The organism is Sinorhizobium americanum (assembly GCF_001651855.1).
GTDB classification, from domain to species: Bacteria; Pseudomonadota; Alphaproteobacteria; order Rhizobiales; family Rhizobiaceae; genus Sinorhizobium; species Sinorhizobium americanum.
This window is the reverse complement of record NZ_LNQC01000044.1, coordinates 170,991-228,661: the sequence shown is the minus strand read 5'-3', so window position 1 is coordinate 228,661 and position 57,671 is coordinate 170,991. Positions and strand designations below refer to the sequence as shown.

Annotated in this window: 48 protein-coding genes (2 of these 48 cut by a window edge); 18 read left to right on the top strand and 30 right to left on the bottom strand. The window is 63.5% G+C overall.

What is annotated here, in order from left to right; translation table 11 throughout:
• Nucleotides 1-3,637, bottom strand: partial view of an AsmA family protein gene (locus ATC00_RS08215; protein WP_064252488.1) — the 5' portion only. 107 nt of this gene lie to the left of the window's left edge; only the first 3,637 of its 3,744 coding nucleotides appear in the window; it begins with the start codon at nt 3,635-3,637; its stop codon lies beyond the left edge, outside the window.
• Between the two features lie 64 nt (nt 3,638-3,701).
• Nucleotides 3,702-5,108 (bottom strand): FAD-binding oxidoreductase, encoded by a 1,407-nt coding sequence (locus tag ATC00_RS08210; RefSeq protein WP_064252487.1) that lies wholly within the window; start codon nt 5,106-5,108, stop codon nt 3,702-3,704.
• A gap of 471 nt (nt 5,109-5,579) precedes the next feature.
• On the opposite strand from ATC00_RS08210, the gene ATC00_RS08205 reads away from it, so the two are divergent.
• The 8 genes from ATC00_RS08205 (at nt 5,580) to ATC00_RS08170 (ending at nt 12,608) form a co-directional block, all read left to right on the top strand.
• Nucleotides 5,580-6,014, top strand: a complete 435-nt coding sequence (locus tag ATC00_RS08205; protein WP_064252486.1) for a DUF1772 domain-containing protein — start codon at nt 5,580-5,582, stop codon at nt 6,012-6,014.
• A 238-nt stretch (nt 6,015-6,252) separates the two neighbouring features.
• The gene (locus ATC00_RS08200) at nt 6,253-7,452 is read left to right on the top strand and encodes an ABC transporter substrate-binding protein (protein WP_064252485.1); all 1,200 of its coding nucleotides are present in this window, start codon (nt 6,253-6,255) and stop codon (nt 7,450-7,452) included.
• Between the two features lie 99 nt (nt 7,453-7,551).
• Nucleotides 7,552-8,418 (top strand): branched-chain amino acid ABC transporter permease, encoded by an 867-nt coding sequence (locus ATC00_RS08195; protein WP_037386881.1) that lies wholly within the window; start codon nt 7,552-7,554, stop codon nt 8,416-8,418.
• A 4-nt stretch (nt 8,419-8,422) separates the two neighbouring features.
• Nucleotides 8,423-9,409 carry a branched-chain amino acid ABC transporter permease gene (locus ATC00_RS08190; protein ID WP_052035567.1) on the top strand — a complete coding sequence of 329 codons (987 nt, stop codon included), beginning with the start codon at nt 8,423-8,425 and terminating at the stop codon, nt 9,407-9,409.
• A 2-nt stretch (nt 9,410-9,411) separates the two neighbouring features.
• Nucleotides 9,412-10,191, top strand: a complete 780-nt coding sequence (locus tag ATC00_RS08185) for an ABC transporter ATP-binding protein (RefSeq protein ID WP_064252484.1) — start codon at nt 9,412-9,414, stop codon at nt 10,189-10,191.
• 3 nt (nt 10,192-10,194) lie between these two features.
• The gene (locus ATC00_RS08180; RefSeq protein ID WP_064252483.1) at nt 10,195-10,917 is read left to right on the top strand and encodes an ABC transporter ATP-binding protein; all 723 of its coding nucleotides are present in this window, start codon (nt 10,195-10,197) and stop codon (nt 10,915-10,917) included.
• An 11-nt stretch (nt 10,918-10,928) separates the two neighbouring features.
• Nucleotides 10,929-11,678 carry an aspartate/glutamate racemase family protein gene (locus ATC00_RS08175; protein ID WP_064252482.1) on the top strand — a complete coding sequence of 250 codons (750 nt, stop codon included), beginning with the start codon at nt 10,929-10,931 and terminating at the stop codon, nt 11,676-11,678.
• A gap of 225 nt (nt 11,679-11,903) precedes the next feature.
• Nucleotides 11,904-12,608: a GntR family transcriptional regulator gene (locus ATC00_RS08170; RefSeq protein ID WP_037387279.1), complete on the top strand. Its 705-nt coding sequence runs from the start codon at nt 11,904-11,906 to the stop codon at nt 12,606-12,608.
• A gap of 19 nt (nt 12,609-12,627) precedes the next feature.
• On the opposite strand, the gene ATC00_RS08165 is transcribed toward ATC00_RS08170, so the two are convergent.
• Together ATC00_RS08165 and ATC00_RS08160 are read right to left on the bottom strand one after the other, a co-directional pair.
• Complete coding sequence (locus tag ATC00_RS08165; protein ID WP_037386890.1) at nt 12,628-15,753, bottom strand: efflux RND transporter permease subunit; 3,126 nt, start codon at nt 15,751-15,753, stop codon at nt 12,628-12,630.
• Entirely contained in the window at nt 15,750-16,940 is a 1,191-nt protein-coding gene (locus ATC00_RS08160; protein WP_037386892.1) for an efflux RND transporter periplasmic adaptor subunit, read from the bottom strand. The genes ATC00_RS08165 and ATC00_RS08160 overlap by 4 nt, the downstream gene beginning before the upstream one ends.
• Nucleotides 16,941-17,197: 257 nt before the next feature.
• Here ATC00_RS08160 and ATC00_RS08155 point away from each other — a divergent pair, with 257 nt between their 5' ends.
• From ATC00_RS08155 to ATC00_RS08145, 3 genes are all read left to right on the top strand, one after another.
• A complete protein-coding gene (locus ATC00_RS08155; protein ID WP_037386894.1) occupies nt 17,198-18,019 on the top strand; it encodes a cyclase family protein in 822 nt (273 codons plus the stop codon).
• 20 nt (nt 18,020-18,039) lie between these two features.
• Nucleotides 18,040-18,450, top strand: a complete 411-nt coding sequence (locus ATC00_RS08150) for a carboxymuconolactone decarboxylase family protein (protein WP_037386896.1) — start codon at nt 18,040-18,042, stop codon at nt 18,448-18,450.
• A 127-nt stretch (nt 18,451-18,577) separates the two neighbouring features.
• Nucleotides 18,578-21,151 (top strand): ATP-dependent helicase, encoded by a 2,574-nt coding sequence (locus tag ATC00_RS08145; RefSeq protein ID WP_064252521.1) that lies wholly within the window; start codon nt 18,578-18,580, stop codon nt 21,149-21,151.
• A 10-nt stretch (nt 21,152-21,161) separates the two neighbouring features.
• On the opposite strand, the gene ATC00_RS08140 is transcribed toward ATC00_RS08145, so the two are convergent.
• Together ATC00_RS08140 and ATC00_RS08135 are read right to left on the bottom strand one after the other, a co-directional pair.
• On the bottom strand, nt 21,162-21,623 hold the full coding sequence (locus ATC00_RS08140; RefSeq protein WP_064252481.1) for a GNAT family N-acetyltransferase: 462 nt from the start codon (nt 21,621-21,623) through the stop codon (nt 21,162-21,164).
• Between the two features lie 90 nt (nt 21,624-21,713).
• On the bottom strand, nt 21,714-22,406 hold the full coding sequence (locus ATC00_RS08135) for a phosphoribosyltransferase (protein ID WP_037386901.1): 693 nt from the start codon (nt 22,404-22,406) through the stop codon (nt 21,714-21,716).
• A 282-nt stretch (nt 22,407-22,688) separates the two neighbouring features.
• On the opposite strand from ATC00_RS08135, the gene ATC00_RS08130 reads away from it, so the two are divergent.
• Nucleotides 22,689-23,924: a GGDEF domain-containing protein gene (locus ATC00_RS08130; RefSeq protein ID WP_064252480.1), complete on the top strand. Its 1,236-nt coding sequence runs from the start codon at nt 22,689-22,691 to the stop codon at nt 23,922-23,924.
• Between the two features lie 84 nt (nt 23,925-24,008).
• A complete protein-coding gene (locus ATC00_RS08125) occupies nt 24,009-24,509 on the top strand; it encodes a CreA family protein (protein ID WP_064252479.1) in 501 nt (166 codons plus the stop codon).
• A 65-nt stretch (nt 24,510-24,574) separates the two neighbouring features.
• Here ATC00_RS08125 and ATC00_RS08120 read toward each other — a convergent pair whose 3' ends face one another.
• The 4 genes from ATC00_RS08120 to ATC00_RS08105 form a co-directional block, all read right to left on the bottom strand.
• Nucleotides 24,575-24,877 (bottom strand): hypothetical protein, encoded by a 303-nt coding sequence (locus ATC00_RS08120; protein ID WP_037387285.1) that lies wholly within the window; start codon nt 24,875-24,877, stop codon nt 24,575-24,577.
• A 297-nt stretch (nt 24,878-25,174) separates the two neighbouring features.
• Entirely contained in the window at nt 25,175-25,558 is a 384-nt protein-coding gene (locus tag ATC00_RS08115; RefSeq protein ID WP_037386907.1) for a hypothetical protein, read from the bottom strand.
• Nucleotides 25,559-25,803: 245 nt separating this feature from the next.
• Nucleotides 25,804-26,268: a chemotaxis protein CheW gene (locus ATC00_RS08110; protein WP_012708610.1), complete on the bottom strand. Its 465-nt coding sequence runs from the start codon at nt 26,266-26,268 to the stop codon at nt 25,804-25,806.
• 2 nt (nt 26,269-26,270) lie between these two features.
• The gene (locus tag ATC00_RS08105; RefSeq protein ID WP_037386909.1) at nt 26,271-28,349 is read right to left on the bottom strand and encodes a methyl-accepting chemotaxis protein; all 2,079 of its coding nucleotides are present in this window, start codon (nt 28,347-28,349) and stop codon (nt 26,271-26,273) included.
• 246 nt (nt 28,350-28,595) lie between these two features.
• On the opposite strand from ATC00_RS08105, the gene ATC00_RS32895 reads away from it, so the two are divergent.
• The 4 genes from ATC00_RS32895 to ATC00_RS08090 all read left to right on the top strand — a co-directional run bounded on the left by ATC00_RS32895 (nt 28,596) and on the right by ATC00_RS08090 (nt 32,848).
• On the top strand, nt 28,596-28,754 hold the full coding sequence (locus ATC00_RS32895; RefSeq protein ID WP_037386914.1) for a hypothetical protein: 159 nt from the start codon (nt 28,596-28,598) through the stop codon (nt 28,752-28,754).
• Between the two features lie 147 nt (nt 28,755-28,901).
• Nucleotides 28,902-29,501, top strand: a complete 600-nt coding sequence (locus ATC00_RS08100; protein WP_037387288.1) for an SCO family protein — start codon at nt 28,902-28,904, stop codon at nt 29,499-29,501.
• 119 nt (nt 29,502-29,620) lie between these two features.
• Nucleotides 29,621-30,496: a 50S ribosomal protein L11 methyltransferase gene (locus tag ATC00_RS08095; RefSeq protein ID WP_064252478.1), complete on the top strand. Its 876-nt coding sequence runs from the start codon at nt 29,621-29,623 to the stop codon at nt 30,494-30,496.
• A gap of 516 nt (nt 30,497-31,012) precedes the next feature.
• Nucleotides 31,013-32,848: an aminopeptidase P family protein gene (locus ATC00_RS08090; protein ID WP_064252477.1), complete on the top strand. Its 1,836-nt coding sequence runs from the start codon at nt 31,013-31,015 to the stop codon at nt 32,846-32,848.
• 237 nt (nt 32,849-33,085) lie between these two features.
• Here the strand turns inward: ATC00_RS08090 and ATC00_RS08085 are convergent, their stop codons facing one another.
• The 5 genes from ATC00_RS08085 to panC all read right to left on the bottom strand — a co-directional run bounded on the left by ATC00_RS08085 (nt 33,086) and on the right by panC (nt 36,391).
• Entirely contained in the window at nt 33,086-33,325 is a 240-nt protein-coding gene (locus ATC00_RS08085) for a hypothetical protein (protein WP_037386920.1), read from the bottom strand.
• Nucleotides 33,326-33,439: 114 nt separating this feature from the next.
• Nucleotides 33,440-33,748 (bottom strand): AzlD family protein, encoded by a 309-nt coding sequence (locus ATC00_RS08080; protein ID WP_037386922.1) that lies wholly within the window; start codon nt 33,746-33,748, stop codon nt 33,440-33,442.
• 3 nt (nt 33,749-33,751) lie between these two features.
• Complete coding sequence (locus ATC00_RS08075) at nt 33,752-34,468, bottom strand: AzlC family ABC transporter permease (protein ID WP_064252476.1); 717 nt, start codon at nt 34,466-34,468, stop codon at nt 33,752-33,754.
• 224 nt (nt 34,469-34,692) lie between these two features.
• Nucleotides 34,693-35,514, bottom strand: coding sequence for a 3-methyl-2-oxobutanoate hydroxymethyltransferase (panB, locus tag ATC00_RS08070; RefSeq protein WP_037386928.1), 822 nt, complete (start codon nt 35,512-35,514; stop codon nt 34,693-34,695).
• Nucleotide 35,515: 1 nt separating this feature from the next.
• Nucleotides 35,516-36,391: a pantoate--beta-alanine ligase gene (panC, locus tag ATC00_RS08065; protein WP_064252475.1), complete on the bottom strand. Its 876-nt coding sequence runs from the start codon at nt 36,389-36,391 to the stop codon at nt 35,516-35,518.
• Between the two features lie 295 nt (nt 36,392-36,686).
• On the opposite strand from panC, the gene ATC00_RS08060 reads away from it, so the two are divergent.
• Nucleotides 36,687-37,091 (top strand): VOC family protein, encoded by a 405-nt coding sequence (locus ATC00_RS08060; protein WP_037386935.1) that lies wholly within the window; start codon nt 36,687-36,689, stop codon nt 37,089-37,091.
• Nucleotides 37,092-37,191: 100 nt separating this feature from the next.
• On the opposite strand, the gene ligA is transcribed toward ATC00_RS08060, so the two are convergent.
• The 15 genes from ligA to ATC00_RS07985 all read right to left on the bottom strand — a co-directional run.
• Complete coding sequence (gene ligA / locus ATC00_RS08055) at nt 37,192-39,345, bottom strand: NAD-dependent DNA ligase LigA (protein ID WP_064252474.1); 2,154 nt, start codon at nt 39,343-39,345, stop codon at nt 37,192-37,194.
• A gap of 175 nt (nt 39,346-39,520) precedes the next feature.
• Nucleotides 39,521-41,194, bottom strand: coding sequence for a DNA repair protein RecN (gene recN / locus ATC00_RS08050; protein ID WP_064252473.1), 1,674 nt, complete (start codon nt 41,192-41,194; stop codon nt 39,521-39,523).
• A gap of 35 nt (nt 41,195-41,229) precedes the next feature.
• On the bottom strand, nt 41,230-42,096 hold the full coding sequence (locus ATC00_RS08045) for an outer membrane protein assembly factor BamD (protein ID WP_037386942.1): 867 nt from the start codon (nt 42,094-42,096) through the stop codon (nt 41,230-41,232).
• Between the two features lie 333 nt (nt 42,097-42,429).
• Nucleotides 42,430-43,383 carry a UDP-3-O-acyl-N-acetylglucosamine deacetylase gene (gene lpxC / locus ATC00_RS08040; protein WP_037386944.1) on the bottom strand — a complete coding sequence of 318 codons (954 nt, stop codon included), beginning with the start codon at nt 43,381-43,383 and terminating at the stop codon, nt 42,430-42,432.
• Nucleotides 43,384-43,706: 323 nt separating this feature from the next.
• Entirely contained in the window at nt 43,707-45,485 is a 1,779-nt protein-coding gene (gene ftsZ / locus ATC00_RS08035) for a cell division protein FtsZ (RefSeq protein ID WP_037386946.1), read from the bottom strand.
• 100 nt (nt 45,486-45,585) lie between these two features.
• Entirely contained in the window at nt 45,586-46,914 is a 1,329-nt protein-coding gene (gene ftsA / locus ATC00_RS08030; protein WP_037386948.1) for a cell division protein FtsA, read from the bottom strand.
• Entirely contained in the window at nt 46,911-47,840 is a 930-nt protein-coding gene (ftsQ, locus tag ATC00_RS08025) for a cell division protein FtsQ (RefSeq protein WP_037386949.1), read from the bottom strand. The genes ftsA and ftsQ overlap by 4 nt, the downstream gene beginning before the upstream one ends.
• Nucleotides 47,828-48,754 carry a D-alanine--D-alanine ligase gene (locus ATC00_RS08020; RefSeq protein ID WP_037386952.1) on the bottom strand — a complete coding sequence of 309 codons (927 nt, stop codon included), beginning with the start codon at nt 48,752-48,754 and terminating at the stop codon, nt 47,828-47,830. The genes ftsQ and ATC00_RS08020 overlap by 13 nt, the downstream gene beginning before the upstream one ends.
• Nucleotides 48,755-49,086: 332 nt before the next feature.
• Nucleotides 49,087-50,061, bottom strand: a complete 975-nt coding sequence (gene murB, locus ATC00_RS08015; protein WP_037386954.1) for a UDP-N-acetylmuramate dehydrogenase — start codon at nt 50,059-50,061, stop codon at nt 49,087-49,089.
• Nucleotides 50,062-50,064: 3 nt separating this feature from the next.
• On the bottom strand, nt 50,065-51,474 hold the full coding sequence (gene murC / locus ATC00_RS08010) for a UDP-N-acetylmuramate--L-alanine ligase (protein ID WP_037386955.1): 1,410 nt from the start codon (nt 51,472-51,474) through the stop codon (nt 50,065-50,067).
• Nucleotides 51,471-52,592, bottom strand: coding sequence for an undecaprenyldiphospho-muramoylpentapeptide beta-N-acetylglucosaminyltransferase (murG, locus tag ATC00_RS08005; RefSeq protein WP_064252472.1), 1,122 nt, complete (start codon nt 52,590-52,592; stop codon nt 51,471-51,473). The genes murC and murG overlap by 4 nt, the downstream gene beginning before the upstream one ends.
• Nucleotides 52,593-52,595: 3 nt before the next feature.
• Nucleotides 52,596-53,750, bottom strand: a complete 1,155-nt coding sequence (ftsW, locus tag ATC00_RS08000; protein ID WP_037386959.1) for a putative lipid II flippase FtsW — start codon at nt 53,748-53,750, stop codon at nt 52,596-52,598.
• 82 nt (nt 53,751-53,832) lie between these two features.
• Entirely contained in the window at nt 53,833-55,224 is a 1,392-nt protein-coding gene (murD, locus tag ATC00_RS07995) for a UDP-N-acetylmuramoyl-L-alanine--D-glutamate ligase (RefSeq protein WP_064252471.1), read from the bottom strand.
• A 5-nt stretch (nt 55,225-55,229) separates the two neighbouring features.
• A complete protein-coding gene (mraY, locus tag ATC00_RS07990; RefSeq protein WP_037386963.1) occupies nt 55,230-56,330 on the bottom strand; it encodes a phospho-N-acetylmuramoyl-pentapeptide-transferase in 1,101 nt (366 codons plus the stop codon).
• Between the two features lie 138 nt (nt 56,331-56,468).
• A protein-coding gene (locus tag ATC00_RS07985; RefSeq protein WP_064252470.1) for a UDP-N-acetylmuramoylalanyl-D-glutamyl-2,6-diaminopimelate--D-alanyl-D-alanine ligase crosses the window boundary here: on the bottom strand, nt 56,469-57,671 show its 3' portion. 231 nt of this gene lie beyond the right edge of the window; 1,203 of the gene's 1,434 nt are visible here — the last part of the coding sequence; the start codon falls outside the window, past its right edge; its stop codon occupies nt 56,469-56,471.

Here is a 57,671-nt window from a genome sequence, read left to right as displayed (position 1 = left end):
CCGGAGCGCCTTGAGGCTGCGCCGGCGGCCGCGGAAGTTGGCGCAAGCGCTGGCGCTCCTCTTCGGCCGCCCGGCGCGCTTCCGCTGCCCGCGCCATCGCCTCGGCCTTCATCCGCGCCGCTTCGACCGCCGCCGCCTGGCGGGTGCGTTCCTCGATGATCGCTCGCCGCCGCTGGATCTCGCGCTCGGCCGCCCGGGCCCTGTAAAGCGCCACTTCTCGGCGCAGGCGCTGTTTTTCTAGAACATTCGCCTGCAGCGTTTCCACCCGCCGGCGCTCTTTTTCGTAAGCGCGAAGCGACAGGAAATTGGCAAGGTCGGTAACGTCCACGCTGACGCCGGGCGACGCAAGCAGTCCCGCATAGCCGAAACGCACGCGCGGCTCAGCGCCGGCAAGCGCCTCTTCGCCCGGCCGGAAGGTGAGATCGACCGCACCGCTCATCCGTTCGGCCGGAAGATCGAAGGAGACTTCACCGGAGAACGACGCATTGCCGTCCGCGGCCGCCACGTTTTGCGCCCTGACGGTTCCGCCGGCGATGCTGAAAGGCACCTTGACGGCACCGACGACCGATTGGCCGCTGAAGAGCACCTCTTCAGCGGCTTTGCGCACCGCGTTCGGCGAAATCTCGGTTTTCATTGCATCGGCCGCCGCCATCAGTTGCGGCAGCGCCGCCGTGTTGATGCCGTTGAGCGTCACGCCATTGAACGTCGCCGTTCCCGAACCGCTGACCGAACTTGCCATTGCCTTCGGCGTCGCACCGGACGCCTCCATCGCAACGGAAAGGTCGAAGCGGCCGGTCGCGACGGGTCCGCTCTGCCGCGCCCATCCGGCTGCAGCCAGGTCGCCGCCCGTCAGGTCGAATCGCGAACGCAGGAAGCCGGAGCCGTTTGCGTTGCCGACTTGCAGCCGTCCCGCGAGCTTGCCTCCCAACCAGTCGCCCGCCGCCTCGGTCAAGGCAAGTTCGTTTCCCTTCCATTCGAGCTTGCCGCTGAATCCGGTAATCTCCCCATAGAGGCCCGGCCAAAAGCGCTTTGCTGTGAGGTCGAGAGCGACGTCGAGGCCCGTCCAGGCGGGCTGCGCCAGGGGCGCCACCGACAATCCACCGGCCGATGCGTCGTGGACCTGTCCGAGGATACCTTCGCCGAGCCAGGCTAGATCGAGCGTATCGAGCACCAGTTCGCCTCGCGCCGTGCCGCGCGCCTTGCGGTCGATCGTCAGACTACCGGCGAAACCGTTCCGGTCGGCGCTGCCTTCGATGGCTGAAAGCGCGATCTTCTCAGGGTCGGCGGCGATGTCCGCGGTCAGCTTCACGGGCAGCCCGCTGCCCATCTGCGGCAAGGCAATGCCCTGCAGCAACAGATAGGGCTCGAAATCCTCCGTCTGCAGCGTCAGCTTGCCCTGTCCCTCGAGATAGTGATCCCGCGAAAGGTCGACCGTACCCTTGGCGGCAATCTGCGTCTTCTCGGTCGTGAAGGTCAGCGAGCCGTTCGCCTCAAAACCTTCCGTGCTCTGCAGCTTGACCGCGAGGATACCGTTGGCGTCCGCATCGAACGGCAGCGGATCGAGCCCGGCCTGGCCGAGGAGAACGGGGGTCTGCGGATTCTCGAGCGTCGCCTCCAGCAATATGCCTTTTCCGGCAAGGGCTTGGGCAACGTCCGGCGCCTGATAGCTGGCGGCGATCTTGCCGCCATTGGCGGTGCCGATCACGCCAAAGGTGAAGGGCGCGTTGCCCTCCTTGCTACCCGCCGTCAAGGTCATGTCGAGGGCAGCGCCGGAATAATAGGGGCCGGCCTTGATCAGCCGAGCCAGGGCCGGGTGGGTGATCGTGTGCCGCCCGACCAGCTCCAGGAACGGCGTCAGCTCTTCGGCGGCAAGCTTCATCTTCGCCGAAATCACCGGCTTCTCGAAACCGCCGCTCACGCGGCCGGAAAAGGCGAGCTGGGCGCCGGAAAGGTTGCCGATTGCCACCCGCTCGGCCTGCAGCTGGCCATTCTTGAGCGTCAGGACGGCCTGCACGTCGCGCGCCTCCTCGCCGAAGGCGGAGAACGTCTCGGCGGATAGTTCGGCAGCGATGGCGTGGTTGAGCAGGGTTGCGGTCGAGGCATCTCCGGCAACGAGGCCGGCCAGCGCCTGCAGCGCGTCGAGGTCGATGCGGTTACCCTTGAGCTGCAGCGACAGCGTCGGCTGCTGCTCGGCAAAGGACTGGCGCTCCAGCCTCCCCTTGAGCGTCGCTGGACCGGCCGCCACTTCGAGCTTTTCGAATTGCTGCAGCGTGTCGGTCAGGTTGACGGTCGCGGCAAAACCCGCCGTCTTCAGCTTGCGAATGGCGGGATCGACCGAGCCGGCCAGCCAATTGGCGAGCCCCGACGGTTGATTGGAGGCGACGACGATGTCGCCGCGAAAGGCGCGCTGCCCCTTGAGGTTCAGCCGCCCCTTGGCTTCGAGCTGCGTGCGGCCGGGCAACAGCGCCACCGCGTTGTCGACGATCCAGCCCGCGCCGTCAGGTCTGACATCGAGACGTATGTCGCGCACGGTGGTATCGCCGATGACGATCGCCGGAAGTTTCAGGCTCGCGCGGCCCGGCACCTGCGGAATGGGAATATCCGCCGCGATCGCCATCATCGTTTCCACCCGCTGCCGCAGGGAAACTGCCGGGTCGCGACCGGTCTTGCCGCCCCGGCCGGAATTGCCGATCCGACTGACGTCGATCTGCTGCCCGTCGGCGATCAACAGGAACTTCTGATCCTTGCCGGTATCGAGGGTTGCCTCGCCGGTGACGACATAGGGATCGTCCGGCGGGCCGACCTCGAAGTGATATTCCGGCACGCGGATGCTCTCATTGGTGAGCTGGAACTGGCCATTTATGCGCAGCGCCCGTCCGGTCCTTCCCTCGTCGGACGGACGATTTTCCGTCAGCGTGAACCGGCCCGCATAGACCGGCCTGAAATCGACGACCTTGAGCTCGCCGTCGAGCTCGACGCCGAAGGGGCGCTCGTCCGGCGTCAGCCGCGCGCGAAGGCTGAGAGCTCCTTCCTCGTCCACCGCATTGCTCACGAAGGAGAAGCTGCCCGCTTCGCCATCGAGCGCGGCACGGCCCTCGACCTTCCAGGGACCGGCCAGCGAACGGGCCGACACGTCGGCGGAAAGATCGCTCACTCGGCGCGTACGCCCGGTCTGCTCGTCGACGAACTCGATCTCGCCGTCCACGATCTCGACGTTTTCCAGGACGACGGTGTTCGCCGGGATCGCCGCGCGCGGGCCGCGCGCCCAATCGAGCGTCCCGTCCGGCTGCAGCCGCAGTTTTGCCCGCGGCCGGTCGAGGCGCATGTCGAAGATCAGCGCCTCACCGCTTAAGAAGGGTGCGAGCTCGGCGCTCATCGAGAACTGTGCGACCTGAATCAACGGCTCCCCGCCGCCTTCAGCCCCGACGCGCACATCGTTGAGCGTCACCGTCGGGAAGGGGATGAGCCGCGCATCGACGCTGCCGTGCACGACGACCGGCTTGCCCATGATCCGGCTCGCCTCACGCTCGAAATCGGTGCGGAAATCGGTCCAGTTTATGAACAACGGTGCGATCAGCGTCGCGAACAGCGCGACAACCAACAGGCCGCCAAAAATTACGAAAATTCGCGCCAGCACCGTGTCACATTCCCATCTGTTCCGTTCGCACCCCACTTTGCTAGCTTCATCCGATCCGCCAGGATCACGTGAAGATCTTGCCCGGGTTGAAGATGTTGTCCGGATCGAGCGAACGTTTGATCTGCCGCATCAGATCGATCGTTCCGCCGAGCTCCGCTTCGAGGAACGGCATCTTGCCCTGACCGATGCCATGCTCTCCCGTACAAGTACCATCCATCGACAGTGCACGGCTATTCAGCCGTTCGACGAAAGCCTCGACCCGCGCCACGTCGGCGGGGTCCTTGTCGTCGAACAGCACACCGACGTGGAAATTGCCGTCGCCCGCGTGGCCGACGATCGGGGCGATCAGCCCATGCGCGGCGATATCCTCATGTGTCGCCGCGACGCAGTCGGCAAGCCGCGAAATCGGTACGCAGACATCGGTCGCCAGGATGGCGGCGCCGGGCTTCAGGCTCTTCTGCGCCCAGTAGGCATTGTGCCGCGCCCTCCACAGGCGCGCCCGCTCTTCCGGGTTGGTGGTCCAGACAAATCCTGTAGAACCAAATTCCGACGCTATTTCGGCGAACTGGCGCGATTGCAGCTCGACGCTCTCGGTGCTGCCGTGAAATTCGACGAAGAGCGTCGGCATTTCCGCGTAGTCCAGGCCGGAATAGGCGTTGCAGGCCCGCATCTGCACGGCGTCGAGGAGTTCGATGCGGGCGACGGGAATGCCGGACTGAATTGTCAGGATGACAGCGTTGCAGGCGTCGGCAATCGTCGAGAACGGGCAGACGCCGCCCGATATCACCTCCGGGATGCCCTGCAGGCGCAGGGTGATCGAGGTGAGGATGCCGAGGGTCCCTTCGGCCCCGACGAAGAGCCGCGTCAGATCATAGCCGGCCGAGGACTTGCGGGCCCGGTGTGCGGTTCTGACCTCTCGTCCCCCGGCGACGACCGCGGTGACGGCAAGCACGTTCTCTCTCATCGTGCCGTAGCGCACCGCATTGGTGCCGGACGCCCGCGTCGAGGTCATGCCACCGATCGAGGCATTCGCGCCCGGGTCGATCGGGAAGAAGAGGCCAGTATCGCGCAGATAGGTGTTCAATTCCTCGCGCGTCACGCCCGGCTCAACCGCGCAGTCGAGGTCCTCGGCATTGACGGCAAGGATGCGGTTCATCCGCATCATGTCGACCGATATGCCGCCATGCGGCGCATTCACATGGCCCTCGAGTGAAGAGCCGGCGCCGAAGGCAATGAGCGGCACGCAATGCGCCGAGGCGATCTCGACGATCTCGCGAACATCGGATGCATTTTCGGGAAAGACGACCGCGTCCGGAAGCTGTGCCGGGATGTAGGTCGTCGTGTTGGCGTGCTGGGACCGGATGGCCTCTCCCGTCTGAAACCGATCACCGAACCGTCCGCCGAGGAGCGTCTTGACTGCGGCGATGCCGCTTTCGTTCCTCGACCCCGCCCTGATCGCCTTCAACGCCACGACATCTTCCTTCCTGCGACGTACATGCCGAAAGGGCAGCCGCCGCAACGTTTTTAAACGCCCGCACAAATCTATCCTCAATTCGATGCCGAATTAAGGAATTATATGGTCACCAACTGCTGAAGCCGCGGCCAGTCCCTTGCATAGAGGGATAGATCGCGACGGCCAAGCCTTTGGCGACCGTTTTGCCCGCCAAGCTCGCTCGATCGACCTCCCGGAGGCAAGTGCCGACGCGTCGATGGCGAAGCGCTTTCATTTCAAGGCGCTACTGTGCAAATCGGAATCGGTTTGTCCAGAAGTTACGCGATCCCTTGCGGCGCACGCACGTCAAATCACCGCCGCTGATACCGGCTTGTCACAAACCTCCGCCTCCCTGTCGCAAGGCGGGCAAGGAGGACGGCCATCCGCCTATAATGCAGCTTTTGTTTGCGAGCCCTTCGGGTATCATGTCTAAAAACGGGAGAGCGTCTGATGTTCGGCCTGCTCGCTTTGATTACGGCATCCGTCTTCTTCGGCGCCGCCATTTACATCAACATTGCGGAACAGCCGGCCCGACTTCGCCTCGACCACCGCGCCGCACTGGCAGAGTGGGGCCCGGCCTATCGCCGCGGCTTCGAGATGCAGGCCTCACTGGCGATCGTATCCAGCCTTCTCGGCGCCGCCGCCTGGTGGCAGAGCGGCAACCCCCTCTGGGGCCTCGGCGCCGCCGTCATCATCCTGAACTGGCCCTATACGCTGATGCTGATCATGCCGATCAACAATCGCCTCGAGACGACGCCGCCGGATCAGGCAAGCGAGGAGACTCGCGAGCTCATCATGCGCTGGGGCAAGCTCCATGCCGGGCGCAGCGCGCTTGGCGCCGTTGCGGCAGCGATCTATCTTGCTGCGGCCGCCGACCGCATCTGACCTAGACGACTTCCGCTTCCGAACGAACGCCCATCGGGACTGACGATTACGGCTGCAACCCGGCCGAGACACCTTCCTCATTTCGCACAATAGCGCAAACCGTTGCCCGGTTCTGCATGCCTGTGACATCTCGGGTTTGTATACAAAATAGCATAGCAATGTTGACAATAATGTACTTTAGGCTTTCCCTAGCACATCCGCAGCCACATCGCGCCGGATGCAAAAGATGGGGAGTGAGATGATCAACAGACGCTCGACATTGAAATCGCTGGCGCTCGGCGCCGTTTCGTTGCTGGCCATCGCAGCGGGAGGAACCGTTTCCGCGCAGGCCGAGAACAAGGAGCTCAAGATCGGTTTCGTCGGTGTGACGAGCGGTCCCGCCGCAGCTTGGGGCACATCGAACGTCCGCTCGATGCAGACCCGGGCCGACTGGCTCAACGAAACGGGTGGCGTGAAGATCGGCGAGGATACCTACAACATCAACATCGTCACCTTCGATGACCAGAAGGACCCGAAGCGGGCCATAGCCGGCATGGAAAAAATGGCCCAGGAAGGTATCCACTACGTGGTCGGACCGAATGTAGATGACGGCGCTGCCGCCGTCCGCCCTGTGGCGGAATCCAAGGGGATCATCTATTTCCCCTATGCCTTCCCGAAAGCCCTCTATACGCCTCCAGCTTCGAATGCCGTGCTCGGAATGGTCGCCAACTATCAGTCGGGACCGGCCATCTACAAATATCTCAAGGAAAACAAGGACGTGAAGAAGGTTGCCTTTATCGCGGCCAACGAATCCGATCCGCTCAGCCAGCGCGACAGCGGCGTTGCCGCGGCCAAGGAACTCGGGCTTGAGGTGGTCGCGGAGAAAGACACCTACCAGAACGACACCCGCGACTTCACGCCCGTGCTGACACCGATCGTGCAACTGAAGCCGGACCTCCTCGTGCTCTCGGGTGTCGCGCCGGCAAATGCGCCGCTCCTGATCCGCGCGGCCCGCGAACTCGGTTACGAGGGCCTGATCTCGGCGGAAACTGCGCAGGACGCCACCGTCCTGCAAGAGGGCGCCGGTGAACTTGCCAATGGCTTCATTTCCGTCGGCGGCGCCTCGACGCCGGAAATCCGCACGCCGGTGATGGAGGAGTTCATCGAACGCTACACCAAGAAGTTCGGCGAGTACAATGACGAGTCGAACACCAAGGTCTACGCGCTCGAGTACATTATCGAGACGCTGAAGGCGAACCCCAAGGCGATCGACGACGTCGAAGAGTTCAAGAAGACCATGGACACCTTCTCGGCGCCCAATCCCTACGCCAAGGACAGCACGCTGAAATATGTCGGTGCGACGTCCTTCGGCCAGAAACGCCAACTCTCGGTTCCGATGGTCGTGACCGAGTTCAAGGACGGCGAATTCCAGACCCTGTTCGTCGGCGAAGTGGACTGACGCTCGCAAACCGAGAGGCCGAGGGCGCGTTTCGCGCGCCCTGGCAAACTCACAAGCGCTTCGCACCGCCAAGCTCGACAGGGGGCCGAATTCGCCGCCATGGAACAGGTAATTGCCAACGGACTCTATCTCGGCGCCCAGTATGCGCTGATCGCGTTGGGGCTGACGCTGATCTTCGCCCTGATGAACGTGCTCAATTTCGCGCACGGGCAGATGTATGTGCTGGGCGGCTTCGTGACCTACACGATCTATGGCCAGCTCAAGCTGCCATTCGTTGTGGCGCTGATCTGCTCGGGCGTGACGCTGGCGATCATCGGCGCACTCATGGAAAAGTTCCTCTTCCGACCGGTGGTCCGCCGCAGCAAGCGCGAGGAGAGCACGATGCTGCTGGCCGCGGCGACGGCATTCTTTCTTGATGCCGTCATGCTGCTCCTGTTCGGCGAGAAGCAGCGAGGCGTGCCGAAGATCATCAGCGGCGTCTTCGTCTCCGACAGGGTAATCCTGCCCTACGACCGCATTGTCGTCGGCGTGATCGCCATCCTGATGATCGCCGCCTTCATGCTCTTCATGCAGTACAGCAAGCCCGGCCGCGCCATGCGGGCGCTGGCGCAGGACCGCGTCGCCGCCCAGCTGATGGGCGTCAAGGTCGAGCGCTATTCGATGATCGGCTTCGCAATGGGCGCGATGCTTGCCGGTGTCGTCGGCGGATTGCTGGTCAGCATCACCGGAGTGAATTCAGGTATAGGCGGGCCGATCTCTATCAAAGCCTTCCTTATGGTGATGATCGGCGGCGCCGGAGTGGTCGGCGGCGCGATTGCGGGCGGCTTCATCCTTGGCATGATGGAATCGGTAGGCCTGACCGTGCTGCGCGAATATGGCGACATCACCTACCTCGTCATCTTTGCCCTGCTGATGATCTTCCTAAGCATCCGCCCGCACGGGCTGATGGGAAAACCGTGGGGTTGATCTCATGCGCAAGACTTCAGCTCCCACCCTCAAGATCGCCTCAGCAGTCCTTTTCCTGCTCGTCCTGCTTGTCGCAGTGCCGCTACTGATCAACGCCACCGGACGAAGCGACCTCTATTACACGCTGACATCAGTGGCGCTGCTCAGCATCATCAGCGCGGGCGTGTGGATCACCTTCTTTATCGGCCGCATCAACATCGGCCAGGGCGCCTATGCGCTGATGGGCGGCTATGTCTCCGCCATCCTGGTGATGAATTACGGCATGTCCTTCTGGCTGACGCTGCCATTGGCCGGTCTCTTCTGCGCCGTCGCCAGCGTGCTGATCGGCCTCCCCATCCTGCGGCTGCGCGGCGTCTATTTCGCCATGGTGTCGCTGGTATTGACCGAGGTAGCCCGCCTTCTCGCGCTTGCTTTGCCGATTACCAATGGCGCCAGTGGCATCGTCAGCATCCCGCTGCCGACCGGCATTAGTCTTTTCGGCCTAACACTCGTTCCGGATTTTGCCACACTGGCCAATCCCCGACTGGCTTTCTATATCGTTGCGGTGCTTTTGATGGCGCTCTGCTTCCTCGGCCTCTACCGGCTCGCTCATTCGCGTATCGGACAGCTCTGCCAGTCACTGCAGCAGAACGAGGAACTCGCTTCGTCGATCGGCGTCAACATCGCCTATCTCCGCGTCATCGCCTATGCGCTTTCCTCCTTCCTCGGCGGCGTCGGCGGAGCGATGTTCGCCTCGATCTCCCAGTCGATCTATCCGTCGAGCTTCACCGTCGCCGATTCGGTCAATTTCATGCTGAACTGCTTCCTCGGCGGGCTCGGCTACGTGCTCGGGCCGATGCTCGGTACGTTCGTGCTCTATTTCGGCTGGGATCTGCTGTTCCAGACCGGCGAGTTCCAGCTCCTGATCTTCTCCACAGTGCTGATCGTCCTAATGCTGGTGCTCCCCAATGGCCTTCTCAGCCTGGCAGTCCCGCGCAAGAGGAGCCTTTAGCGATGTCGGACGTCCTGGAAGTTATCGGGCTTACCAAACGTTTCGGCGGCCTCGTCGCGGTTAACGACGTATCCTTCACCGTCCGTGAGCGCGAGATTCTCTCGGTGATCGGACCGAACGGCGCCGGCAAGTCGACACTGTTCAAGCTGATCTCGTCCTTCCTCCGGCCGACGCACGGCGAAGTTCGCTTCAATCGCGAGCGCATCTCCGGTCTCGCGCCGCACATCACGGCCCGGAAGGGCGTCGTGCGGACATTCCAGGAAACGACGATCTTCAAGGACATGACAGTGCGCGACAATGTCGTGACCGCCCATCATCTGCGTTCGCGCGCCAGCCTTGCCGGTTTCTACTTCGGGAGTGCTGCGGCGCGGCGTGATCTCGAGGCCTTCGGCACCTCGGCGGATGAAATTCTAGGGTTTCTCGGACTGAACGCGATGCGCAGCGAGATTGCCAGCACCCTGCCGCACGGTCATCTACGTGCACTCGGCATTGCGATCGCGCTTGCCACCGACCCCGCCATCATCCTGCTCGACGAACCCTTCGCCGGCATGAACCACGACGAGACCCGCCGCGCTGTCGAAATCGTTCGCAAGCTGCGCGAACGCGGCGTCACTGTGCTCCTCGTCGAGCACGACATGCCGGCGGTCATGAACATCTCCGACCGTATCGTCGTGCTCAACTTCGGCCAGAAGATCGCCGAGGGCACGCCGGCGGAAATCCAGCAGAACCCCAAGGTCATCGAGGCTTATCTCGGTGCCGAAGACGAATCGATCGGAATGTAGCCCATGGAGCCGCTGCTCAAATTCGATGACGTCGAACTCTACTACGACCACGTCTATGCGTTGAAAGGCGTCACCCTTGAGATTCATGAGGGCGAGACCGTCGCGCTGATCGGAGCCAATGGCGCAGGCAAGTCGTCAATCCTGCGCGCCATCACCGGCTTGCGGAAAATCCGCAAGGGCGAGGTCCGCTACAACGGGAAGCGCATCGACGGTATCGCGCCGGACGAGATCGTCCGGATGGGCATCTCGATGGTGCCCGAGGCGCGCCGTGTCTTTCCTTTCATGACCGTGCGCGACAATTTGCTGATGGGCGCCTTCACCCGCAGCGACAAGGGCGAGATCCAGCGGAGCATCGATATGGTGCTGACGCGTTTCCCGCGTCTCAAGGAGCGATATTCGCAGCAGGCCGGCACGATGAGCGGCGGCGAGCAGCAGATGCTGGTCATCGGCCGAGCGCTAATGGCACGGCCGCGTCTCCTCCTGCTCGACGAGCCGTCGCTCGGTGTCGCTCCGAAGCTGGTGCAGGACATTGCCCGCTCGATCGTGGCGATCAATCGCGACGAAAAGGTCAGTGTGCTGCTGGTCGAGCAGAACTCGCGCATGGCGCTGAGGATCTCGCAGCGCGCCTATGCACTGACGACCGGCAAGGTCGCGCTCAGCGGCAATTCCCCTGAATTGTTAACCGATGAACGGGTCAAGCATCTCTATCTCGGCGGTGAATTCTAGGCAGCTCAATCATGCGGATACTCGTGATAAACCCCAATACGACCACGTCGATGACCGACAAGATTGGCAAGGCGGCACAAGCTGCGGCGTCGCCGGCAACGGAGGTCGTTGCTGTCAATCCCAAGGACGGCCCGCCGAGCATCGAGGGCTATTTCGACGAGGTCTTCTCGGTGCCAGGCATTATCGCGGAAATGGCAAAGGCAGGTACGATGGATGCCTATGTGATCGCCTGTTTCGACGACACGGGACTCGATGCGGCACGCTGCGCCACCGAAGCACCCGTCATCGGCATCGGCGAAGCGGCCTTCCACCTCGCCACCCTCATTGCCGGCAAGTTCAGCGTCGTCACCACGCTTGCCCGTTCGGTGCCGGCAATCGAACACAATCTGCTGAAATACGGTCTCTCGTCTCGCTGCGCCAAGGTCCGCGCCTCGGATGTGGCGGTGCTCGATCTCGAGCTACCGGGCTCGGACGCGCGCCACAAGATTTCCGCCGAAATTGCGCGTGCCGTCGCCGAGGACAAGGCCGAGGCAGTCGTGCTTGGTTGCGCGGGGATGGCGGATCTCGCTCACGCTCTCTCGACCGAGCACGGTGTGCCGGTGCTCGACGGCGTCGCCTGCGCGGTCCGGCTCGCGGAAACTGTTTCGGCGCTTGGTCTCAGGACGTCGAAGATCGGCGGGTACGCCGAACCGCGCGCGAAACGATTTTCGGGGCATTATGCGCCGTGGTCTCCGCCACTACAACGCCGCGCGTCTAGTTAGACGCGCAAAGGTCGCTGTAGCAGTTTGAATTGCTGCATGATGTGAGGAATCACGCAGCAGGCAGGAACTCGACCGCCGCTCCATAGCGCGACGTCGTCCGAGGCTGTCCGATTGGTTGCATTGACCGACGAGCACGCCCTATGAGAATTCATGAGCTTCGAGTCGAAGCGCGGACGTATTGGTCAGCGCGCACCGCGTGACGCAAGCTCGCCAGAGACGATGAAGATGTTGACGACCCTCAGGCCCGAAAAAGATCGCAAGAAACCGGCGGCGCGCTGGTCACCAATCTATCATGGTCTGAGGGATGCAATCGTCAGCCATCGGTTGACGCCTGGCACGAAACTGCCGGAGGATGAACTCGCCTCGATCTATTCGGTAAGCCGAACCGTCATCCGCGCCGCACTTCAGGCCCTTGCCCATGACTGGCTGGTGCGGCTGGAGCCAAATAGGGGTGCGTTCGTCGCGCAACCTTCGCCAAAGGAAGCACGCGAAGTATTCGAGGCTCGCGCCTTGATCGAGCCCCGCGTAGCCGCACTCGCCGCACAGGTCGCAAGGGCCGAGGACGTGACTTTGCTGCGTGGCCATCTCGAAAGAGAGCACGAGGCGCTGGACGCCGGCCGCGACAGCGATGCCATCATGCTGTCCGCCATGTTCCATGTCGGCGTTGCCGAGATCGCCGATCAAGCCGTGCTGACCGGCTTGGTGCGCGATCTTGTGTCGCACTCCTCACTGATCATCGCGCTTTATTGGAAGCGCCGGGATACAACCTGCGAGAGCCACGCACATCATGCGCTGGTCGACGCCATCGAGGCACGTGATTCAGATAGGGCCGCGCAACTGATGAAGGACCATCTACGCGATCTGCTGTCCGGCCTCGAACTCAACCGCACCGGCCGGAAACCGGAACATCTCGCCGACATCCTCCGCTGAGGCTCCGAGACCGCCCCCCTCACCCTTTTAATGCCGCCGCGTCCATTTCCTCGTGCAGCTTGCGCTCCTCGTCGGCATGCGGCTTGGTGAAGCGCGCGATGACGAGATAGGCGACCGGGGTCAGATACAAGGTCACGATCACCGCAAGTCCAAGGCCGCCGACAAGCACCCAGCCGAGGGCGATGCGCGCTTCCGCGCCTGCCCCGCTCGCCAGCACCAGCGGCACGGCGCCGACGATCGTGGCGATCATCGTCATCATCACCGGCCTTAGGCGAATATTGGCGGCGTTCTCGATGGCGCTGCGCACGTCCTGACCGCGGTCGCGCAACTGGTTGGCGAACTCGACGATCAGGATGCCGTTCTTCGCCATGATGCCGACCAGCATCACCAGCCCGATCTGGCTGTAGATGTTCAGCGTGTTGCCGGTCATGATCATCGCGAAGACGGCGCAGGCGAGGCCGAGCGGCACCGTCGACATGATGATGATGCCGCTGACGAAGCTTTCGAACTGCGCCGCCAACACCAGGAAGATGATGACGATCGCGAAGCCGAAGGTGATGAAAAGGCCGCTGGCGTTCTCGTCGAGGGTCGCGGCTTCCGCGAGCGGCATGACCCGCGACCCCGGCGGCAGCAGCGGCTCGGCCATGTCTTCGACCATCGTCAACGCCTCACCGAGGGCAAGGTCGGATTTCAAGCCGGCCGACAGCGAGACGGCGCGGAGCTGCGATTCACGCGCCAGCTGCGGCGCCACGGCCTTCTCCTCGATCGTCGCAATCGACGACATCGGCACGATCCGACCGTCGCCGGCCTTGACGAAGATATTCTGCAGGTCGGTCGGGTCATTGAGCGGCGTGGTGGAGGAGAGCAGCTTGACCGGATAGGCCTCGCCCTCGACGAAGATGTCGACGACGCTGCTGCCGTCGAGCATGGCCTGCATCGCCCAGGAAAGGGCGCTGATGTCGACGCCGAGGTCGGAGGCGCGCTCGCGGTCGATCGTCACCGACAATTGCGCCTGGTTTGCCTCGTAGTTCAGCCGCACGTTTTCGAAGCGGCCGGTATCTTCCATGCCCCGCACCAATTTTGCCGCCGCATCGCCGAGCTTCGTATAGTCGTTGCCGACCAAGGCAACTTGCAGGCCGCTGCCTGCGCCGCGAATGCCGAGGCTGTTGGGCTGGATGGCGAAGGCGCGGACCGAGGGAACCTTGGCGGTCACCTTGTTGATGTCGGCGACGATCTGCTGCTGGGTCCGCTCACGCTGCTCCCAGGGGGCGAGCGTCAGCACCATGAAGCCGCTATTCGCCGAACCGCCCTGGCCGGAAATCGAAAACACATTGGTGACCTCGCCTGACTTGACGAGCGGCTGCAGGCCCTCCTCGATGCGGCGCATCTGTGCCTGCGTATATTCGAGCGAGACGCCTTGCGGCGCGTTGATCCGGAGCATCACCTGCGACCGGTCCTCGTTCGGCGTCAGCTCCGATTTCAGCGTCATGAATCCCGCCGCCCCGGCAACGGTGAAGAAGGCGGCGACCGTGAAGATGACGAGCGGTGCATTGAGGCAGGCCCGGAGCGTCACGCGGTAGAAGCCCGCGGCGCGCTGGCCGAAACGCGCCATCGGGCCCTGATGCGCATGCGCCTCGCTGGTCAGCATGCGCGAGGCAAGCATTGGGCAGAGCGTCAGCGAGACGAAGGAGGACAGCAGGATCGAGAAGGCAAGCACGAAGCCGAACTCGCGGAAGAGCCCGCCTGTCTGACCGGGTAGGAAGGAGAGCGGCACGAAGACGGCCGCCAGCGTCGCAGTGGTCGCCAGAACTGCGAAAAAGACCTCGAGCGTGCCATGCACGGCAGCGGCACGCGGACCCAAGCCCTCAGCCCGACGGCGCACGATATTCTCCAGCACGACGATCGCGTCGTCGACGACGAGGCCGGTCGCCAGCACGATCGCAAGCAGCGTCAGGATGTTGATCGAGAAACCGGCGAGATAGATCGCCGCCACCGTTCCGATAAGCGCAATCGGCATGCTGATCGTCGGGATCAGCGTAGCGCGCCAGTCGAGCAGGAAGAGATAGATGACGAGGGTGACGATGAAGACGGCGACGACGAGCGCAATCTCCACCTCATGGATCGCGCCATTGATGAACACCGCATCGTCGCTGGTGATCTTGAGTTCGGTGCCCGGCGGCAGGATGTCCGAGGAGATCGTATCGACCACCTTGCGCACGCCTTCGGAAATATCGACGGTGTTCGACTGGGCCTGGCGGATGATGCCGAGGCCGATGCCCTGGCGGCCGTTCGACCGCAGCGCCGAACTCCCGGTATCCGGGCCAAGCGTCACCGTCGCCACGTCGCGAAGCCGGACATTGCTGCCGAGGATCAGGTTCTCGAACTGCTCGGGCGTCTGCAGATCGGCCGTCGCACGGACCGAGATGTCCTGGCTGGCGCTAGTGAGCGACCCCGCAGGCACGTCGTAGGAGGCATTGGCCAGCGCCTCGCGCAGATTGGCGACGGTGACGCCGCGCCCGGCGAGCTTCGCCTGGTTGAGGTCGATGCGGAATATCTTCTCCTGGTCGCCGTAGACGGTGACATCGGCGACGCCCTCGACCGCCGCCAGCCGGTCACTGATCTCGTTTTCGACCAGCAGCGTCATGTCCTCCATCGACATCGTGTCGGAGGTCAGCGCCAGGCGCATGATCGGCTGGCTATCGGAATCGGCCTTGACGATGCGCGGTTCCTCCGCATCGTCCGGCAACTGGCCGCTGATCCGGCCGAGCGCATCGCGGATGTCGTTTGCCGCCTGGCCGATGTCGGTCGTGTCGGAAAATTCGAGCGTGACGCGGCTGCGGCCGAAGGACGATGACGAGGAAATGCCCTTGATGCCCTGGACGCGCGACACCGCACCTTCGATTACCGAGGTCACCTCGCGATCGATGGTCTCGGGCGAGGCGCCCTCGAACTCCGTCGTCACCGATATGACCGGCTGGTCGACCTGAGGCAGCTCGCGGATCTCGATGCCGTTCCAGGCGGCAAGCCCCGCGACCACGATCAGCATGTTGACGACGAGTGCGAAAATCGGCCGTCGGATAAAGAGCGCGGTAAAGCCGGTCTTGCCGCCCTGCCCGCCGGGGTGACCGCCAATGCCGATGTTCATTGCGCGTCCCCCGCCACCTTCTGCTCGCGTTCGGGGCTTGCCTCTCCGGCTATGCGCACCGCGCCGCCGTCGCGAAGCCGCTGCACACCCTCGGTGACGATGCGGTCACCCTCGGCGATCTGCGCCTCGACCAGCACCTTGTCGGGATTGCGCTGGATGATCTTGATCGGCACGCGCTCGCTCTTGTCGCCGCTGACGCGCCAGATATAGGAGCCTTCCGAGCTCCACTGGATAGACAGCGGGTCGACGGTCGGATAGCGATCGCCGTCAAAGGCCATCGTGACCGAGAAGGACATGCCGGCACGCAGCATGTCGTCCGGATTTTCGATCCGCGCCCGCACCCGGAGCGTGCGGCTTGCCTGATCGAGGCGGTTGTCGATCGCATGAATGGCGCCGGTGAGCTGGCGGCCGGGTTGCGCCACCGCATTCGCGGTGACCGGCTGCCCCACGGAAATCTTGCTGGCGAAACGTTCCGGCACCCAGAAATCGACCAGGATCTGCGACCGGTCATCGACGACGGCGATCGGCGTCGACGTTGTGACGTAGTCGCCGACATTGACGGTGATAATGCCGACGATGCCCTTCGAAGGCGCCACGACGTCGCGCCGCTTGAGATCGAGCTCAGCCGTCCTCAGCGCCAGTTCGGCGGCCTGCATGGCGATCTCGGCGTCGCGGATCTCGACCGCAGTAACCGCGCGGGCCGTTCCGAGATTGCGGTAGCGCTCGACCTTTTCCGAGGCGCTGTCGCGCGTCAGCCTAGCCTGCTCGGCGGCAATCATCTGCTCGTCGCTGTCGAGCCGCGCGATCACCTGGCCCTCCTCGATCCTGTCGCCGGATTTTACCAGGATTTCCGTCAGATTGCCCGTGGAAGCGGGCGTCACGGTCACCGAGCGGATCGCCTCGCCATTGCCGATGGCGTTCAGCCTGTTGTTGACGATCGCGCTCTCAGCCGGCCTGACGACCACGAGCGCCGCGTCGGAGAAGCCGCGCGCACCTTCTCCGCGTCCGCCGCTGCGCTGCCTGCCGGCGCCCTCGCCGCCCTCAGATCCAGAGAGCGCATCAATCAGCGGATGCGAAACACCGATCGCCCCGAGCGTTTCACCCGCTCCTGGGGCAAAGCGCACCCAAGCGGCGCCCCCGACGACGAGAACGACGAGGCTGACCGCCAGTTGCTTCAAAAAGCGCATTCATGTCTCCGAATAAGATACGCGCTCCAGCGCGGCGCGTACCGGCGGAACCTCCCGATTTGTCGCAAGTATCGTTATTTGCGCGCCTTCGGGCAATCTCGGAACGCCATCATTACGCATTTGTAATGAAAGCAGAATTTGTTGACCGCATCATGGCGCCCCCGCCTGCGAGGGCTCAACGATCGCTGTTTACAGCCGCTGCGGCTCGGCTATTCTGCCTCATGTAACCGGACGTTGAAAAAGCGGGGAGAAAGCACATGTGCGATGCATGCGTGATCGAATCGGTAAAGCAGCAGATGTTGTCGCGGCGCAGCTTCTTCCGCGCCGCCGCTGTCGCCTCGGCAGGCGTCGCGGCCACCGGCATGGGGATCGCGCCGCCGGCGCTTGCCGCCGGCCACGCCAGCGTCACCGATCTCACCCATGAACTCCACGAGGAGTTTCCGACCTTCTTCGGCCAGCAGCAGTTCTTTCGCGAGCAGAAGTTCAACTTTGCCGAACATACTTTCAACCTGTTCGAGCTCCGGGTGAACGAACATACCGGCACCCATGTCGATGCGCCGCTGCATTTCTCCGCGGACGGCCTCTCGGTCGCCGAACTGCCGATCGAGAAACTCGTCGTGCCGCTCTGCATCGTCGACATTCGCGAGAAGGCGGCAGCCGACCCGGACGCGCAGGTCACACCCGAGGACATCAAGGCATGGATCGCCGCCAATGGCGACCTTCCGGAGAACGCCTGCGTCGCCATGCTATCCGGCTGGGGAGCCCATCTCGGCACGGACAACTTCCGCAATGCCGACGCCGAGGGCAAGCTGCACTTCCCCGGCTTCCATCCCGACGCAGCCAAGTTTCTGCTCGAGGAAACGAAGGCTGCCGGCATTGCCGTCGACACGCTCTCGCTCGATCACGGCATATCGCCTGACTTTGCCACCCACCGCGCCTGGCTGCCGGAGGGCCGCTGGGGACTGGAGGCCGCCGCCAATCTCGACAAGCTACCGGCCAAGGGCGCCACTCTGGTTCTCGGCGCGCCGAAGCATCGCGGCGGCACCGGCGGGCCGGCACGCGTCTTCGCCCTCGTTTAGAACCATCGGAAGGAAGCATCATGAGCACCGTTGCACCGCCCTCCGACCCGGAATCAAACCCGCGCGTCAAGGCGGTTTTCGACGACATCCGCGCCACGCGGAAATCTGACTTCATCAACAATATGTGGCTGTGGCTCGCCTTCGACCCCGGTCTCCTGGAACGCACGTGGGCGGAGGTCAAGGCGGTGATGGCGACGCCCTCGCCGCTCGATCCGCTGGTAAAGGAGATGCTCTATATCGCCGTTTCCGTCAGCAATGGCTGCGGCTATTGCATCCACTCACACACCGCCGCCGCCAAGGCAAAGGGGATGAGCGAAGCCGAGCATGCCGATCTGCTGCGCGTCATCTCGCTAGCCGCCAAGACCAACCAGCTGGCGACCGCGCTGCAGGTTCCGGTCGATGCGGCCTTCGACGCCGCGGCCGAACGATAGCGACATCGAAACCCAAGCGCTGAAAACGCCTGTCTTTCCACAGGCTTGCCGAAATCCGACGAGACTCCGGAATAAAAGAGGAACATCCTTTCTGGCCTTTCGGTCCCGAATCACTACATTGGGCCGCATGAGCAAAGGTTTCGACGACATTCCCTTCTTCGACGAGGAGCCGGCGCCGCGCAAACCCGCCCCTGCCGCCGGCGGCATCGCGGCGCGCGCCATGGCCGCCCGCGACAAGGCGCAGCGGCCGGACTATCTCTCCGGTCTCAACCCGGAACAACGCGACGCCGTCGAAACGCTGGAGGGCCCGGTGCTCGTGCTTGCCGGTGCCGGCACCGGCAAGACGCGCGTGCTGACCACCCGCATCGCCCATATCCTGTCGACCGGCCGCGCCTATCCCTCGCAGATCCTCGCCGTGACCTTCACCAACAAGGCAGCGCGCGAGATGAAGGAGCGTATCGGCGTGCTTGTCGGCCATGCGGTCGAAGGCATGCCCTGGCTCGGCACCTTCCACTCGATCGGCGTCAAGCTCTTGCGCCGCCATGCCGAGCTCGTGGGGCTGAGATCCGATTTCACCATTCTCGACACCGACGACGTGGTCCGGCTGATCAAGCAGCTCATCCAGGCCGAAGGGCTGGACGACAAGCGCTGGCCGGCCAAGCAATTCGCCGGCATGATCGACACCTGGAAGAACAAGGGCCTCGATCCGGCGCATATCCCCGAGGGCGACGCCCGCGCCTTCGCCAACGGCAAGGGCCGCGAGCTCTACGCCGCCTACCAGAACCGCTTGGTGACGCTGAACGCCTGCGACTTCGGCGACCTGCTGCTGCATCCGATCCGCATGTTCCGCGCCAATCCGGACGTGCTCAAGGATTATCACGACAAGTTCCGCTATATCCTCGTCGACGAGTACCAGGATACCAACACGGCGCAATATATGTGGCTGCGGCTCTTGGCGCAGCGGCCGCAGAGCGGCAAGGCCGTCGTGAGAGAAACGCCTGCGGGCGAAGCGCGAGCCAGCCAAGGCTGGCCGGACGACGTTTCGTCCGCCCCCGCGGAGCGCAGCCGCGCAAGCGGCGACAGCGTGAACGCAAACAGACGGCAGCAAATAAATATTTGCTGCGTCGGCGACGACGACCAGTCGATCTATGGCTGGCGCGGCGCCGAGGTCGACAACATCCTCCGCTTCGAGAAGGATTTTCCCGGCGCCAAGGTCATCAAGCTCGAGCGCAACTATCGCTCGACCGAGCATATCCTCGGCACCGCCGCGCATCTGATCGCCCACAATGAGGGCCGGCTCGGCAAGACGCTGTTCACCGAGCGCAGCCACCCGGACGACGAGAAGGTGCATGTGCACGCCGCCTGGGATTCCGAAGAGGAAGCCCGCGCCGTCGGCGAGGAGATCGAGCAGCTCCAGCGCAAGAAGCACAATCTGAACGACATCGCGATCCTGGTGCGTGCCTCCTTCCAGATGCGCGAGTTCGAAGACCGCTTCGTCACCCTCGGCCTCAATTATCGCGTCATCGGCGGCCCGCGTTTCTACGAGCGCCTCGAAATCCGCGATGCCATGGCCTATTTCCGCCTCGTCTGCCAACCGGCCGACGACCTCGCCTTCGAGCGCATCGTCAACACGCCGAAGCGCGGCCTGGGCGACACCACCGTCCGCAACCTGCACGACTATGCCCGCGCCCGCGACATCCCGATGCTCGCCGCCGCAACCGAGATCATCGAGACCGACGAGTTGAAGCCGAAGGCGCGCAAGGCACTGTTCGACGTCGTCACCGATTTCCGCCGTTGGCAGACCCTGCTCGAAACGACGCCGCATACGGAGCTGGCCGAGCAGATCCTAGACGAGAGCGGCTATACGGCGATGTGGCAGGCCGACAAGTCGGCCGAAGCCCCGGGACGGCTTGAAAACCTCAAGGAACTCATCCGCTCGATGGAAGCCTTCGAATCGATGCGCGGCTTCCTGGAGCATGTCGCGCTCGTCATGGATGCCGAGCAGAACGAGGACATGGACGCCGTGTCGATCATGACGCTGCATTCGGCGAAGGGCCTGGAATTCGACACCGTCTTCCTGCCGGGCTGGGAAGAAGGTCTCTTTCCCCACCAGCGCGCACTCGACGAAGGTGGGCGCGCCGGTCTCGAGGAGGAACGCCGCCTCGCCTATGTCGGCATCACCCGCGCCAAACGCCGCTGCCACATCTGGTTCGTCTCGAACCGCCGCATTCACGGCCTCTGGCAGTCGACAATGCCGTCGCGCTTCCTCGACGAACTGCCGGTCGACCATGTCGAGGTCGCCGAGCAGGACGTCTCCTATGGCGGCTACAATCGCGGCGGCTACGGCCAATCCCGTTTCGACAAGGCCGACCCGTTCGAGAACAGCTACCAGACGCCCGGCTGGAAGCGCGCCCAGCAACACCGCTCGGATGCCACCCGCGACAATTGGGGCAGCCGCTCCGGCCACGCGGTCGAACGCATCGGCTACGGCGAGTCAGGTCCCCGTACCCGCACCATCGAGGGCGAACTCGTCGCCAAGTCGACGACCGCCGAACCCTCGCGTTTCAGTGTCGGCGACCGGGTCTTCCACATGAAATTCGGCAATGGCAACATCGCCGCGGTCGAAGGCAACAAACTGACGATCGATTTCGACCGCGCCGGTCAGAAGCGCGTGCTGGATGGGTTTGTGGAGCGGGTGTGAAGCGGCACCCTCAGATCACCATCCGGTACATCACGAAGCCGGACTTCTCGGCCACCTTGTCGTAGAGCCGCATCGACTTGACGTTCGTCTCGTGGGTCAGCCAGTAAACGCGCGAGGTGCCTGCACGCCTTGCTGCGTCGAAAACCCCGTTGATGAGCGCCTCGCCGACGCCTTTCCCGCGCGCCGCCTCGTTGATGAAGAGGTCCTGGAGATAGCAATTCGGTTGGATCGCCGTGGTGGTGCGGTGAAAGATGAAGTGCGTGAGCCCGACCAGCCGGCCCTTGTTCTCGGCAACCAGGGCATGCATGGGTTCATAGGCATCGAAGAAGCGCGACCAGGTCATATGGGTGATGTCGGGAGCGAGTGCGGCTTCGCCCGAGCGTCCGTAAAAGGCGTTGTAGCCCTCCCAAAGCAGCAGCCACTGGTCATAGTCGCCCCGGACGACCGGGCGGATGGAAAGGTTTTCACTCATCGTCGAACCCACCGGAAAGGCCGTTGCGGGGGCGCCAGCATAACCTTTGATTTCGGCAAGGTCTATTATCTGGCAGCCGCATGCCGTTGATCACTGATTTTCATCCGAAGGGGCCCTTGCTGCGCTTTCTCCTTTCGCGCGCCTCATCAGCGCGATCACCTCGGCGTCGGTGGTTTGCTCGAAATCGTCATAATAGATGCTGACCGCATGAAAGGGATGCGGCGTTGCGAGGCAGACGACCCGGTCTACTTGGCGGCGGAGGCCGGCGATCGCACTCGGCGGAGCCACCGGGACGGCCACGACAAGTACCGCAGCGCCGGCCTTCCGGAGCGCCTGAACCGCGGCCCTCACCGTGCCGCCGGTGGCAATCCCGTCGTCGACGAGGACGACCTTGCGCTTTTCCGGCGAAATGCGCGCCCGGTCGCCAAGGTAAAGTTCCCGGCGGCGCTCCAGTTCGAGGCGCTGACGCGCTACCTCAGCCTCGATATATTCCCGTGACGGTTTGACGAGGCGCATCGCCTCGGCGTTGAGCACCAGTTGCGGTTCGTCGCCATCGACGAGCGCGCCGAGGCCGAACTCGGCCTGTCCGGGAGCACCGATCTTCCTCACGATCAGCAATTCGAGCGGAGCACCGAGGATCTTCGCCACCTCGAATGCGACCGGCACGCCGCCGCGCGGCAGCGCCATCACCAATGGCTCGGCAATGCCCTCGCTTGCGATCGCCGCACCGAGCCTTCGGCCTGCGTCGATCCGGTCTGCAAAGCAAGGTCTCTCATCCAACATGGAGCACACTCCGGACCATAGTCTGACAGGTTGAACCGATGCACATCACGGGAGGCGCTCGGGCCCCCAAGCCACAAGAATCGTCCGAAAACCGCGTCCTCCCGGATCCGGCCGGATGGCCCGACGAAAATTCCTGCCGCAACCACTGCGAGAAACACAGAACGCTCAAATTGCAGCGAATTTAGCCGGCCTTCGTTAACACGGCGCCGCTACGAATTTGTTCACGCATACCGCTATCCCGAAAGCCATCCGCTTCATTTTAGCACGACAGGCCGTTTCGAAATGAGCATTTTGCCTGCCCTATCGGTCATTGCGCTTTTTGCACTATTGCCCGCCCTTCTACGACTGCAAAGCTCCGAAAAGACCGGCGCCCGGGAATTCTCGATCGCCTGCACACTATCGGCGATTGCAACGGCACTGCTGATGGCGGCAACAGCACGCGGCTTTCCGCTGGTCGCGATGCCCGGTCATGCGGTGCTGATATTTGCCGTCTTCGCGCTCTTTGTCGGTTTTCGCCGGCTCGCCGAGCAATCCGACTCGATCGGCTTCTCGGCAACGCTCGCATTCGCCGCTGCGGCGGGCCTTCTCGTCGATGCGGGCAGTCAGGACAGCTTCAGCGAGCGCATGATCGTTATCGCCGGCTGCGGCGCGGCTCTCCTCGTCGTCATCGGCCTCCCGATTGTTGATGGACGGATTAAGGACAAACGGGCTTTGCGAGCTGGCTTCACCGGCCTTCTGACATTCGCCTTTGCCGGGCTCATTCACGCCGTCGGGTCCGCACCCGAGGCCTCCCCTGACCTCTCCGCTTCCCCTCTATCGCTCCTCTTCGAATTCTCGTTTGCCTTTCTGCAGATATTCTTCCTCCCCGCTCTTTTCGTCGCGGTGATCCTGACGATCGAGAACCGCGTCATCTCCGATCTGAAGACGATGCTCGCACGTGACCCCCTGACCGGCGCTCTGTCGCGCAGAGCACTCATCGAGGACGGTGAACGAACGATCGCCCAGTGCCTTGCCGATCATCGACCGGCGGCCTTCCTCCAGCTCGACCTCGATTATTTCAAGCAGATCAATGACCACTACGGTCACGCCTGCGGCGACATGGCGCTCGCCCATTTCGTCACGACCGTTTCCGCATTCCTCGATGGACGCGGCATCTTCGGGCGTATTGGCGGCGAGGAATTCGGCATCGTGCTGCCGGAGCATACGGAAGAGCAGGCGGCAGCCGTCGCCGAAGCGATCTGCCGCGCCGTGCGCGACACGCCCTTCGGGCGGGCGCATCAGCGCATCCGCTTGACGGTCAGCATCGGCATCGCCGCAGCGGCACCCGGCGACACGATCATGGATGTCATGATCCGCGCGGACTTGGCACTCTACGATTCCAAGGCCGATGGCCGAGATCGCTGCTCCATCGCCAAGCATCGCCAAATCGATGCTAGCGCCCGGGCGCTGGCAGCCGCCGCCGCCCAATTGCGACAGGCCGACGTCCCTCACCAGGATCGATTGCGCCACAGCGCATGAGCGGCGCAGGCGAAGCGGCCCCGCGACATCTTGCATCGCCGGCGCTGCCACCTATGTGAACGGTGCTGCTCGTTGGAGGATCCCATGTCTCGCCGCACCCGCACCCTGCTCCTCGCCGCCGCTCTGGCATTGACCGCCACGGCCGCTCCGCCTGCTCGCGCAGAGACGGTGGGCAAAGTTGGCGTCGACTGGCTCGGCAACGATATCAAGATCGACGCCGTGCGCGACCCAAAGGTCAACGGTGTCACCTGCCACGTCACCTATTTCGATCGCAGCGTCATCGACCGCCTGAAGAACGGCAACTGGTTCGAGGACCCCTCGAACAATTCGATCGCCTGCCGCCAGACCGGTCCGATCAGCATCGGCGATATAGATCTGTCGAACGAGGGAGAGGAAGTCTTCCGTTCCGGCCTGTCGCTGATCTGGAAGGATCTGCTGGTGACCCGCATCTACGACAAGGCGAACGACACTTTGATCTATCTTGCCCATTCGCGCCAATTGACCGACGGGTCGGCCAAGATGTCGATCACCACCGTTCCGCTCTTCGGCCAGACCGTCACCTGGGAAAAGGGCCGTCCCCAATAAGCACTGCCGCCGCGATTGCGGCGGCAGTGTGCAAGCCGGCCCTCATGGGGCCTGATTGAACCGCCTCAGGGTGTCGGCGGGATGATGCCCCGATAGTACTGGCCCTCGCCTGCCTGGTATCTTTCCCCATAGGAAACGCCTCTCATCGGGGACATACGCTGACCATCGATACTGCCCGTGGGCATGACGTCAACGTTCGACGGAGTGGTGCTACGAGGCATCAACACGCGCGTATTGTTCTGCGTCCCCGGAGGGTTATGCGGGTCTATGCCTTGGTAATAGCTGTCCGCAAAGGCGGGTGCGGCAACACCGGCAAGCGCGGACGAGAAGACAAATGCGGCGAATGATGTTTTTAGAGAAAATCTCATGGCCTTAGCTCCTATCTCCATTCAGCATCCTCGCCTCCTGACGGATGCAACACGGCAGCATAGGGCCTCCTAACGAATGCTGCTGTTACCAGCATAACACCTTTCGGAGCCTTGGCTTCCTCCGCACAGTCAATGTTTCGTCACGATTGCTCCTGCAACCGTGATGGAGATTAAGCAACTTTAACTTGACGCCGTGACGGGCCTCGGCGCCGCGAGCTCCCGTCCACGGCCGGCAAAGCCGCGCCGGCGCTCACGTCGATCGCAGAGCGCGGACGGCCGTTTGCCGGCTCCTATCGCTCAGGGGACCGGAGCCGGAGGGATGATGCCCTGGTAGTAGTCGCCCTGACCGCCGCCCTGGTACTCGTTCTCGTAGCGCTCGCGAACTTGAGAGGGCGATCCGCCGTAGATGCCCATCGGCACCGGCTCGACATAGATGCTGCCGGTCGGTGCCGGGTCGACGTAGATGCTGCCGGTCGGCGCCGGATCGACATAGACGCCGCGATCGACGTAATACGGGCTCTCCACCATGGGGACGTATACCGACCCTCTGTTCTGCGTTCCCGGCGGATGATGCGGGTCGATGCCTTGATAGAAGCCGTTCGCAAAGGAGGGTGCGGCGGCTCCGGCAAGAGCGAACGAGAGGACAAATGCGGCGAATGAAGTTCTTGGAGAAACTCTCATGGCATTGCTCCTTGTCCGTTTCAGCATCCGACTTCAACGGAAGCTGCGACTAACAATATAAGGTCTCCTCACCGACGCTGCACCTTTCATAACTCGGTTGCCGTGCAGGTGTTCCTGCACGCGACCGTCAATACCTCCCGTTATCTGCGTCTTTGCCCCGAGCCGGACCTACCGGCTCCTCGTCGTAACGCAAAAGGGCCCGCTCTCGCGGGCCCTTTTGGTGTTGCCTATACGAGCGTCCGGGTCTAGGCGGCCTGGGCCAGCTCGTCGGCGATGACGGTATCGAGGTTGAGGAAGCAAACCATCGACTTCTCGAGCGCGACGATGCCGCGGCAGAAGGCACGTTGTGCCTCCGGAATGATTTCCGGCGCCGGCTGCAGGTCTTCGCTGCGGATCGTCATCATGTCCGAAACCTGCTCGACCAGGAGGCCGACGAGCTTGCCGGCGATGTCGGTGACGATGATCGCCGAACGCTCCGAGGGCTCCGTCATTTTCATGCCGAGCCGGCACGCCATGTCGATGACGGGGATCACCGCGCCGCGCAGGTTGATGAGGCCGAGCACGTAGGGCGGCGTATGCGGCATCGGCGTCACCGGTGCCCAGCCGCGGATTTCGCGGATCGCCATGATGTCGATGCAGAATTCCTGGTCTCCGAGGTGGAAGGAGACGATTTCGAGATAGGCGCCGGACTGCTTGATTGCGTTGCTCATGATCAGAATTCTTCCCAATTGTCACCGGAGGCCGTGACGGAGGGTACGGCGGCCGATGTGTTGCCGAAAGCGCCCGCCAGCTTGCCCATCAGGGCTTTGGCGGGAGATGGAGCCGGACGGGTGGATGCCTGCGCAGCTGCCGGCTGATGGAGCGCAACGGGCTTGGCGGCCGCTGACTTGCGTGCACCGGTCTGCATGTTCGAGCCCGTCGCACTTGCCTTGATCGACGGCGCTGCCGCTGCAGGAGCGGCGGCCCGCATCGTCTTTTCGCTGACCTGCCCGTTGCGGAACTGGCTGAGGATATCGCTGAGCTTCTCGGCATCCTGAGCCAGCGTGTGGCTCGCCGCATTGGTCTGTTCGACCATGGCGGCGTTCTGCTGCGTCATCTGGTCGAGCTGGCCGACCGCCGTATTTATCTCGTGGAGGCCGGTCGACTGCTCGCGCGCCGCCTGTACGATCGAGCTCATGTGTTCGTTGATGCGCACGACGTTCGCGCCGATTCGGCCGAGCGCATCGCCGGTCGCCTGGACCAGCTTGACGCCGGTTTCGACCTCGGTGCCGGAGCGCGTGACCAGCGCCTTGATGTCCTTCGCCGCACCCGCCGCCCGTTGCGCGAGTTCGCGGACCTCCTGGGCGACGACGGCAAAGCCCTTGCCGGCCTCGCCGGCCCGCGCCGCCTCTACGCCAGCGTTGAGCGCCAGCAGGTTCGTCTGGAAGGCGATCTCGTCGATGACGTTGATGATCTTGCCGATCTCGTTGGACGCCCCCTCGATACGGGCCATGGCGGAGATAGCCTCGCCGACGATGCGCCCCGATTCCTCGGCATTGACGCGCGTCTCGCCGACCATGCGGCTTGCCTCTTCGGCCCGGTCGGTCGCCGTCTTGACGGTGACCGTGATCTCTTCGAGAGCAGCCGATGTCTGCTCGAGCGATGCCGCCTGCCGTTCCGTCCGCCGCGCCAGATCGTCGGCGGCGCTGCGCATCTGCCGGCCATTGGCGTCGATCGAGACCACGTTCTCCTTTACATTGCCCAGAACATGGCTCAGCCGTTCGACCGTGTTGTTGAAGTCGCGCCGGAGCGTGTCGAGTCCCTCCTCGAACGGCTCGCGGATCGATACTGCGAGGTTGCCTTCGGCAAGTTGATTGAGCGCCCGGCCGAGAGCGTCCACCGCCGCCTTGATGCGACCGACCACCTGATCGCGCTCCGCAGCCTGGCGTTCGCGGTCCTTTTCCATCTCGTTACGGTTTGCGGCGGCATGCTGTTCGAGGGAGCGCTTTTCCATAGCGGCGGCCCGGAACAGGTCAACCGAGCGAGCCATCTCGCCGATCTCGTCGCTGCGGTCGAGCGCGGCGACGGCCGATGTCAGGTCGCCGGAGTGGATGCGCTGCATGCTGTCGCGCAGCCCGAGGATGCCCCGGCGAAGCGCGTTTCCGTGGAACCAGATCAGCCCGAGCATGCCGCCCATGATCAGGATGCCCACGGCGGTTTGCAACGTGAGCGCGTTGCTCGAAGCAACACGCGCTTCCTCGGTGCGCTCCGTGGCGAGGCGGGCCGCGGCATCGGTGATTTCAGTCAGGAGGACATTCATGCGCTCGCCGCCGCCGTCGATCGCGTCGTCAAGCCGAGCGAATTCCTCGGTCGGAGCGCCGTCCTCGACCAGTTTCTTCAAGTCGACTTCGATCGCCTTGCGGAGTGCGGCAAGATCGGCTCCGAAACTCGCGAGCTGCCCGGATTTGCCCAGCAGCCGCGCCAAGGCATCGAGGTCGGGCATCTTTGCGTCGAGCAGGGCGAGCGACTCCTTTATCTGCGCTGCCCGTTCCGGCTGGATGCGGCCCTCCTCGCGGTCGATGATCGTATCCATCGCGTTCAGCACCAGTTCGACACTCGCAAACCGCATGTCCTCGGCGGTTTTCATGCCTTTCTCGGCGATGATCGCCTTCTCGAGGGCGGCTTCGGAGCGACTGTTCTGGTAAAAGCCGACCCCGAGCACACAGCCAAAACCGAGAAAGGCCGCAGCTGCGAGCGTCGCCAGCCGCTGGCTGACGGAAAGGGTGCGCGTTTCGGAGGGAGACGTGGTCATCTAAGTGGCCGTCCGTGGCAATGGACCTGCCCGATGCGAGCGCGGTCCTCCGTTGCGATCGATGCGGATAGCCGGGCTCGATCAACCGGATGACCTCATGTCATATCGAAGTGGTGGCACTCCTCCGCGTCAGCCGACAGTGTCAAAGAGACCTTAAACAATCGCTAATACATGGTCCCCATTTCCTTGAAGAGCCTCGATCGGGCCGCCTCTTTTCTTGCCGTTTTGTGATGCTATGATCGCCTCATGCGCACGGATACGAACAGATCGCTTTCTCCCCTCGTGCTGACCCTTTTCACGGGCGCCTTTGCGCTCGTCGGGCTATTTGCTTTCCGGGGCTGGCTTGCCTATGGAGCGGATATTTTTCTCGGGCTCGCAGAAACGGGCGTCTCCTGGTGCTTCTAGAAAAGAGCGCGAGGCGCAAATAACCTTCCAACGCTGAAGCGAAACGCCTGCGGCAATTGGGCCTTTGCGCCAACTGTGACGACACGCTATCAAAGCCTCCATGTTCAGCGACGGCCGGCGATCGGCCACAACAGGCCGGTGGCAATGATGAAGTCAATCCGCATCGCCCTTTGGGCAGCCATCCTCGTCATGGTGACGCTCCTGGGCTGGCTCACTTACGACATGACCCAGCCGAAGCAACAGGCGTCGTCCGGCCCCTTCGGCGTACCCTTCACGCTGGTCGCCCAGAACGGCCAGCCGATCACCGAGAAGGCGTTCGCCGGCAAGCCGACCGCCCTCTTCTTCGGCTTCACCCATTGCCCGGAAGTCTGCCCGACGACGCTGTTCGAAATGAACGGCTGGCTTGAAAAGGTCGATCCGGAGGGCAAGAAGCTACAGGCCTATTTCATCACAGTCGATCCGGAACGCGATACGCCGGAGATCCTCGGCCAGTACGTCTCCAACGTGTCGAAGCGCATCACCGGCATTTCCGGCCCGCCGGACAAGGTCCTCGAAATGGCCAAGGGCTACCGGGTCTACTTCAAGAAGGTCCCGGTCGACGAGGCGAAGCCTGATGGCGACTACACCATGGACCATACGGCTTCGGTCTTCCTGATCGACGCCGACGGAAAGTTCAGCGGCACGATCTCCTATGGCGAAAACCCCGAAACCGCCGTCAAGAAGCTCGAAAACCTCGTAAGGGGTTGAGGGCAGTTCCATAACCCAGAAAGCGCCGGTCACCCGGCGCTTTGCGTTTGTGGGCCAATCATGCTAGCGGCGGAGCCCGCGCGCCCGATCGAAGCACGCGAAGGCCGAAGGGAAGAACCTTGAGCGCGATACGTCTTTTCGTCACCACAACCGAGAAGCAGGCGGCAGCCGTTCTCGACGTCATCAGCATGGTCTTCGAAGACGAGGGTTATGCCGTTGCGACGATGGAAATCGACGAGAAGCGCGACGTCTGGGAAGCGTCCGTCTACATGATGGCGGACGAAGAGGAGAGCGTCAGATCCCGCCTTGCCGATGCGCTGGCCACCGAATTCTCCCATCTACCTATCGAGCGCGAGGTGCTGCCGGAGATCGACTGGATCGCCAAGTCGCTGGAAGGCCTCGCACCAGTGCGCGCCGGCCGTTTCGTGGTCCACGGCTCCCATGATCGGGACAAGGTGAAGACCGGCGAGATCGCCATCGAAATCGATGCCGGGCAGGCCTTCGGCACCGGCCACCACGGCACGACCGCCGGCTGCCTGGAAATGCTTGCCTCCGTGGCGCGCTCGCGACGCATTGGCAACGTCCTGGATCTCGGCACCGGAAGCGGTGTGCTGGCGATTGCCGCCTGGAAGCTCCTGCATGTGCCGGGACTTGCGACCGACATCGATCCGGTCGCAACCCGCGTAGCGCGTGAGAATGCCCGCCGCAACGGCGTCGTCGCCGGCCTGACCTTCGCGACCGCGCCCGGCTTTCACTCGACCGCCTTCGGCGCTCACTCGCCCTTCGATCTCATTATTGCCAATATTCTGGCGCGACCGCTGATGAAGATGGCACCCGAACTCGTCGCCAATCTCGCCCCAGGCGGCTCGGTCATCCTTTCCGGTATCCTCGCCGAGCAGCGCTGGAAAGTGCTCGCCGCCTATAACGGCCAGCGGCTCAGGCATGTGCGCACACTCTGGCGAAACGGCTGGGTGACGATCCACCTGACGAAATAGGTTTTGGCCGCAAAAAGCGCCCCGCTACGGGCGGCGCCTCATCTTTCCAACTGCTCGGCGCCCAAAAGCGAAAAGGCCGCCCGAGCCATCATGGCGGGCGGCCTTTTCGAAACAAAGGCGATGCCGGAGCATCGCCTGCTGGCCGGCTTGTGACCGACCATGCCCGCGAGCTTGAGGAGGAGGAGCGCTCAAGCGGGCTCTACCGCTCCGAAATTGGCCACCTTGAGGGAGGAGGAGAACAGATGACCAATTATCTCGGAACTGCAGTCGTTTGAACTGCCGGACCTTCGTCCGTGTTCGTTGGCGCCCTTATACCCTATTATTTCAATAGAGAAAGATACAATGGCGCATGGGAGCCATGCAGACGGCGCATATGTATGATAAATGGAGGGGCCGCCGGCCGCTCCGTCCGTTGCTCATGGCAGGATGTCGCCTCTTTCCCCCGCAGCGCCCTTTCCGCTAACATGGCGCCACCTCCCCCCCGCGGCTCTCCGCCAAACCCTATTGGATTTAATCATGTTTCAGTCCTTCGACGTGACCTCCACGCCCCAGTTCGGCAAGGAGCGGGCCACCGCGCTCCGTGCCGCTTTTGCGCCGCTCGGCATTGACGGCTTCCTCGTGCCGCGCGCCGACGAATTTCAGGGCGAATATGTGCCGGCCACGTCCGAACGGCTCTCCTGGCTGACCGGCTTTACCGGATCGGCAGGCGTCGCCCTCATCACGCAGCGTGAAGCGGTCGTTTTCGTCGACGGACGTTACGTGACGCAGTTGAAGGAGCAGGTCGACGGCAGTGTCTTTACCGGCGGCGATCTCGTTGGAGAGCCGCCGCATGTCTGGCTGGAGGCGCATGCGCCGAAGGGGTTTCGTCTCGGCATCGATCCCTGGCTGCACACCGCGGCGGAGGTCCGCCGGCTCGAAAAGGCGCTTACGGCGATCGGCGGCGCGCTCGTTTTCCTCGACCACAATCCGCTCGACCGGCTCTGGACCGACAGGCCCGTGGCTCCCCTCGGCCGCGTGACGATCCAGCCGATCGAGCATGCGGGTCAATTGGCCAAGGACAAGATCGCCGCGATCGCCGCGACGGTCGAAAAGGCCAAGGCGGCCGCCGTGGTATTGACCGACCCCTCCTCCGTCGCCTGGACGTTCAACATTCGCGGCAGCGACGTACCGCACACACCGCATCCCCTGGCCCGCGCCGTCATTCATGCGAACGGTCGCGCCGAGCTCTTTCTCGACAAGCGCAAGACCGGGATCGAACAGGAAGCCTATCTGACCCAGCTTGCGGATATGCTGCCCCCCGGCGATTTCGACGATCGGCTCGCATCGCTCGCCGCGAGCGGCGCGGCGATCATGATCGATCCGGATCTCGCTCCCTTCGCCATCGGCGAACTGGTCCGTTCGAGAGGCGGTGCCATGATCGAGGCCACCGATCCCGTCCGCCTGCCGCGGGCCCGCAAGAACGCTGCAGAGATCGCGGGGTCGCTGCGCGCGCACCTGCAGGACGGCGCGGCAATGGTCGAATTCCTGGCATGGCTCGATGGGACGCAGCCCGGCAGCGTCACGGAAATCGGTGCGACGAAGAAATTGGAGGCGGTGCGCGCCGCAGTCGGCGAGCGCATGCAGAACCCGTTGAAGGATATTTCCTTCGACACGATCGCTGGCGCCGGCTCGCATGCCGCGATCATGCACTACCGCGTCACCATCGACACCGACCGGCCGATCGAGGCGGGAACCATGTTCCTGATCGACTCGGGGGCGCAATACATCAACGGCACGACCGACATCACCCGCACCGTCGCGATCGGTGCCGTGCCGGAAGAGCAGAAGCGCTTCTTCACCCTGGTGCTGAAGGGCATGGTCGCAATCAGCACGGCGCGCTTCCCCAAGGGGTCCCGCGGTGTCGATCTCGATCCCCTCGCCCGCATCGCGCTCTGGAAGGCGGGGGCCGACTATGCGCACGGCACCGGCCATGGAGTCGGCTCCTACCTCTCGGTTCACGAGGGCCCGCAGCGGATCGCCCGGCTTGCCACCCAGGAACTCCTGCCAGGCATGATCCTTTCCAATGAGCCCGGCTACTACCGCCCCGGCGCCTTTGGCATTCGCATCGAAAACCTCGTCGTCATCCGGGACGCCGTAGAAATCGCCGGCGGCGATCTGCCGATGCTCGGCTTCGACACGCTAACCCATTGCCCGATCGATCGCCGGCTCGTGCTGCCGGCCCTCTTGAGCGACGAGGAACTTGCCTGGCTGAACGATTATCATGCCGCGACGCGGGAAAAGCTGATGCCGCTCATTGTCGGCGAGGAAACGCGCCAGTGGCTGAAGGCCGCAACGGAAGCCGTTTCACGTTGAATGAGTTGGATAGGTGAGAGGTCGATAGGGAGGCCCGGCGGCGTGGGCTGGGGCTACAGGGGGGCAGCCGGGCCTCCGTTGGGAGGTTTGATGTCTCAACCAACAACGCCGTTATATGCACCCTGGCCCTCGCGCGTAACCCGAGAATTTTACTGGATTATGAGCAAATCTCGGAATTTTCCGCCTCAGCGATCCTGGGGCGGAAGCTGAAAAGCCGGGACGAGCCCGGCTTCTCTCTCAGATTCCGAGCATTTTCTTTGCTTCGCCGAGGGCTGCCTCCGAACCGGCATGATCGCCGGCCTGGTGCAATTGCTCGCCCTGCGCGCGCAGTTCCTTAACCTTGGCCATGTCAGCTTCGGAAAGCGAGGCGTTCGGCATGGCGGCGTCGATTGCGGCCATCATCGACGGGCATTGGTTGGCGAAGGCGGTCATAGGCGCGAGCGCCAGCATAAGGGCAATCGTGATCCTGGTAATCATTGTCGCTCCTCCACCGCCGAAGGGCTCATGCCTCTCCGGCATTGAAGGAATGATAGTCCAGGATGGTGCCGGCGCCAATGCACCGTCGCGCAACCCAAAGGATGTTGCGACGCGTCACAGGATCAGGTGGCGGATCGCCATCACCACGACCCAGCCGGCGAGCAGCATCCGCAGCGTCGAGAAGCGGAGGCCCGCGGCAAAGGCGACGAACATCGAAGCGGCCACGTCGAAGCCCCCATAGACGAAGGCAGGTGCCACGAGCGTCGTCAGCACGGCCGCCGGCACGGCGTTCAGCGCCGCCTCGAGGCGTGGGGGGATGTGCTTCAGCTGCGTGATCAACACGTAGCCGCCGACCCGCGTGGCGAACGTCGCGACCGCCGCGGCGATGATCAGATAGATCAGGGTGAGGTGCTGTGCGTCCACGGCTCAGGCCTCCCTTTCGATCGCAGCCATTTCACTTGGCTGCCGATCCTGCGGCAAGCACGCGGCAAGCAGGACGCCGGCAAGCGCGCCGATGCTCACATGCCAGGGCGAACCGACGAAGTGCATCGCCGCAACCGAGGCGACCGCGCTGGCCGCGACAACGGGCAGGAAACGGTCGCGCTTGCGGAAGCCGAGTACGAGCCCAAGGAAATAGATCGGCAAGAGCACGTCGATGCCGATAACCCTCGGATCGCCGATCAACTGCCCGAAGACAGCCCCTATTGCCGTGGTGATGAGCCAGGGTAAATAGATGATCAGGCCGAAGCCGAGATACCAGGAAAAGCTGACCGGGAGCCCGCGCTCGGCCCGTCTTTCGCTTTCCGCATATTGCGGATCGATCAGCAGGAAGAAGGCGAAGAACTTCTGGACCGGCGTGAAGTGGCGGATGTGCCTGGCGATCGAAGCCGAATAGAGCACGTGCCGGAAGTTGACGGCGAAGACCGACAGCACCACCAGCCAAGGCTGGACATTGTTGCCGAACAATTCGATGCCGACCATCTGGCTGGCGCCGGCATAGACCATGGCGCTCATGAACACCGCATCGGCGATCGTAAAGCCGTTGTCGACGGCGAGCGCCCCAAACAAGGCGCCGAAAGGCGATGCCGCCACCATGATCGGGAAGCCGCCGCGCAGGCCCTGGCGGAACTCGTCTCTGTCCATGGATTTCCTCCGGTCGGAGCCCGACGCGAGCGGCACTCGCAAGCTCTTCGTGCGGGACAGATAGGCCCTCAGTGAAGCCGCTACAATTCAATTACACTGATGCACAGATTGAATTTTATGATGGTTGGGATCATTGCTCGCCACAGATACCCAGCCACGCAGCGTCTGCGCCGTGGACGACTCTCATCGCCGAGAAGCGGATGCGCATCGCGACCCTGAATCGATCAGCGCTTCACCTGGAACGTATGCTCGATGCCCGGGAAAGTGCGCGCCTTCACCTCGTTGGCATAGTCTTCCACCGCCTTGGAGATCGCCGGGGCGAGCTCGGCGAAATGCTTGACGAAGCGCGGCTTGAAATCGTTGAAAATGCCGAGCATGTCGTCCGAGACGAGGATCTGGCCGTCGCAAGCGGGCGATGCGCCAATACCGATGGTCGGTGAGCGCAATGTCGCGGTAATCTCGCGCGCGACCGGCTCGACCGTGCCTTCGACGACGATCGCAAAGGCGCCGGCGTCGTCGATTGCCTTGGCATCGCGGCGGATCTTCGCCACTTCCTTTTCGTTGCGCCCGACGGAGCGGTAGCCGCCGGTGGTGTTGACCAGCTGAGGCATCAGTCCCACATGGCCGAGCACCGGAATGCCGCGGCTGACGAGGAAGTCGACCGTCTCGGCCATTTCCGCGCCGCCCTCGAGCTTGACGGCGCTGCAGCCGGTTTCCTTCAGGATGCGCGCCGCACTGCGGAAGGCTTGTTCCTTCGATTCCTGATAGGAGCCGAAGGGCAGATCGATGACGACACAGGCCCGCTCGGAGCCGCGCATCACCGCCTGACCATGGGCGATCATCATGTCGAGGGTGACGCCGACCGTCGTGTCGAGGCCGTAGAGCACCATTCCGAGCGAATCGCCGACGAGCAGGAAATCGACGTGCGGGTCGAGGAGCCGGGCGATCGGCGTCGTATAGGCGGTAAGGCTGACAATCGGGCGTTCGCCCTTCAAGGCTTCGATACTGGCGGGGCTGAGCCGCCGCTTCGTGGTCTGGACGCTCATTTCAGGCAACCTTTGCAAAACGGGCAGATTTCGGAGCGATGACGCGATTGTCGAGCAGCTTGGTCGTGCCGAAGCGGACGAAGAGCAGGAGCAGCACCGGCTTCTCGCCGATTTCGCCGACCGGCTCGAGCGTCTCGGGATCGCGCAGCGCCACCACCTCTGGACGTGCCAACGGCGCGCTTGAAAGGAAATCGGTGACGCCCTTCTCGACCACGGCCGGATCGGTGACGCCGCTCGCGATCAGCCGCTCGGCCTCGTCGAGCGCTTTCGGCACGACCGCTGCCGCCCGGCGCTCATCCGCGGTCAGGTAGACATTGCGGGACGAACAGGCGAGCCCATCGGCTTCCCGTACTGTCGGCACGCCGACAACGGCGACGGGCTGGGCGAGATCGGCGACCATACGGCGGATGATCTGCAGCTGCTGAAAATCCTTCTCGCCGAAATAGGCGCGGTCCGGCTGGACGATGTTGAAGAGCTTGGTAACAACCGTCGCAACGCCGGCGAAGTGCCCGGGCCGCACCGAGCCTTCGAGCTCGGAGCCGAGCTTCGGCAGGTCGACGACCGTCTCCATCGGATGCGGATACATGTCGGCGACACCCGGTGCGAAAAGAAAAGCGACGCCGCCTTTCTCGAGCATCTCCTGATCACGAGCGAGATCGCGCGGATACTTGGCAAGGTCCTCGTTCGGGCCGAACTGCAGCGGATTGACGAAAATACTGGCGACGACCATGTCGTTCTCGCTGCGGGCGCGGCGCACGAGCTCCATATGGCCGACATGAAGATAGCCCATGGTGGGCACCAGTCCGATCGTCCGGCCGGCACGCCGGTGCTCGGCAAGGGCGGCGCGCAACTCGGCGATAGTGGTTATCGTCTTCATCTCCGGACCCTCCAATCCGCCGGGGGCGGGAAAGACGCGCCCCGCTTCGCTGATATGGCGAGTAGCCAGCCCCGCGAAAAGGCAATTGCACAAATTTTGGCTGCAAGGTCTATCTTGTGCAGCGCAAAAATACAAACGGAATTGGTGTACAGGACGGGCCTTCAGTTGTCGGCAGACTCAGGTGCCTTAGCACTTGAAAGCCGCTTTCCCGACGCCAGATAAATCTCTCCCACCTGTCGGCAGAACACGTTCGCCTTCGTCCTTGACGCATCAACATCCACACGAGGAGCATCCCATGCGCATGATTTTCGTCAATCTTCCCGTCAAGGATCTGAAAGCCTCCCGGTCCTTCTTCTCCTCCCTCGGCTTCACCTTCAACGAGCAGTTCTCCGACGACACCGCCGCCTGCATGGTCATCGACGATAATATCTTTGCCATGCTTCTGACGGAGCCGAAATTCCGTAGCTTTATTGTCGGCGAGATCAGCGACACCGCGCGGGCCACGGAGGTGATCACCGCGCTTTCCGCCGGCAGCCGGGCCGAATGCGACGAGATGTTCGACAAGGCGATCGCCGCCGGTGGCAAGCCCTGGAAGCCGGCGATCGACTACGGTTCAATGTATGGTGTGAGCTTCCAGGACCTCGACGGCCATGTCTGGGAATTCATGTGGATGGATATGTCGGCCGAGCAGCCCGCCTGATTCGACGATTAAACACAGAACCTCAAGAGCCCCGCGCGCCGCGGACGTGGCGCGCGCCGTGAAAGAGGGAGAATGCTCGCGAACTTAGCCAGACGCCCAATTATCCGCCGATCAGCGCCAGCCACTCGTCCTCGTCCATCGTCTGGACGCCTAACTCGCGGGCCTTGTCGAGCTTCGAGCCGGCGCCGGGACCGGCCACCACGATGTCGGTCTTCTTCGAGACGGAGCCCGCCACCTTGGCGCCGAGGCTTTCCGCCTTCGCCTTCGCTTCGTCGCGGGTCATCTTTTCGAGCGAACCGGTGAAGACCACCGTCTTCCCGGCGACCGGGCTATCCGTCGCTACCCGTATTTCCGCGCTCTCCGGCGTCACCTCTTCGAGAAGATCGGCAACGACTTTCAGGTTGCGCGGTTCCTTGTAGAACTCGACGATGGCGCGGGCGACGACTTCGCCGATACCCTCGATGCTGTTGAGCTCGTTCCAGGCGTCCCCGTTAAGGCTGCCCGCCTCGACCATTGCGGCGCCGAAGTGCTCATAGGTTCCGTAAGAGCGCGCGAGCAGCTTGGCCGTCGTCTCGCCGACATGGCGGATGCCGAGCGCGTAGATGAAGCGATGCAGCGCGATCGAACGGCGGGCAGTGATCGCCTCATAGAGCTTGCGAACGCTGACCTTGCCGAAACCCTCGATGTTTTCGAGCTTGGTGAGCGACGCCGCCTGCCTGCGCTCCAGCGTGAAGATGTCGGGCGCGGTCCGGATCGACAGCGTCGGATCATCGCTTTCGAAGAAGAATTCGATCTGTTTCGATCCCAGCCCCTCGATATCGAAGGCGTGGCGCGAGACGAAGTGCTTCAAGTGCTCGACGGCCTGCGCCCGGCAGACGAAGCCGCCGGTGCAGCGACGCACGGCGTCCACCTTGCCGGTCTTCTCGTTGATATCGCGCACCGCATGGCTGCCGCAGACCGGGCATGTGGTCGGGAACCTGTAGGGCTCCGCCGCCTCGGCCCGCTCATCCATCACCACGTCAACGATCTGCGGGATGACGTCCCCTGCCCGCTGGACGATGACCATGTCGCCGATGCGGATGTCGCGCCCCTCGCGGATCGGCTCGCCGCTGTTGCCGAGGCCGCGGATATAGTCCTCGTTGTGGAGCGTCGCATTGGTGACGACGACGCCTCCAACGGTGATCGGCTCCAGCCGCGCGACCGGCGTCAATGCGCCGGTACGGCCGACCTGAATGTCGATGCCCTTGAGCCGCGTGAAGGCCTGCTCGGCCGGGAACTTGTGCGCCGTCGCCCAGCGCGGGCTCCGCGAGCGGAAGCCGAGCCGTGCCTGCAGGTCGAGGCGATCGACCTTGTAGACGACGCCGTCGATATCATAATCGAGATCCGGCCGCTCGCGCTCGATATGGTGATAGTGCTCCAGCAATTCGTCTGCAGAAGAAAAACGCTGCATCAGCGGATTGACCGGGAAGCCCCAGGCCTTGAAGGTCTCGACCATGCCGAATTGCGTATCCGCCGGCATTGCCGAGATCTCGCCCCAAGCATAGGCGAAGAAGCGCAGCTTGCGGCTCGCCGTCACCTTCGCGTCGAGCTGGCGCAGCGACCCGGACGCCGTGTTGCGCGGATTGACGTAGAGCGGCCTGCCCTGTGCCGCCATCTCGGCATTGAGGGCGGCAAAATCGGATTTCGCCATATAGATCTCGCCGCGGACCTCGACGACGTCCGGCGCATCGGCCAGCAAGGTCTGGGGGATCATGCGGATCGTGCGGATATTGGCGGTGACGTTCTCTCCCGTCGTGCCGTCGCCGCGCGTCGCCGCCGCCACCAGTCGGCGGTTCTCGTAGCGCAGCGACATGGAGAGCCCGTCGATCTTCGGTTCGGCGGTAAAGGCGATGGAGTGATCGGGGAGCTTGCCCAGGAAGCGGTAGATGCCGGCCACGAAATCCCGCGCATCCTCATCGGAAAAGGTGTTGTCGAGCGAGAGCATCGGCCGAGCGTGGACGACCGCCTGGAAGGTCAGCGAAGGCGCCGCGCCGACCTTCCTCGAGGGGCTATCCTCGCGGACGAGCGCCGGGAAGCGCTGCTCGATCAAATCGTTGCGGCGCTTCAGCGCGTCGTAATCCGCGTCCGATATCTCCGGCGCATCCTGCCCGTGATAAAGCGCGTCATGGCGGGCGAGTTCAGCGGCGAGAAAGGCGAGTTCCTCCGCGGCTTCAACTTCGGACAATTGCTCGACGGGTCTGTTCTCGTTCAGCATGGATCGCGACTCCGGACTTGGGAGTCGTTTTGTAGAGCAACCAGTACGAAAGAAAAGCCGCATTCCGATCGCGCGCGCAGCTCCGATGCCCGTGCCTTGCACCCCAAACAGGACAACCGCGTCTCCTCGGCGCTAGATAGGTTGCGAACGCAGAGTCGTCTTTGTCGCCCGCCAGTTATCCGCCGCCCGCCAGCAACCGCGCCGCCGCCGCCCTTGCCTCCTCGGTGATCGAGGCGCCGGCGAGCATGCGGGCGATTTCTTCGGTGCGCGCCTCGTCGTCCATGCGAGCGACACGGGTGGCGATCATTTCGGCCTTTTGCGCCGATGGTCCCTTGGAGATCAGCAGGTGCGTCGCGGCGCGCGCCGCAACCTGCGGCGCATGCGTGACGGAAAGCACCTGGACGGTCTTCGAAAGCCGCTTCAGCCGCTGGCCGATGGCATCCGCCACGGCACCCCCGACGCCGGTGTCGATTTCGTCGAAGACCAGCGTCGGCGCCGAGCCGCGATCGGCAAGCGCTACCTTCAGCGCCAGCAGGAAGCGGGATAGCTCGCCGCCCGAAGCGACCTTCATGATCGGCCCGGGCCGCGTGCCTGGGTTCGTCTGCACATGAAACTCGACGACGTCGATGCCCTCGGCCGACGGCGAATGGGGATCACTGGCGACCTCGACCATGAAGCGGGCGCGCTCGAGCTTCAGCGCCGGCAGCTCTGCCATCACGGCCGCCGAGAGCGCGCTCGCCGTATTGTGGCGCTTTTCCGATAGCGACCGGGCCGCGGTGTCGAAGGCCGCCCTCGCCTCGCCCACCTGCGCCTCCAGTTGCTTCAGCTTCTCCTCGCCGGCGTCCAGATCGGCGAGATCGGCGATCATCCGGACGGCAAGTGCCGGCAGCTCGGTGACGGGAACCGAGTATTTGCGGCCGGCGGCACGCAGGGCGAAGAGCCGCTCCTCGACGCGCTCCAGTTCCTTCGGATCGAATTCGGTGTTGCGCAGCGCCCGTTCCACCGCCATCTGCGCATCGGAAAGTTGGTTCAGCGCCCCGTCCAAAAGCTCGACCGTCTCTTCCAGCAGGCCCGGCGCCTCGTGGCTCTTGCGCTCGAGCCGCCGCACCAGCGAAGCGATCAACGGAACCGGCGACGCATTGCCGTTCAGGAATTCGGACGCTTCGCTGATGTCGCCGGCGATCCGTTCGACCTTCATCATGCGCGCCCGGCTTTCGGCCAGTTCCTCTTCCTCGCCGTCCCGCGGCGCCAGTGCCTCCAGTTCCTCGACGGAAGAACGCAGATAATCCGCCTCGCGTGCCACCGCCTCCACGCGCTCGCGGTGCTTCTTCAGCCCCCGCTCGGCGTCCCGCCAGGCGCGATAGAATGCCGCGACGTCTTGTGCCGTTTCGGTGGTGCCACCGAAAGCGTCGAGCAACGCGCGGTGGGCGTCGATGTCGACAAGCGCCCGGTCATCGTGCTGGCCGTGAATTTCGACGAGCACGTGTCCAGCCTGGCGCATCAATTGCACGCTCACCGGCTGGTCGTTGATGAAGGCTTTGGTACGGCCGTCCGCGGACTGCACCCGGCGGAAGATCAGGTCGCCGTCGTCGTCGATGCCGTTTTCGTGCAGCAGAAGCCGCGCCGCATGACCGGGCGGCACGTCGAAGACCGCGGTCACCTGCCCCTTATCCTCGCCATGGCGCACCAGCGAACCGTCGCCGCGGCCGCCGAGCGCCAGCGACAGGCTATCGAGAAGGATGGATTTGCCCGCGCCGGTTTCGCCGGTCAGCACCGAGAGCCCCGCGTCGAAGCTGAGGTCAAGCCGTTCGATCAGGACGATATCGCGGATCGAGAGCTGGGCGAGCATCCGGGATCATATCTTCCGTGAAAGCGCCGAAGCGATCAGGCGCCGATGAGTTTCTTGCCCGCGCGCGCGATCCAGGACGTACCGCTCTCGCGCGGTTCGAGACCGCCCGACTGCAGCAGCTTGTAGGAATCGGCGTACCACTGGCTGTCCGGGTAGTTATGCCCGAGAACCGCAGCCGCCGTCTGTGCCTCCGCGGTCACGCCCATGGAGAAATACGCCTCGACGAGACGCGCCAGCGCTTCCTCGACCTGGTTGGTGTTCGGATACTGCTCGACGACGACACGGAAACGGGAAATGGCGGCGAGATATTCCTTGCGCTCGAGGTAATAGCGCCCGACCTGCATCTCCTTGCCGGCGAGTTGGTCACGGGCAAAGCGGATCTTCGCCTGCGCGTCATCGACGTATTCCGAATCGGGATATTTATCGACGACCACCTGCATCGCATCAATCGCCCTCTGCGCAGGCTTCTGGTCCTGCGTCACCGACGGGATCTGCTTCGTATAGGCGAGACCCTGGATGTATTGTGCATAGGCCGCGTCTTCGGACTGCGGATAGAGATTCAGGTAGCGACTGGTGGAGTTGATCGCGTCCTGGTACTGACCGTTGCGGTAGGCGACGAAGGCATTCATCACCAGTGCCTTGCGGGCATATTCGGAGAACGGATGCTGCCGGTCGATCGCCTCGAACTTGCGCCCCGCTTCCGTCGTCTTGCCGGCATTCAGGTTGGCAAGGCCCTGGTTGTAGAGCACTTCCGGCGGATCGGTCTCCGCGGTTAGCTTGGTGATGTCGATATCCGGATCGTTCTGGCAGGCGGTGATCAGGCTCGAGCCGGCGACTGCCGCAAGGACGACGGCGACGACGCGCGCTGATTTTCTCATGTCAACAGAAACTGCAAGGACCATCGGATATTCCCGTTTCACCTACAGCGCCGCGCGTCGCACCAGACGCGCAAGGGTCGCTGTAGCACTTTAGATTGCTGCATGTCTTTGTCCTTAATCGAGGTCGATTTAAGGAGACATGCAGTAGCGGTTGACATCCGCCAGACTTGCGCGTTTTAGAGCAAGTTGCCTCAAGACCGCAACGTCATGATCGGCGATTCATGCAAATTTGTGACATTCGTCCGGTATCGGCGCGATGTTCTTCGTTTTTCCACCGCAATTCGCCGCGTTTTACTCCAGCCACCATGAAAACGCCGGCCTTTCGGCCGGCGACTGGAGAGTAATGAACTGTCTTTCTTATGCCGACCAGGGCGCAAAACCCGGAGCGGCGACGGCGACCAATTCGCGGGAGCGCGTGCGCTGGCGCTGGGATGCAGTTTCCACGACCTCATAGGCAGTCGGATCGCTCAGGAGAGCTTTCAGCGCATTGGCGTTCATCTTGTGGCCACCGCGATAGGAACGATAGCAGCCGAGGAACGGCGCGCCGGCGAGCGAAAGGTCGCCCACGGCGTCGAGCGTCTTGTGGCGGACGAACTCATCCGCGTAACGAAGTCCTTCGACATTGACGACCGTGTCGTCGTCCGAAATCACCACCGAATTTTCGAGCGACGAACCAAGTGCAAAGCCGGCAGCCCACAGCCGCTCGACGTCGCGCATGAAGCCGAAGGTACGCGCCCGCGACAGTTCGCGCTTGAAGACGGCGGGGGTCATGTCGCCCTTCCAGGACTGACGACCGATCAGCGGGCAATCGAAATCGATCTCGACTTCGAAGCGCATGCCGTCATAGGGCGTGAACTCCGACCAGGAAGCGCCCGATTCGATGCGAACCGGCTTGAGGATGCGGATATAGCGACGCTTCACCGCAAGTGCCCGGATCCCCGCCTGCTCGATAGCGTCGATGAAAGGCTCGGAACTGCCGTCCATGATCGGCATTTCCGCGCCATTGACTTCGATCAGCAGATTGTCGAGGCCAAGCGCATAGATCGCCGCCATGACATGCTCGATGGTGGCGATCGAAGTTGCAGGCGAAAGTCCAAGCACGGTGCAAAGATCGGTGTTGCCGACCTGCGACGAAACGGCTCTGAACTCGCTCACCCGTCCGCCGGCGAGTACCCGCTGGAAGACGATGCCGGCGTCCGCCTCGGCCGGATGGAAGGTGATCTCCACCTCGGCACCGGAGTGAACGCCAATTCCCTTCAGGGTTATCGGGCTTGCGATCGTCGTCTGAAACCCGAGCAGTTCGATTCCCATTCTCTCGTCACTTTCAATCAATTGGGCCGAAGCCAAACTCTTGCAGCACGCGGACGATTTTCAGCGCAGACCTACCGGTCGTGACCAGACGGCTGCCGGCCGAGCCACGTTCGAACTGGCAGCGTTCGATCGAATCGCGTGCGTCCCTATCCGATCGTGAAAATAGGAGTTCTGAGGCACCATTCCAAATCACTGTTCGTTTCGCTTTGTTACGCAATTCATATGCGCGCAATGGAATTAGCATCCCATTGAAAACGCGCAACAAAGTGAAAATGCCCGGGCTTTCGCCCGGGCACCGGCAAGGTGAAGGAACGCGTTGGGAATCAGTTCGATTGGCGGCGCAGGAACGCCGGAATCTCGAGTTGATCGTCCTCGTGCGAGCGCATCTGCGGCGTGGCGCGGCCCTGATCGTCGAGCTGGCCGCGACGCGGAGCATAGAGACTCGCCTCCGGCGACAGCGGGCGGCGCTGCTGGGAAGCGGCGCTCGGCGCTGCCGAGGTCATGTCGGACGAGACATTCTGGCTCTCGCGCTCGCGCAGCCCAAGCGAGCTGGTGATCCGGTTGAGGAGGCCCATCGGACCACGCTCTTCCTGAAGCGCCGCAGCGGGTTGTGCGCGATGGTCGATCTCGGCCTTCACGACGGGCGGAAAGTCCTCGACCTTCGGCATGCGAACCGGCTCGGCATGCTGGCGGACGACCGGAGCCGGCTCCTGGCGGACCGGGTGCGGTTGCACCTGCGGCTGGACCTGAGCCTGCATCGGCGCTTCGACGGGCCGCGGCATCGGCTGCGGCGCGCGGGCTACGGGCGCGGCTTCCACCGGAGCGGCGCCGGCAAAGAGCTTGCTCTGCGGGCGAAAGGCCTCTTCCTGGACCTGCGGAGCCGGTGCAGCGACCTGCGCGCGAGTGGCAATGTCGAGCTCACGCTCCATTTCGGCCTCGCGGATCGCAAGTGCGATCTGATCGACCTGCTGAACCGGCTGTTGGACCGGCTGCGGGGCGATTTGCTGGACCGGTTGTTGCTGAACCGGCTGCTGCAGGATGGGCTGCTGCGGAGCGGGTACGGCGGCCGACGGACGGACGATCGGCTTCGGCGCTACCGGACGAAAGTCGGCGGAGCGGCCGGGCACCTCTGCGGCTCCACGGTCGATACCGGTTGCGACCACCGAAACCCTGATCAGGCCTTCGAGATCTTCGTCGAAGGTGGCGCCGAGAATGATGTTGGCGTCCGGATCCACTTCCTCGCGGATGCGCGTTGCCGCCTCGTCCACCTCGAAGAGGGTGAGGTCGCGGCCGCCGGTGATCGAGATGAGCAGGCCTTGCGCGCCCTTCATCGAGGTTTCGTCGAGCAGCGGGTTGGCGATCGCCGCTTCCGCAGCGGCCATGGCGCGGCCCTCGCCGGATGCCTCGCCCGTGCCCATCATGGCGCGGCCCATTTCGCGCATCACCGAGCGGACGTCAGCGAAGTCGAGGTTGATGAGGCCTTCCTTGACCATGAGGTCGGTGATGCAGGCGACGCCTGAATAGAGAACCTGGTCGGCCATGGCGAAGGCGTCGGCGAAGGTCGTCTTGTCGTTGGCGATCCGGAAAAGGTTCTGGTTCGGGATGACGATCAGGGTATCGACCGACTTCTGCAGGTCGGCAATGCCTTGGTCGGCGATGCGCATGCGGCGCCCGCCTTCGAACTGGAAGGGCTTGGTAACGACGCCGACGGTGAGGATACCCTTGTTGCGGGCCGCCTGGGCGACGATCGGCGCGGCGCCCGTGCCGGTGCCGCCGCCCATGCCGGCGGTGACGAAGCACATATGGGTGCCCTGCAGGTGATCGATGATCTCATCGATGCACTCTTCCGCAGCAGCACGGCCGACTTCCGGCTGCGAGCCGGCGCCGAGACCTTCGGTGACGGCGACACCCATCTGGATGATCCGTTCGGCCTTGGTCATGGTGAGCGCCTGCGCATCCGTATTGGCGACGACGAAATCGACGCCCTGCAGGCCCGCGGTGATCATGTTGTTGACGGCGTTGCCGCCGCCGCCGCCGACGCCGAAGACCGTGATGCGGGGCTTCAGCTCGGTAATGTCCGGCTTTTGCAAGTTGATGGCCATAGTACCGTTCCTTCTCTTTTTCTGGCCGCCTTGCCGAGCCGGCCAAATCCTTGAAACTCAAAACCCGTCGTGCCCGGCGCGAGATCTGCGCCGATGAAACTCAGAAACTCTCTTTCAACCACTGGCCCATGCGGGCGATACGGCTGTTGCCGCCGCCGAGGGAGAACATGCCGCTCTGGCTGGCATGCGTCTCGAGATCGGCGACCTGCGGATAGATCATCAGCCCGACGGCCGTAGAGAATGCCGGACCCTTGGCGGCGGCCGGCAGGCCGGAGACGCCTAGCGGCCGGCCGATGCGGACGTTGCGGGCCAGGATCCGCCGCGCCGCTTCCGGCAGACCGGTCAATTGGCTGGCGCCGCCGGTCAGCACGATCCGCTTGCCGACGATCGGGCTGAAGCCGGAGCGCTGGATGCGGTCGCGGATGAGCTCCAGCGTTTCCTCAATGCGGGCCCGTACGATGCGCGAGACAAGCGCGCGCGGCACATGGGTCGGCTGATCACGGTCATCCTCGCCGATCGGCGGAACCGAGACGATGTCGCGCTCGTCGGCGCTGTTCGGAAGCGCCGAGCCATGCACTACCTTCAGGCGCTCGGCATCCTCGATCCGCGTCGAAAGCCCGCGTGCCAGATCGGTCGTCACATGATGGCCGCCGAGGCTGACGGCATCCGCATGAACCAGCTTGCCTTCGGCGAAGACCGAGATGGTCGTTGTGCCGCCGCCCATGTCGATCGCCGCGCAGCCGAGCTCGACCTCGTCGTCGACGAGTGCGGCAAGGCCGCTGGCATAGGGCGTTGCGACAATGCCTTCGACCGAGAGGTGCGCGCGATTGACGCAAAGTTCAAGGTTCTTCAGCGCGGCCCGTTCGACGGTCAACACATGCATGTCGACGCCGAGGACGTCGCCGAACATCGCGAGCGGGTCGCGGATGCCGCGCTCTCCGTCGAGCGAAAAGCCGGTCGGCAGCGAATGCAGGATAGCCCGGTCGGTCCTGAGCGACTGCTGGCCGGCGGCGGCAAGCACCTTCTTCAGGTCGTTCGCGTCGACCTCCTGCCCGCCGAGGTCGATCGTCGCCGTGTAGACATCGCTCTGCAGGCGGCCGGCCGAGACATTGACGATGAGGCTGTCGATCGTCAGCCCAGCCATCCGCTCCGCCGCATCGACAGCCAACCGTACGACGCTTTCCGCCGCATCGAGGTCGGCAATGACGCCATTCTTGACGCCGCGCGACTTCTGGTGGCCGATGCCGATGATCTCGATATTGTGGGTGCGGCCGGGCAGGATCTGGCTCTCGGCGCGCGGCGTCAGCCGGCCGATCATGCAGACGACCTTGGTCGAGCCAATGTCGAGCACGGAAACGACGTGCGACCGCTTCGAGGAGAGCGGCTTCAGGCGCGGCAGGCCGAAACTGGCGGAACCGAACAGACTCATATCCGCTTCTCCTGCGCCTTCAGCATCTTCTCCCTCGCCTTCAGCGCCACTTCACGGCGCGCAACCGCTTCCGGTGTGAGTTGTACGGTCGTGCGGTCTTCAAGCCTCAGATCGACGGCAGCGATATCGCGCTCGAGAAGCTGATGACCTTCTTCCATCTCGGCCAAAACCCGCATCGCCCGGGCGACGTCCTTCTCCGGAAGCTTGACGACGATGCCGTTGTCGAGGCGCAGGTCCCAGCGCCGGCCGGAGACCCGCACGAAAGCCTTGACGCGTGAGCGGAACTCCGGCCAGCGGGAAAACTCGTCGTAGAAGGCAGCCGCCGCCGTCTCGGCATCGCGCCCGACGAAGAGCGGCAGCGCGGCAAACTTGTTGTCGCGCAACGGGGCAATCACGCTGCCACTGCGCTCGATGAGCGACAGATCAGAACCGTGCTGCCAAATGCCGAAGGCCTGGCGCTCCTTCAGGTTAACTTCGATCGTCGCGGGATAGATCTTGCGCACGGTGACGCTCTCGACCCAAGGCAATTCGCCGATCAGGCGGCGTGCCTCGCCGATATCGAGCGCGACCAAAGACGTCGTCCCGTCGAGACCGAGCTGCTGGAGAATGTCGATCTCGGAGGTCTGCTCGTTGCCGGAGACCCGGACGTCTTCGATGGCAAAGCCGGCCGCCGTCGTCGAAGCCTGCGCGAAATTCTGCGTGTGGCCGCCGAGTGACATGCCGTAGAGGCCTGTCGCCAGAAGGAAAGCGGCGGCGGAGATGGTGCCGGTATGGGCGGGAAAGCGGACGCGGCCGGCACCGAGGCTGACCAGGAAGCGGACGCCCTTGCGCAGCGGCCGTGGCAATACGAAAGCATCATCACCCTCGGCGGCGACGCCGAGCGGGTGACGAACCCTTCTGCCCCTTTTGCCCCTCAACGCAAGCACGATGCGTCCTCCACCATCCACTTTAGAAACTCACCAAACTGAAGGCCCGCATGCTGCGCCATTTCGGGAACCAGGGAGGTCGGGGTCATGCCGGGCTGCGTGTTGATCTCCAGCCAGATCAACTCGCCCTCGCCATCTCCACGATCATCGAAACGGAAGTCGGATCGGCTGACGCCACGGCAACCGATCGCCTGATGCGCCTTCACCGCCAAGGATTGTATTTTTTGGTAAATATTTGGTGAAATCTGCGCCGGAATAACGTGCCTCGAACCACCTTTTACGTATTTCGAATCATAGTCGTAGAAGGCATGCCCCTGCGGGATGATCTCGGTAACGCCGAGCGCCACGTCGCCCATGACACCGCAGGTGAGTTCGCGTCCAGCAATATAGCGCTCGACCATCACGCGGTCGCCGTAGCGCCACTCGCTGGAGGTAATGACCTGCGGCGGATGCGACTGGTCTTCCTTGACGATGACCACGCCGAAGCTCGAGCCTTCCCGAACCGGCTTCACCACATAGGGCGGCTTCATCGGATGAGCATTGCCGAAGTCGCGCCGGTCCATGATCAAGGCGTCGGCCACCGGAATGCCGGCGGCCTTGGCGACGTGCTTCGCCTGCGCCTTGTCCATGGCGAGCGCCGAGGCAAGTACGCCGGAATGAGTGTAGGGAATCTCAAGATATTCCAGAATGCCCTGGATGGTCCCATCCTCGCCGAAGGGGCCATGCAAGGCGTTGAACACGACTTCGGGACGCAATTCGGCGAGCACGGCGGCCACCTCACGACCGACATCGACGCGGGTGACGCGGTAACCCTCGGCCTCCAAGGCATCCGCGCAAGCCGCCCCGGAAGACAGGCTTACCGGTCTCTCCGAGGAAAATCCGCCCATCAGGACAGCAACATGCCTGCCGCTCATTCAGACCCCCAAACAGTACGCCACTATCGCAAAGCTTGCTTGCGTCTGGCTGTTTCCATCAGCCCCGAGTCGCGAGATCTCCGCCTCGGGCCACTACAACGACAATATGGTTAACGAACCGTTTACTTTGGTTAACTCTTGTTGCGATGACCGCAGCCGCCGTCAGCCAGAATCGACCAATACACAGGGCTTCCATGCTGAATCGGCGCTTTGTAAGGCGGGCGCGAGAAATGGCGGCTTGTCCAGCGGGCCCCTTCGGTGAGGGTCTTAGCAACACAAAAATGCCGCGGCGGTTTCCCGTCGCGGCCCATGATCATTCGGTTCTTCTCGCCTCAGGCCGTGGCGCGGCCGAGGAATTCCTTGATCTCATAGCCCGGCATGAAATTGCCGATCCGCTTGATCTCCCATTCAAGCTTGATGCCGGAATGCTCCATCACCTGCGCCCGCACCGTCTCGCCGAGATATTCGAGCTCGTAGCCGCTCGCCTGGCCGGTGTTGATCATGAAGTTGCAGTGAAGCGGCGACATCTGAGCGCCGCCGATCATCATGCCGCGCCCACCAGCCTCGTCGATCAGCTTCCAGGCCGAATGCCCTTCCGGATTCTTGAAGGTGGAGCCACCGGTCTTCTCGCGGATTGGCTGCACCGTCTCGCGATGCTGGCGCACCGCATCCATGTCGTGGCGGATCTTCGCCTTGTCCTCCGGAAAGCCTTCGAAGACCCCATGCGTGAAGATCAGGTCCTTGGCCGCAGCCGTATGCCGATAGGCATAGCCCATGTCGGCATTGCTCAAGACGTGCCTGTTGCCCTTGCGATCGACCGCGTGGACCTCGACGACGCGCTCCCGCGTCTCGCCGCCGTTGGCGCCGGCATTCATCCTCAGCGCACCGCCGATCGACCCCGGGATGCCGTAGTAGAAATAGAAGCCGCCGATGCCGTGATCGAGCGCCATGGCCGCGATGTTCTTGTCCGGGCAGATCGCACCCGCCTTGATGCGGTTATCGCCGACGATCTCCAGTTCGCCGAAGCCCTTCGCCGAGAGGCGAATGACCACGCCGGGAATACCTCCGTCGCGCACCAGCAGGTTCGAGCCGACGCCGATCACCATCACCGGCACGTCCTGCGGTACCAGCTTCAGGAAGGCGACGAGATCGTCGGTGTCGTGCGGCTGGAACATCAGCTCGGCAAGCCCGCCGGCGCGAAACCAGGTCACCCGGTCCATCGGAGCATCGGGCGTGATGCGGCCGCGGATTGCACTGACGCCGCTTCCGAGCGCGTCCAGGAGTTTCTGACCGTTAACCTGCTTCATGCTTCAACTTCCTGAAATTTCCGCGAGTTCCTTCGGAAGCGCCGCGGCCCAATAGGTGATGCTGCCAGCCCCCAAGAGAACCACAAAGTCGCCCGGCTGCGCAATCTTTGAGACGACCGGAGCGAGCGCTTCCGGCCCGGCGAGATAGCGGGCATCGCGATGGCCGGCGGCCTTGATGCTGTTGACGAGCGCTTCGGAATTGGCGCCGTCGATGGCGTCCTCGCCCGCCGCATAGACCGGTGCGATCAGAATAGTGTCCGCATCGTTGAAGCAGGCGGAGAAATCCTCGAACAGGCTCGACAGGCGCGAATAGCGGTGCGGCTGGTGAACGGCGACGATGCGCCCCTGGCAGGCCTCGCGCGCGGCCCTCAGGACCGCCTTAATCTCGACCGGATGGTGGCCGTAATCGTCGAAAATGTGCGTGCCGTTCCATTCGCCGGTGAGCGTGAAGCGGCGCTTGACGCCGCCGAAGGAGGCGAGCCCCTTGGCGATCGCCTCCGGCGCAATGCCGAGACGCTGCGCGACCGCGACGGCGGCCGTGGCGTTCGAAACGTTGTGCCGGCCGGGCATCGGCAGGCGCAGGTCGTTGAGCTTTATCACCTGGCCGGTGCGGCGGCGGCGTATCTCGACATCGAAGACAGAGGTCGCGCCGTCCATCCGGATATTGTGATAGCGCACGTCGGCCTGCGGATTCTCGCCATAGGTGACGACTTTGCGGTCCTCGATCTTGCCGACCATGGACTGGACTTCCGGATGATCGAGGCAGAGGACGCCGAAGCCGTAAAAGGGCACGTTCTCGACGAACTGGCGGAAGGCAGCGCGGACCGCGTCGAAATTGCCGTAATGGTCGAGGTGCTCCGGGTCGATATTGGTGACGATGGCGATATCGGCCGGGAGCTTGAGGAAGGTGCCGTCGGATTCGTCCGCCTCGACGACCATCCACTCGCCGGCCCCCATGCGCGCATTCGTACCATAGGCATTGATGATGCCGCCATTGATCACCGTTGGATCGAGGCCGCCGGCGTCGAGCAGCGCCGCGACCATCGACGTCGTCGTCGTCTTGCCGTGCGTGCCGCCGATGGCGATCGCATTGCGGAAGCGCATCAGCTCGGCAAGCATCTCGGCGCGGCGCACCACCGGCAGGAATTTTTCGCGCGCCGCAATCAGTTCGGGATTGTCCTTCTTGATCGCCGTCGAGACGACCACCACCTCGGCGTCGCCAAGATTCTCCGCCTTGTGGCCGACCGAGATTTTGATGCCCTTTTCGCGCAGGCGTTGCACATTGGCGCTGTCCGACTGGTCGGAGCCCTGGACCCGGTGGCCGAGATTGTGCAGCACCTCGGCGATGCCGCTCATGCCAATGCCGCCGATCCCGATGAAATGTACGAGCCCGATCGTCTTCGGCATTTTCATGAGCGTGCTTCCTTGAATTTGGCGACTGTCGAGCCGCTGGCAATAGCCTCTACCAGGGACGCAAGCAAGCGCGCGGCATCCGGTTTGCCGGTTTCGCGGGCGTTCGCCGCCATCTGTGCCAGCGCCTCGGGAGTGTTCATGGCGTCGGAAAGGATGCCGGCGAGCCGTTCGGCGCTGAGTTCCGCCTGGGCAATCACCCGTGCCCCGCCCTTGGCGGCAAGCGCTGCGGCATTCGCCGCCTGATCGTGGTCCAGCGCGTAGGGATAGGGAACGAGGATGGCCGGACGGCCGATCACCGAGACCTCGGAAACCGTCGACGCGCCCGACCGGCAGACGACCAGATGCGCCGAAGCGATGCGGGCCGCCATGTCGTTGAAGAAGGGCGAGACCTCAGCCGGAATTCCAAGCTTGTCGTAGGCGGCAATGACGCCTTCCCTGTCTTCCGGCCGCGCCTGCTGCGTCACCTTGAGCCGCTGGCGCTGAACGTCGTCGAGACGGCAGACGGCCTGCGGCACCGCCTTCGAAAAGAATTGCGCGCCCTGGCTGCCGCCGAAGACGACGAGATGAAATGGGCCGCCGGCCGGTGCCGGATAGGGCACGCTGGCCGCCTCCAATACGGCCGGGCGGACCGGATTTCCGGTCGTCACGGTCTTTGCCGCGAAGCTTCCGCCGCTCTCGGGAAGAAAGCCGCCGGCGATTGCCTGCACCCGCGAAGCCAGCATCCTGTTGGCGCGCCCCATCACCGCATTCTGCTCGTGAATGAGCGACGGAACGCCCATTCCGGTGGCGGCGAGAAGCGGGGGCACCGTCGGGTACCCGCCGAAGCCGACGATCGCCCGGGGCCTGTAGCGGGCAATCAGACGCCGCGCGGCGCGCAAGCCCGTCCAGAGTTTCCACACCGATTGCGCAAGCTTGATGGGGTTCTTCGACCCGATCGTGGCGGAAGGTACGACATGCACCTCGTCGGCCGGGAATTTTCCGGCATAGCGCTCGGCACGGCTATCGGTCACGAGATGCACGGCATAGCCCGACGCCTTCAATTCATGCGCAAGCGCCTCGGCGGGAAAGAGGTGTCCGCCGGTACCGCCGGCGGCTAGAAAGATGATGCCCTTGTCCATGTCTTACTCCGCCGGCACGCCGACGCCGGATCGAAAGAGGCTGCGCTCGACCGCACGTTTCTCCGGCCGATGCCGGGTGAGCGCCAGGACGAAGCCGGCGGTCACGCAGATCGCCACCATTGACGAGCCGCCATAGGAAATAAGCGGCAGGGTCATGCCCTTGGCCGGCAGCAATTCAAGGTTCACGCCGATGTTGATCATCGACTGGATGCCGATCTGCAACACCAGGCCGGCGACTGCGAAGCGGTTGAAATCGTTGCGTTCGCGAAATGCGTGGTTAAGCCCGCGCATGACCAGGAAGGCGAAGATCAGCACGATGACCATGCAGAAGACGATGCCGAACTCTTCTGCGGCCACCGAGAAGACGAAGTCGGTGTGGCTGTCGGGAATGATGCGCTTGACGATGCCCTCGCCCGGACCGCGGCCGAACCAGTCGCCGCGGATGATGGCGTCGCGCGCCGTATCCACCTGGAACGTGTCACCCTCGCCGGTCATGAAGCGGTCGATACGGCCGGCGACGTGCGGCAGCATCGTATAGGCGACGAAGAAGCCGCCCGCGGCCGCCCCGGCCAGCACGATGATCCAGAGCCACGGCATGCCGGCCATGAAGAACATTCCGCCCCAGACCGCCGCAGTCAGGATCGTCTGGCCGAGATCGGGCTGGGCGACGAGCAGTGCGCCGACGATGCCGAAGAGCAGGATCGACAAGAGGTTGCCGGGGATTTCCGGCTGCTTGGCGTGCTCGGCGAATAGCCAGGCGCAGATGACGACGAAGGCTGGTTTCATGAATTCGGACGGCTGGATCGAAATGCCGGCGATCGAAATCCAGCGGAGCGAACCCTTGACCTCCTCGCCGACAAAGAGAACGAGAACCATCATGCCGAGCGATGCAGCGAGCAGGATGATCGCCGCGCGCCTGACCTGCCGCGGCGACAAAAAGGATATGCCTACCATCACAACGAGCGATGGCAGGAGGAAGACTGCGTGACGCTTGACGAAGTGGAAGCTGTCGAGCCCGAGCCGCTCGGCGACCGGCGGGCTGGCCGCGAAGGAAAGCATGAAGCCGACGCCCATCAGGAGGATGAAAGTCGCAAGGAAGAACCTGTCTATCGTCCAGAACCAGTCGGCCACGGGGCCACGTTCGGCTCGGCTTACCATCTGTCTGTCCCCTTTTCCGGCGCACTATACGCCAACTACTGAAATCCCGGCCGCCGCACCGACCCCGTCCAGGACTCGCGCGTCAGATGAGCATGGTCACGCCTTCGAGGGCCGCCACGTGGCCGACGAAGGCATCGCCCCGCACCTCGAAATTCTTGTACTGGTCGAAGCTTGCGCAAGCCGGGGAAAGCATCACCGCGGCAGGGCCCTGGCGATCCTGCACCGCATCCGCCGCCGCATGCGCGACCGCTTTCTCCAAGGTCTCGGAAATCTCGTAGGGCACCGTCTCCCCGAGCGTCGCCGCGAAGGCGGGCGCCGCCTCGCCGATCAGATAGGCCTTGACGATCCTCGGGAAGAACGGCGACAGCGAGGTGATGCCGCCTTCCTTCGGCACGCCGCCGGCGATCCAATAGATCCGTTCATAGCTCGAAAGTGCGGGAGCCGCCGCATCGGCATTGGTCGCCTTGCTGTCATTGACGAAGACGATATTGTCCCTTTTCGCGACCGGCTGCATCCGGTGCTTGAGACCCGGAAAACTCTTGAGCCCATTGATGATATCATCTTCGCTGACGTCGACGGCAAGGCAGGCCGCAACGGCCGCCGCCGCATTTTGAGCATTGTGTCCGCCTCTCAACGTCTGGATGCCGGAAAGATCAGCGAAAAGCGCGGACGTGCCGCCTTGGGCATGAATGAGAGACGATCCTTCGGCATAGATCCCGTCGGCCAGCACGTGACGGCGCGAGATGCGCACCACCTTCGTTCCTGCCCGCTCCACCCGGTCGGCAATCAGGCTCGAGAAGCTGTCGTCGACGCCGACCACCGCGGTCCCGCTCCCGGCCACCAAGCGTTCCTTGATGTCGGCATAGTGCTGCATGGTGCCGTGCCGGTCCAGATGGTCGGGCGTCAGGTTGAGAAGGATGCCGGCCGTGGGGTCGAGCGTCGGCGCCAGGTCGATCTGGTAGGACGAGCATTCGACCACATAGAAACGACCCGCTTTCGGTGGATCGAGCGTCAGCACGGCCGTGCCGATATTGCCGCCGAGTTGCGTGTCCCGCCCGCTGGTCTTGAGGATATGGGCGATCAGCGCCGTCGTCGTCGATTTGCCATTCGTGCCGGTGATGGCGATGAAGGGGCAATCGGGGGCATGGGCGCGGCGCTCGCGCACGAAAAGCTCGACATCGCCGATGATCTCAACGCCGGCCTGATGCGCAAGATCGACTGTCCAATGCGGCTTCGGGTGAGTCAGCGGAACGCCGGGCGAGAGGACGAAGGCTGCAAAGGCATTCCAGTCGACGTGGCGCAAGTCCGCCGTCGCGATGCCCGCGGCGCCAGCCTTGGCGACGCTCTCCGGATTGTCGTCCCAGGCGGTGACCACCGCGCCGCCCGCGACCAGCGCCTCGGCCGTCGCCAGACCCGAACCGCCGAGGCCGAAGAGCGCGACCTTCCTGCCCTTGAATGTGGTGACGGGGATCATCTCGCTTACCGCAGCTTGAGCGTCGAGAGGCCGACCATCGCTAGGATGACCGCAACGATCCAGAAGCGGATCACCACCTGGCTCTCCGTCCACCCCTTCTTCTCGAAGTGATGGTGGATTGGTGCCATCAGGAAGACGCGCTTGCCGGTGCGCTTGAACCAGAAGACCTGGATAATGACCGACAGCGTCTCGATGACGAAGAGCCCGCCGATGATGACCATGACGATCTCGTGCTTGGTGGCGACGGCAACGGTGCCGATCAGGCCGCCAAGCGCAAGCGAGCCAGTGTCGCCCATGAAGATCGCCGCCGGCGGTGCGTTGAACCAGAGGAAGCCGAGGCCGGCGCCGATCACCGCGCCGAGGATGACCGCTAGTTCACCGGTGCCCGGCACGAAATGGATCTGCAGGTAGTTGGCGAAAACAGCATTGCCCGCGAGATAAGCGATCAGCCCGAACGCAGCAGAGGCGATCATAACCGGAACGATCGCGAGACCATCGAGACCGTCCGTAAGGTTCACGGCATTGCCCGCGCCGACGATGACGAAGCCGCCGAAAAGCACGAAGAAGTAGCCGAGATTGAGCATCAGGTCTTTGAAGAACGGAAACGTCACCGAAGACCCGAAAGTGGAGCCTGCCGCTCCCGTCGAAAGCGCCGCCCGCATCATGAAGAAAACGGCAATTGCCGCAATCACGAATTCGATGCCGAGGCGCGCCTTGCCGGAAAAGCCCTTGTCGGACTGCTTGGTGACCTTGAGGTAGTCGTCGTAGAAGCCGATTGCGCCGAAGCCGAGCGTTACCAGCAGCGTCGAGACGACATAGATGCTCGAGAGATCGGCCCAGAGCAGCGCCGAGCCGACGATGCCGGCGAGGATCATCAGGCCACCCATGGTGGGCGTGCCGGCCTTCTTGAAATGCGTCTGCGGGCCGTCGGCGCGGATCGGCTGGCCTTTGCCCTGGCGGATGCGCAACGAGGAAATGATGGCCGGGCCGAACAGGAACACGATCAGGGCGGAGGTGAAGAGAGCTGCACCCGTGCGGAAAGTGATGTAGCGGAAGAGATTAAAGAATTGAAAGTGGTCCGCCAGTTCCACGAGCCAGATCAGCATAAGGGACCTTTCCCCAAAGGTTTAGAATTGGACATCGTCCAACAGAATCATCTGATAGACGATACCCACTTGCACTTGACTATGTTAGGCCAATTCCCGTGGCCGAGGCCTTATCCACCAGCATTGGTGGCAGTGCCCTTATACTTCCCCCGCTTCGGCCAACTCTTGCGGGTAGGCATCGAGAAGGGCCTGAACGATCTTGGCGCAGCCGGTGCCTTTCGACGACTTGACCATCACGACGTCGCCGGGAGCGACGGCGCCGAGCGCGTAGGGGATAAGGTCGCCGACCGCCTCGCGGTAGACGACCGAAACCTCAGCCGGCAGAGCGTCGCACAAATGCGCCATGTCGGGACCGGCAAGCCAGATGTCGGTTAGGCCCGCCTGGGCGATCGGTTCCGCCAGCGCTGCATGCACAGCCGCCGCATGCTCGCCCATCTCCAGCATGTCGCCAAGAATAGCGATACGGCGGCCGCCGGAAGATGGCTCGGCGTCACGCAAGAGGGCGATCGCCGCCCGCATCGACGCCGGGTTGGCGTTGTAGCTTTCGTCGATCAGCGTCAGGTGACCCGCGCCAATCTTCAGACGGTGCCGAAATCCACGGCCCTTTTCAGGCTGCATGGTCGCGAGCGAGGCAATGACGCGGTCGAGGTCCGCGCCGGCGAGTTGCGCGGCGGCAACCACCGCCAGGGCGTTCTCGGCAATATGCCGTCCCGGAGCCCCGATCGTCACCTCCAGCGTCCTGCCGCCGATGCCGGCCCACAGCACGGATCGATCGGCGCCGCCGGCGAACTCTATCAGCCGATATTCCGATTTGGGATTGGCGCCGAAGGAATGGATATGGCTGATGCCCGCCGCCGCGGCAGCCCGTTCAAGAAGCTCGAACTGCGGACTGTCGCGGTTGATGACCGCATGCCCACCCTTGACCACACCTTCGAAGATCTCTGCCTTCGCCGCGGCGATTTCGTCGAGGCTCGCAAAATTGCCGAGATGAGCGGCGGCGATGCTGGTCACGACGGCCACATGCGGGCGCACCATCGCGGTCAGCGGCCGGATCTCGCCCGGATGGTTCATGCCGATCTCGAAGATGCCGAAATCGGTCGTCTCCGGCATGCGCGCCAATGTCAGCGGCACACCCCAATGATTGTTGAAGGAGGCGACGGAGGCGTGGACGCGCCCGAGCGGCGACAGGACATGCCTCAGCATCTCCTTCGTCGTCGTCTTGCCGACCGAGCCGGTGACCGCGACGACCTTTGCGGCACTGCGGTCGCGCGCGGCGCAACCGAGGCGGATCATCGCCTCCAAGACATCGTCAACGACGATCATCGGCGCGATCAGTCGCCC

Bases quoted from the DNA above. Each gene is read 5' to 3' on its own strand.
- ATC00_RS08110 (WP_012708610.1), bottom strand. From the start codon at position 26,268: ATGAGCAACGCAATCAAGCAGTCCGGCGCCTATCTCGAAATCGTCTCC.
- murG (WP_064252472.1), bottom strand. From the start codon at position 52,592: ATGGACAAGGGCATCATCTTTCTAGCCGCCGGCGGTACCGGCGGACAC.
- recN (WP_064252473.1), bottom strand. From the start codon at position 41,194: ATGCTCGCCCAGCTCTCGATCCGCGATATCGTCCTGATCGAACGGCTT.
- ATC00_RS08045 (WP_037386942.1), bottom strand. From the start codon at position 42,096: ATGGTCCTTGCAGTTTCTGTTGACATGAGAAAATCAGCGCGCGTCGTC.
- ATC00_RS08165 (WP_037386890.1), bottom strand. From the start codon at position 15,753: ATGAACATCGGCATTGGCGGTCACCCCGGCGGGCAGGGCGGCAAGACC.
- ATC00_RS08060 (WP_037386935.1), top strand. From the start codon at position 36,687: ATGCGCATGATTTTCGTCAATCTTCCCGTCAAGGATCTGAAAGCCTCC.
- ATC00_RS08145 (WP_064252521.1), top strand. From the start codon at position 18,578: ATGAGCAAAGGTTTCGACGACATTCCCTTCTTCGACGAGGAGCCGGCG.
- ATC00_RS08085 (WP_037386920.1), bottom strand. From the start codon at position 33,325: ATGATTACCAGGATCACGATTGCCCTTATGCTGGCGCTCGCGCCTATG.
- ATC00_RS08020 (WP_037386952.1), bottom strand. From the start codon at position 48,754: ATGAGCGGCAGGCATGTTGCTGTCCTGATGGGCGGATTTTCCTCGGAG.
- ATC00_RS08150 (WP_037386896.1), top strand. From the start codon at position 18,040: ATGAGCACCGTTGCACCGCCCTCCGACCCGGAATCAAACCCGCGCGTC.
- ATC00_RS08130 (WP_064252480.1), top strand. From the start codon at position 22,689: ATGAGCATTTTGCCTGCCCTATCGGTCATTGCGCTTTTTGCACTATTG.
- ATC00_RS08105 (WP_037386909.1), bottom strand. From the start codon at position 28,349: ATGACCACGTCTCCCTCCGAAACGCGCACCCTTTCCGTCAGCCAGCGG.
- ATC00_RS08075 (WP_064252476.1), bottom strand. From the start codon at position 34,468: ATGGACAGAGACGAGTTCCGCCAGGGCCTGCGCGGCGGCTTCCCGATC.
- ATC00_RS08135 (WP_037386901.1), bottom strand. From the start codon at position 22,406: ATGTTGGATGAGAGACCTTGCTTTGCAGACCGGATCGACGCAGGCCGA.
- murC (WP_037386955.1), bottom strand. From the start codon at position 51,474: ATGAAAATGCCGAAGACGATCGGGCTCGTACATTTCATCGGGATCGGC.
- ftsZ (WP_037386946.1), bottom strand. From the start codon at position 45,485: ATGGCCATCAACTTGCAAAAGCCGGACATTACCGAGCTGAAGCCCCGC.
- ATC00_RS08100 (WP_037387288.1), top strand. From the start codon at position 28,902: ATGAAGTCAATCCGCATCGCCCTTTGGGCAGCCATCCTCGTCATGGTG.
- ftsA (WP_037386948.1), bottom strand. From the start codon at position 46,914: ATGAGTCTGTTCGGTTCCGCCAGTTTCGGCCTGCCGCGCCTGAAGCCG.
- ATC00_RS08140 (WP_064252481.1), bottom strand. From the start codon at position 21,623: ATGAGTGAAAACCTTTCCATCCGCCCGGTCGTCCGGGGCGACTATGAC.
- ATC00_RS08190 (WP_052035567.1), top strand. From the start codon at position 8,423: ATGCGCAAGACTTCAGCTCCCACCCTCAAGATCGCCTCAGCAGTCCTT.
- ATC00_RS08185 (WP_064252484.1), top strand. From the start codon at position 9,412: ATGTCGGACGTCCTGGAAGTTATCGGGCTTACCAAACGTTTCGGCGGC.
- ATC00_RS08170 (WP_037387279.1), top strand. From the start codon at position 11,904: ATGTTGACGACCCTCAGGCCCGAAAAAGATCGCAAGAAACCGGCGGCG.
- ATC00_RS08155 (WP_037386894.1), top strand. From the start codon at position 17,198: ATGTGCGATGCATGCGTGATCGAATCGGTAAAGCAGCAGATGTTGTCG.
- ATC00_RS08120 (WP_037387285.1), bottom strand. From the start codon at position 24,877: ATGAGATTTTCTCTAAAAACATCATTCGCCGCATTTGTCTTCTCGTCC.
- panC (WP_064252475.1), bottom strand. From the start codon at position 36,391: ATGAAGACGATAACCACTATCGCCGAGTTGCGCGCCGCCCTTGCCGAG.
- ATC00_RS08160 (WP_037386892.1), bottom strand. From the start codon at position 16,940: ATGCGCTTTTTGAAGCAACTGGCGGTCAGCCTCGTCGTTCTCGTCGTC.
- panB (WP_037386928.1), bottom strand. From the start codon at position 35,514: ATGAGCGTCCAGACCACGAAGCGGCGGCTCAGCCCCGCCAGTATCGAA.
- murB (WP_037386954.1), bottom strand. From the start codon at position 50,061: ATGAAGCAGGTTAACGGTCAGAAACTCCTGGACGCGCTCGGAAGCGGC.
- ftsW (WP_037386959.1), bottom strand. From the start codon at position 53,750: ATGGTAAGCCGAGCCGAACGTGGCCCCGTGGCCGACTGGTTCTGGACG.
- ATC00_RS08175 (WP_064252482.1), top strand. From the start codon at position 10,929: ATGCGGATACTCGTGATAAACCCCAATACGACCACGTCGATGACCGAC.
- murD (WP_064252471.1), bottom strand. From the start codon at position 55,224: ATGATCCCCGTCACCACATTCAAGGGCAGGAAGGTCGCGCTCTTCGGC.
- ATC00_RS08115 (WP_037386907.1), bottom strand. From the start codon at position 25,558: ATGAGAGTTTCTCCAAGAACTTCATTCGCCGCATTTGTCCTCTCGTTC.
- mraY (WP_037386963.1), bottom strand. From the start codon at position 56,330: ATGCTGATCTGGCTCGTGGAACTGGCGGACCACTTTCAATTCTTTAAT.
- ATC00_RS08205 (WP_064252486.1), top strand. From the start codon at position 5,580: ATGTTCGGCCTGCTCGCTTTGATTACGGCATCCGTCTTCTTCGGCGCC.
- lpxC (WP_037386944.1), bottom strand. From the start codon at position 43,383: ATGGGAATCGAACTGCTCGGGTTTCAGACGACGATCGCAAGCCCGATA.
- ligA (WP_064252474.1), bottom strand. From the start codon at position 39,345: ATGCTGAACGAGAACAGACCCGTCGAGCAATTGTCCGAAGTTGAAGCC.
- ATC00_RS32895 (WP_037386914.1), top strand. From the start codon at position 28,596: ATGCGCACGGATACGAACAGATCGCTTTCTCCCCTCGTGCTGACCCTT.
- ATC00_RS08125 (WP_064252479.1), top strand. From the start codon at position 24,009: ATGTCTCGCCGCACCCGCACCCTGCTCCTCGCCGCCGCTCTGGCATTG.
- ATC00_RS08200 (WP_064252485.1), top strand. From the start codon at position 6,253: ATGATCAACAGACGCTCGACATTGAAATCGCTGGCGCTCGGCGCCGTT.
- ATC00_RS08195 (WP_037386881.1), top strand. From the start codon at position 7,552: ATGGAACAGGTAATTGCCAACGGACTCTATCTCGGCGCCCAGTATGCG.
- ATC00_RS08090 (WP_064252477.1), top strand. From the start codon at position 31,013: ATGTTTCAGTCCTTCGACGTGACCTCCACGCCCCAGTTCGGCAAGGAG.
- ATC00_RS08180 (WP_064252483.1), top strand. From the start codon at position 10,195: ATGGAGCCGCTGCTCAAATTCGATGACGTCGAACTCTACTACGACCAC.